Here is a 57,363-nt window from a genome sequence, read left to right as displayed (position 1 = left end):
GCCGCAATATCAGCCGCAACCGCAGAACCAGCCGCAGCCCGTCGTCGTCGCCGAGGCTGGCAACGTCGATCGTCTTCCCTCCTTCATCACCGGCCCGCAGCCGCAGTTGAACGGCCCCCCGGGCGCCGGCCTTGAAGGCGCTGCTGGCGGCGAACGCTTTCCGCGGCGGCGCCGCCGGCCGAATGGCCCGCGCCCCGAGCGCGAAGCCGCTCCGGCGGCCTCGAGCGACGAAGTGGCCCCCGGCGAGTAAGCCGCAACCGTTTCGCCAGATATTCTGACCTGAATCGTCCCGGTCTTGCCGGGACGATTTTTTAGAGCGTTTTCGAGCGAAGTGGATACCGGTTCGCGTCAAGAAAACGCGTCGAAACAAGAAACTAGAGCTCCGTTCCGATGCAACCGGAACGGAGCTCTAGCTGCGCGTCACGCTTGTCGAGGACGGCACCAGCACCGGCTTCGCCAGCGAGGGAATCAGCCGCGCCCGCTCGCGCTTGGCGGGGATCGCGCGGTAGACCTGCTTGGTCGCCTCGACGATGTGCACGCCCGCGAAGGGCAGCGACAGCGCCGCGCCAGCGCGCTCCCACATCTGTGCGGATTTCAGTACCCAGCCTCCGGCATAGGGCGGCATGAACAGCGCCTCGCCCCATGCGGTCGGGGTAAACCAGGTCTGGCGCAACAGGTCGGTGATCTGCGAGCGCGAATAGGGCCGGCCGTGACCGAACGGCGTGCTGTCGGTGCGGGTCCACACCCCGCGCCGGTTCGGGATGACCGCGATCATCCGGCCGGACGGCGACAGCACGCGCCAAGCCTCGCGCAGCAGCGCGGCCGGATCGTCCGACATTTCCAGCGCGTGGACCAGCAGGATGCGATCGACCGCGGCGTCGGGAAGCGGCAACGAGAATTCATCCACCAGCGAGGCGAGCGCCGGCCGTCCGGTCGGCCATTTCAAGACGCCCTGCGCCGACGGCATGAAGGCGATGCAGCGTTCCGCATCCTCGCGGAACAACCCGAGATAGGGCGTGGGATAGCCAAAGCCGAGCACGCGCTGGCCCTCGATACGCGGCCACCGCTCCCTGATGCCGCGATTGATCATTTGCCGCGCCACAATCCCGAGGCGGCGGGAGTAGAACTCGCGGAGGTCGACGACATCAATGGTCATGACGGCAATGTAACATGCACGAGGTGGACCCTGCGCGCGGAATATTGCATTGCCTGCGCAACGTTAACGCCATATTTGTCTGGCGGGGCTGAGCGCGATGGAGATGACATGGCTGCCGAAATTCGTACTTTCACCTGTTTAAACGACAATTTCGGTTATCTGATCCACGATGTGGAAACCAAGGCGACGGCGTCGATCGACGCGCCGGAGGCCGGTCCCATCCTGAAGGCGCTGGAGCGCGAGGGCTGGCAGCTCACCGACATCCTGATCACCCATCATCATGGCGATCATGTCGGCGGGGTGGCCGAGCTCAAGCAGAAATACAATTGCCGCGTCGTCGCGCCGCATGACAAGACGACTAAGATCGCAGACGTCGACTTGCGCGTCGCCAATGCCGAAATCGTCAAGGTCGGCAGCTTGCTGGGGCGGGTACTGGAGACGCCCGGCCACACGCTCGACCACATCTCCTACGTGTTCGACACCGAGAAGGCGCTGTTCGCCGCCGACACGCTGTTCTCGATCGGCTGCGGCCGCGTGTTCGAGGGCACCTATCCGATGATGTGGGATTCGCTTTTGAAGCTGCGTGCCCTGCCCGACGACTTCAATCTCTATTGCGGCCATGAATACACGGCATCCAACGTCAAGTTCGCGCTGGCCGTCGACCCCGACAATGCGGCGCTGCAGGCGCGCGCGGCGGAGGTGGCGAAGCTGCGGGCCGAGAACAAGCCGACCATTCCCTCACTGCTTGGTGACGAGAAGCGAGCAAACGTGTTCCTGCGCGCCGATGAACCGTCGGTCGCAGCCAGGCTGCACATGAAAGGCGCGGATGCCGCCGCGGTGTTCGGCGAGCTGCGCGAGCGCAAGAACAAGTCTTGAAGACCAAATCCTGACGGGAATCGATGCCGACCGCAGCCGAGATCATCGCGCGCCTCGAACTCCGCCCGCATCCCGAGGGCGGGCATTACCGCGAGACGTTTCGCGACCAGACCACGGACGCCAACGGCCGGTCGCGTTCGACCCTGATCTACTTCCTGCTCGCGCGCGGCGAGCGCTCGCACTGGCATCGCATCGATGCAGTCGAGGTCTGGCACTATTACGCCGGCGGCGCGCTGACGCTGCGGATCGCCCATGACGGCTGCTCGCAGCATGAAGTGCGCCTCGGCACGGACCTTGTGAGCGGTGAGCGGCCGCAGGCGATCGTGCCGGCGAATGCCTGGCAGACGGCCGAGACCACCGGCGAGTGGACGCTGCTCGGCTGCACCGTGGCGCCCGCCTTCGAGTTCGCAAAGTTCGAGCTCGCGCCGAAGGGCTGGGAGCCTTAAGGCACCACCGTTCCGGCTTGCCCCGGCATGACGCTACCGCTTCCGCAGCACCATGTCCTTTGCCGCGATCAGGCCGCCGCCGGCGATCAGGATCGCGGCGACGGCGATATTGGCGCTGGCTTTTGCAAAACCGGCGGCGATGAGGAAGCCGGTCGAGAGCAGCGGCGTCGCGTAGGACGCGGCGCCGAGCACGCGGATGTCGCCGCGCTTCATGCCGATGTCCCAGGCGTAGAAGGCGGCACCGATGGGGCCGATGCCGAGCGCGATCACCGAGAGCCATTGCAGCGTGGTGTCCGGCCATACCGTGGTTTCAAGCAGGCCATGCATCAGCGCGGCAAGCACCGCGGTGGCGAGGCAGAATCCCGCGACCGCATCGGTCGGCACCGCCTTCAATCGGCGCGACAGCACCGAATAGGTGGCCCACACGAAGGCTGCGATGAAGGCCGCAACCAATCCCGGCAATTGCCCCTGCGCGAAGCCGGAGGTGCTTCCGGCGAACAGCAGCACGGTGCCGGCGAGGCCGAGCACGGCGCCGACGATGTGATGCACGGCAAGCCGCTCGCCTGGCAGCAACGACGAGAACAGCACGATAAGGAGCGGCCACAGATAATTCAGCAGGCCGGCTTCAGCCGGCGGCGCGAAGCGCAGTGCGAGGAAATACAGCGCGTGGTAGCCGAACAATCCGCCGACGCCGACGGTCCACACGACCAGTGGCTGACGCAGGCTTTTGGCCGCCTCGCCGCGGCCGATCCAGGTGAGCAGACCGACCAGACCGCCGATCGCGAACGTCATCGCGGCCAGCTGGAACGCCGGGATCGTTCCGGTCGCCACCGTCATCACTGACAGCAGCGACCACATCAGGATCGCGGTCAATCCGATCAGCGTCGCAGTGCGGGCGGTCATCAATCGAGGGCTCTGAGGACGCGGATGCCCGGCACGAGGCCGGGCATGGCGTCTTCATTATAGTCTTGTTGCGCCAAACGCCATATCAGGCGTGGTACTGGCCGCCGTTGATGGTCAGCGTCGAGCCGGTGATGAAGCCGGCCTCGTCAGCTGCGAGGAACACCACGGCGCGCGCGATTTCCTCGGGTTCGCCAAGACGATTCACCGGGATCTGCGGGATCACGTTCTTTTCCAGCACGTCCTTGGGCACGGCCTGCACCATTTCGGTGTTGATGTAGCCCGGCGCGATCGCATTGACGGTGATGCCGCCCTTGGCGTTCTCGATCGCAAGCGCCTTGGTGAAGCCGATGTCGCCGGCCTTTGCGGCGGAATAGTTGACCTGGCCGAACTGGCCCTTCTGGCCGTTGATCGACGAGATCGAGATGACGCGGCCGAACTTGCGGGCACGCATGCCTTCGATCACCTGGCGCGTCATGTTGAACAGCGAGCCGAGGTTGGTGTTGATCACGGCGTTCCACTGGTCGAGCGTCATCTTGTGGAAGGCGGTGTCACGGGTGATGCCGGCATTGTTGACGAGCACGTCGACGGGACCGAGATCTGCCTCGACCTTCTTCACGCCTTCGGCGCAGGCGTCGAAATTGCTGACATCCCATTTGTAGACGGCGATGCCGGTCTCGGCCTTGAACTTCTCCGCCGCGGTGTCGTTGCCGGCATAGCTCGCCGCAACCTTGTACCCCGCCGCCTTCAGCGCCTTGCTGATCGCCGCTCCGATGCCTCGCGTACCACCCGTCACCAATGCAACTCGTGCCATATCGTATTCCTTCCCTTGGACTCTTCCGACGTTTCTGAGTGATCGTTTTTAGTGATGGATTATGCGGCTGGTTGGACGGACATCAAGAACAAAACGCCCGGCGTTGAGCCGGGCGTTTGTATTTAGTCGAGGCTTGCGCGGTTGCGAAGAATATTTGATTTGCAACCGCTGCCTTTTTAATCGCGTGCAACGCACTCAGTCACGTGTGCAGCGCACGCGCAAATTACGCGTCAGTTACGCGTAAGCTATCTTCAGTCGCGCGCCAGACACATCGCGATACCCATGCCGCCGCCGATGCACAGCGTGGCGAGGCCCTTCTTCGAGTCGCGCTTTTGCATTTCGTGCAGCAGCGTCACCAGCACGCGCGCGCCGGAGGCACCGACCGGATGGCCGATCGCGATCGCGCCGCCATTGACGTTGACCTTGGAGGTATCCCAGCCGAGGTCCTTGTTGACGGCACAGGCCTGCGCCGCGAAGGCTTCGTTGGCCTCGATCAGGTCGAGATCGCCGACGTTCCAGCCGGCCTTCTTCAACGCGGCGCGCGAGGCCGGGATCGGGCCAGAGCCCATGATCTTCGGATCGACGCCCGCCTGCGCCCAGGACACGATGCGCGCGAGCGGCGTCTTGCCTTCCTTGGCGGCCTGCTTGGAAGTCATCAGCACCACGACAGCAGCGCCGTCATTGATGCCGGACGCCGAACCCGCGGTAACCGTGCCGTCCTTCTCGAAGGCGGGACGGAGCTTCGCCATCGCATCGACCGTTGCGCCATGGCGCGGATATTCGTCGGCGCTGACGACGACATCGCCCTTGCGTCCCTTGATGGTGACGGGAACGATCTCGTCGTTGAATTTACCGGCCTTCTGCGCGGCTTCGGCCTTCTGCTGCGAGGCGACCGCGAACTCGTCCTGCTGGGCGCGGGTGATCTGCCACTGCCGCGCAACGTTCTCGGCGGTGTTGCCCATGTGATAGCCGTTGAAGGCGTCCCACAGGCCGTCCTTGATCATGGTGTCGATGAACTCGACCGCGCCCATCTTGACGCCGCCGCGCAGGTACTGGGCGTGCGGAGCCATGCTCATGGATTCCTGGCCGCCGGCGACCACGATCTCGGAATCGCCGTTGAGCAGCGCCTGGTAGCCGAGCGCGACCGTGCGCAGGCCCGACCCGCAGAGCTGGTTGACGCCCCAGGCCGGGCTCTCCACGGGAATGCCGGCCATGATCGAAGCCTGGCGGGCCGGGTTCTGGCCCTGAGCAGCGGTCAGGATCTGGCCCATGATGACTTCCGACACCCGACCGGGCTCGATGCCACCGCGCTCAAGCGCGGCCTTGATGGCGATCGCGCCGAGATCATGGGCGGGAAGGGTCGCGAACGCTCCGTTGAAGCTTCCGACCGGGGTGCGGGCGGCGCTGACGATAACGACATCGTCTGACATGGGCATCTCCTGGGGGTTGAATGGGGGCAGACGGGGCTGGGGAAACGGCTCGCCAGTCTCGAACGGCATCCTGTTAACGTCGTTGAGGCAAGTCAATCGGCCGGTGACCGAATTCATGCCGCAGCGCATTCAAAATAGCGTTCTTGGTGCTTTCGCAAGCACGTTTTGGCTGCCCGATTAACCGTGCCGCACAAAACGGTAGCGTGACCCCTTTGAAAATGCTTATTTTGTTGCGTTGCGTACTCTTCCCGCCCTGCGGCATTGCCCGACAGGTTCCCGTTCTCCGCGCTTGCAAGTGAGAGCCCATGGCGAAATCAGACCAACCCACCACCATCAAGAAATACGCGAACCGCCGGCTCTATAATACCGGGACGAGCACTTATGTGACGCTGGAAGACCTCGCCTCCATGGTCAAGGACGGGGAAGATTTCCTGGTCTACGACGCCAAGACCGGCGACGATATCACCCGCTCCGTGCTTGCCCAGATCATCTTCGAGCAGGAGAACAAGGCCGGCCAGAACCTGCTCCCGACCACCTTCCTGCGCCAGCTGATCCGCTTCTACGGCGACAGTATGCAGATGGTGGTGCCGAAATATCTGGAGCAGGCCATCGCTTCGCTGACCCAGGAGCAGGAAAAGTTCCGGAAGCAGATCGCCACGTCGCTCTCCGGAACCCCGTTTGCCCCGCTGGAAGAACAAGTCCGCCGCAACATGGAGCTGTTCCAGCAGACCTTCTCGATGTTCAAGCCGTTCGCGCCTACCCCAGGCCGCCCCGCGGGCTCCGCAGAGCCGGCGCCCGATGCGGCTGCCGAAGCGCCGAAGGACAGCAATATCGACGATCTGCGCCAGCAGATGAAGGACATGCAGGAACGCCTCGAGCGGATGTCGAAAAAGGACGAGTAGATCGTTCTTATGCGCCGGCTCCCCGGCAGGCCGGAGGATGCGCGATGTCCGACCGAAGCACGCATTGGGACAACGTCTACGCCACCAAGGGCGAAGCCGAGGTCAGCTGGTTTCAGAACACTCCGACGACTTCGATTGCGATGATCAGAGCGGCCAATCCGGAGCGCGAGGCCGCCATCCTCGACATTGGGGGCGGCGCATCGCGGCTGGTCGATGCTCTCCTGCAGGACGGATATCGCGACGTCGCCGTGCTGGATATCTCCGCCAATGCGCTTGACGCGGCCAGGAAGCGAATCGGCGCAGCCGCTTCAATGGTCGACTGGATCGTTGCCGACGCCACGACATGGCGCCCGGCGAAGACATACGATCTATGGCACGATCGGGCGGCGTTTCACTTCCTGACCGAGTCCCGCGACAGGACCGCTTACATCGAGCGCCTGCGGTCGGCGGTTGCGCCCGGCGGCCACGTCATCATTGCGACGTTTGCGCTCGGCGGCCCTGAGAAGTGCAGCGGCCTGCCGGTGCAGCGTCATGACAGCGCGAGCCTTGCGGCGGAGCTCGGGCCGGCGTTCGAACTGGTCGAAACGCGCAACGAAGCGCATCACACGCCATGGAATTCGACGCAGGCGTTTCAGTTCAGCCGGTTTAAGCGACGCAGCCAGCTCCCGCCGTTGCCAAGCCTGCCCCGGGCATGACGACGGAAAGTGCGAATCAAGCCGCCAGCTTCACCGCATGGGCAAAGTCCCAATAGAGCTTGCGCGCGCGTGTGTAGAGCGGGCCCGGCTTCAGCTCGCGGTCGTCGATGCGTATCACCGGCGCGACCTTTGCGAAATTGCCCGTAGAAAAGATCTCGTCGGCGGCGAGGAAGTCGGCATAGCGCAGCGTCTTCTCGACCACGGTGACGCCGTCGGCACGAAGCAGGCTGATGACGCGCTGGCGCGTGATGCCGTTGAGAAAGGTGCCGTTCGGCACCGGCGTGCAGACCACGCCATCCCTGGCCATGAACACGTTGGAATTGCCGAACTCCGCGACATTGCCGAGCATGTCGAGCATCAGCGCGTTCTGAAAGCCGCGCGAGGCGGCTTCCGCCAGCGCGCGCGAATTGTTCGGATAGAGGCAGGCGGCCTTGGCCTCGACCGGGGCGCATTCGGCGGTGGGCCTGCGGAATGGCGACAGCGTGATGGCGTTGCCCACCGGTTTTGGCATCGGCGCCTCGTAGATGCACAGGCACCAATCGGTGGTCTCGGGGTCGAACAGCACGCCGCCGCCCGAGCCGTTCCGCGCCCAGTACATCGGACGGACATAGAGCTCGGCATTCGCCGCGAAGCGCGCGATGCCCCCGTTTGCGAGTGTCAGCCAGGTGCCGGTATCGACCACCGGCTTCAGGCCGAAGTTGATCGCGGATTGATTGGCGCGGGCGACGTGACGGTCGAGATCGGGCGCGACGCCTTCGAACGCACGCGCGCCGTCAAACACCACCGAGCCGAGCCAGGCCGCATGCGTGCGCGGGCCCATGATCGGCACATTGCCGTCATGCCATTTGCCCTCGAAGAAGGTCCAGCTCGGCGAATATTCGATGGGCTTTTTGATCTCGGCCATGACCGGCCTCCCCTTGGCGTCGTGCCGTATTGTAGCGCCACTATTGGGCGCAATTTCTAAATGATTCCCTGCGGGAAAATGATGAGTTACCCTCTCCCACAAGGAAAACGGAAGCACCATGCCGCTCGATCCGCTCGCAAAGCGTTTGTTGACCATGATGGCTGCGGCCGCGCCGCGGGCGCGGAGCCGGCCGAGCGTGGAGGCGCGGCGCCAGTCATTGACAAAGCTGATGCAGTTCGCGCGCACTGATGCACCTGACGTGACGACGTCGGACGGCGCGCTGCCCGGTCCCGGCGGCGCGCTGCCCTATCGCCTCTATTCACCCGCAAGCGCCGATGATCTCGCGCCCGGCTTCGTGTTCTTTCACGGCGGCGGGCTCGTTGCCGGCAGCATTGCCACGCATGACCGCATCGCGGCGGCGCTGGCGCATGCGACCGGCTGCCGTCTCGTCTCGGTCGATTACCGGCTGGCGCCCGAGCACAAATTTCCTGCCGCCGTGGACGACGCGATCGCCGCGACCGAATGGGTGGCGCGCGAGGCCTCTTCGCTCGGCATCGACGCCGAGCGGCTGGTGCTCGGCGGCGATTCCGCCGGTGCAACGCTCGCCGCGATCGTATGCCAGGAGGCGACGCAGAGCGCAGGCCTCAGCATCGTCGCGCAATGCCTGATCTGTCCGGTGCTGGATTTCGAGGAGGCCTCACCTTCTCGCGAGGAATTCGCCGAAGGTCATTTGATCGATCGCGCCACCATCGAAGCCGACCTCGCCGACTATCTGCCCGAGGGCTTGGATGCCGCCGATCCCCGCATCTCGCCCCTGCGCATGACACGACTCGCGGGTCTGCCGACCGCGATCATCCACACCGCCGAATACGACCCGATGCGCGACGAGGGCAACGCCTATGCGCGCAAGCTGCTCGCCGCGGGCGTCGCCGTCGAGCACGTCTGCCACGACGGCATGGTTCACAATTTCCACGCCATGGGCGCAATTTTGCCGCAGGCACAGCTCGTACTGTCGCAGATCGGCGAGCAGGTCAGGCGGGCGGTAGGGAAGTGAGAGCGTGAATCAGGCGCGTGCGTCGAGCACCGCCCTGGCTGCCACGACATATTCGGGCCAACGCGCGTCCGCATAAATTTCGGCCTGCCGTGCGCAGGTGAGGTCGGGTGCATGTGCGGCTGCGATCGTACGCGCGAAGCGCTCTTCGGCGACCGTCACGTCACCAGGTTCGGCCGACGGTACGGTGGCGGCCACGGCATTCGGAGCGACGGCGAGGCCAGCCAGACCAGTGAGCAGGATGCGGCGTGACGTGTTCATGGCTGTCGTCCTTCATTGTCCGGGCTGCACTCTGGCGGGTGAGTGTGTCAGTGCGATCACGACAGCGTAACCGCACACATCCGTACAGTCCATCGCTTGCGGATAGCACTTGACCGCATGAACGATCACGTTCCATCTAGTGAACAGTTCCGCCATCACGGCAGACGCGTCGGATTGTCACGTGTCGCATCGCAGCCAATCGTCTCGCTCGGCGTTGCGCGCTTTCGCAATGGCACTGCTCTGCTTGATGATGCCAGCCCGCGCCTTCGCCGCCGATAGTGACGACGACGCTGTCGCGAAGCCGGCGGTTCCGAACATCTATCTCGATTTGCGCACGACCTACGCGACGATCCCCGCGGGCACGCTCGGGCTCGGCTTCGGCAACACATCATTGTCGGCGGCATTCGAAGCGCTGGCGGCGCGCAGAGGCGATGCGCTGCCGAACGGATTGCCGGCCGCGAAGTCGATCGCCGTCGATTTCCCGATGACCGTCGACGTCAACGATCGCGTGTCGCTCTATGGCGGGGTGTCCGGCTCCGCGACGAATTTCGACGATGGCTGGTCGTCGTTCGACATCACGAGCTGGAACATCGGTGTGCAGGCCGATCTCTACCAACAGAACGGCGGGACGATCCCGACAATCACGTTGCAATCCACCCTGACGCAATCGGTGCCCAACGAGCAGGGCATGACGAATTCGTTCAACAACATCCTGGAGTTCGACTACGCGCTCGACGAGGACGAGACACGCGGATGGCTTGCCGGTGTGCAATACACCTACACCGACATTGCCAGTCCGGTCGTCCGCATCCGGCCGAACACCATCCTCTATGCCGGCGGCTACTACCAATGGCCGAGCAACTGGAAATTCACCGGACGCCTGGGCGTGCAGTCGTTCGGCGGGGCGCAGGTCGCGGGCCGGACGCTGGCGGCGCCCTTCACCCAGCCGATCCTGCGCCTCGATCTCGACCGCATGGACGACAACGACAACCGCCTGTTCGGCATCACCGCGCAGATCGCCTGGCTGCCGAAGCCGTCCTACCAGGTGACGTTGCGCACACCGCTCTACGCGGTGCGCAACTAGCCGCCTCGGTGGCGCGTCGTCTACTCCGGCACCGGCACGTCGAAGGTGTTCAGCGTGACCGAGACCATGCAATAGACGCCGACGAGATAGGACAGCTCGGCCGCGCCGTGCTCGCCGAACTCCTTCACCGCAGCCCGCCAGGTCAGTTCCGGCAGCACGCCGCCGCTGACCAATGCGGACGCCACGTCGTAGGCGACGGCCTCCTGCTTGGTGAGATCGACCGGCCGCTGTCCGGCGACGATGGTCGCGAGCTTCTCGTCGGAAAGGCCGCGCTGCTCGGCGACCAGGACATGCGCATAGAGCTCGTAGCCGGAGCGGAAATGCGAACCGGTGACGAGGATCGCGACCTCGCGCACCGGCGCCGGCAGCAGCGGATTCGCCGCGATCGCCTTGACCAGGTCCCACACCGGCTTGCCGAAGCGCGGCTCGCGGATCCAGGGATTCCACGGCCCGAGCAGCGCGCCGTCGTCGCGCATGTTCACAAAGCCCTTGAAGTGGTCCGTGATACCCGCTCGCATGTCGTCATAGAGCGGCTTCTGTTCGGCACTCAGGTCTTTCGGATCGAGAATGGGAAGGCGCACGGCGGGATCTCCTCGTTGAGAAGTGCTGACACTCACCTACGTTGTTGTGTGGAGCAAGTGAAGTTGCCGTGACGGCCGTGCGATTTTGCAAGTGGTGTAGAGACACCAGCACAACCATGCTATGTCCCGTAATCTCTCATTGGCGAGGCATATGATCCCGAGAAACGTGGATGGAAAGAGGTCGCCAAGACCGATGCAAGGCGGGAGCTATCTGCTCCACTGTACACGTCTAGCTGGGCCGCGCGCGGCCCACAGCAGGCGTTGCCCGTAATTGATGGCTCAAAATTCCAGCGGCGCGTTGTCGACGACTTCCTTCATCACGAAGAAAGTGCGGGTCTGGCGCACGCCGGGCAGCGCGATGAGTTGCTCGCCATGGATGCGGTTGAAGTCCTCCATGTCGCCGACTCGGATCTTGAGGAAATAGTCGAAGTCGCCGGCGACGAGGTGGCAGTCGAGCACGAATTTCAGCCTGGTGATCGCCTGCTCGAAGATCGCAAAGCTCTCCGGCGTCGAACGGTCGAGCACGACGCCGACCATCACCAGCGTGCCCTTTGCCACCTTCTTCGGCGCGACCATGGCGCGGACGGCGGCAATGAAGCCGTGCTCGAACAGGCGCTGGGTGCGTCGATGGCAGGTGGCGGGGCTGATGGCGACGGTTTCCGCCAGCTCGGCGTTGCTAAGCCGGCCGTTATTTTGCAGCAATCGCAACATCTTAAGGTCGATGCGATCGAGGCGAGTGGACATGGAAGAAACTTCCGCCGTTAGCATCAACTTCGAAAGAAATACTACCTTTTGACGCCGGTTGTGCAAGATAGAGTACGGTACAGGCGCAATGTTTGAAAGCACCTTTTTGGAGTGCGATGGTAGCCAATTTCCAGACACCAACGCCAATCGGGATGACCTGACGATGCTCGAAAAATTCGCGCGCTATCCGCTGACCTTCGGTCCGACCCCCATCGAGAAGCTGGAACGGCTGTCAAAGCATCTCGGCGGCAATGTCGAGGTCTATGCCAAGCGCGAGGACTGCAATTCCGGCCTCGCCTATGGCGGCAACAAGCTGCGCAAGCTCGAATACATCATCCCCGACGCGATCGCCTCCAACGCCGACACGCTGGTGTCGATCGGCGGCGTGCAGTCCAACCACACTCGCATGATCGCGGCGGTCGCCGCCAAGATCGGCATGAAGTGCCGCCTGGTGCAGGAAGCCTGGGTGCCGCATGAGGACGCCGTCTATGACCGCGTCGGCAACATCATGCTCTCGCGCATCATGGGCGCCGACGTGCGCCTGGTCGACGACGGCTTCGACATCGGCATCCGCAAGAGCTGGGAAGAGGCGATCGACGAGGTGAAGGCGGCGGGCGGCAAGCCCTACGCGATTCCCGCCGGCGCCTCCGTGCATAAGTTTGGCGGCCTCGGCTATGTCGGCTTCGCCGAAGAAGTACGCAAGCAGGAAGCCGAACTCGGCTTCAAGTTCGACTACATCGTGGTCTGCACCGTCACTGGCTCGACCCATGCTGGCATGCTGGTCGGCTTCGCCGCCGATGGCCGCGCGCGAAAAGTGATCGGCATCGACGCCTCCTTCACCCCGGCGCAGACCAAGGCGCAGGTGCTCTCGATCGCGCAGAACACGGCCAGGCTCGTCGAGCTCGGCAAGGATCTCGTCGCAGACGACGTCGTGCTGATCGAGGATTACGCTTATCCCGCCTATGGCGTGCCGTCGGAAGAGACCAAGGAGGCGATCCGTCTCACCGCGCGTCTGGAAGCCATGATCACCGACCCCGTCTACGAGGGAAAGTCGATGCAGGGCCTGATCGACCTTACGCGGAAGGGCTATTTCGAGAAGGGCGCGAAGATCCTCTACGCCCATCTCGGCGGCGCACCGGCGCTGAACGGCTACGGGTATGCGTTCCGGAACGGGTAAGGTAGGCCGCACCTCGCGCCTCCACTCCGCTGTCGTCCCGGACAAGCGTAAGCGCAGATCCGGGACCCATAACCACAGGGAGGTGTTTGGCGAAGACTTGCAGCTCGGTACTCCTACCGATCGCAACCCATAAATCACGCGGCATGGATCCCGGATCTGCGCTCCGCTTCGCTGCGCTTGTCCGGGACGACGGCTGAGGTGTGGCGCAGCTACCGCGTCCTGACAATCTGCAGCAGCTCGTCGCCGTAATGCTCGAGCTTCTTGTCGCCGATGCCGGGCACATTGCGCAACTCGTCCAGCGTGGTCGGCCATGCGCGGACGATGCCGTCGATGGTGGCGTCGTGCAGCACGACATAGGCCGGCACGCCGCGCTCGCGGGCAATGTCCGAGCGCCACGCGCGCAACCGCGCGCGCAATTCAGGATCTACATCGCCCTGCGACGCGTCGGCCGCCGGCGCCAGATCACCGCGGCGGGATTTCGTGCGGCTGCCACGGCTGCGGGTGGCGGGCGCCTCCTCGCGCAGCCACACCTCGGTCTCGCCGCGCAACACGCCGCGTGACTGTTCAGTCAGCTTGAGCGCCCCAAAAGCCTCGCTGTCGCTCTGCAGATGTCCCATCGCCACGAGCTGCCGTAGCACCGTGCGCCACTGCTTCTCGTTGAGCTCGCGTCCGATGCCGAACACCGTAAGCTTGTCGTGGCCGAACTGCGTCACCTTCTCGGTGAGGCGTCCGATCAGCACGTCGATCAGGTGCATCGCGCCGAAACGCTGGCCGGTGCGATAGGCGCAGGACAGGAGTTTTTGCGCCAGCACCTTGCCGTCGCGCATTTTCGGCGGCGTCAGGCAATTGTCGCAATTGCCGCAGCTATCGCCCATCACGATCTCGCCGAAATAGGCGAGCAGCCGCCGGCGCCGGCAGTGCGCTGTTTCGGCGAGGCCGACCAGCGCATCGAGCTTGCCGATCGAGACCCGCTTGAAGTCGTCGGAACCGCTCGACTCGTCGATCATGCGGCGCTGCTGCACGATGTCGGAGAGGCCATAAGCCATCCAGGCGGCCGACGGCTTGCCGTCGCGGCCGGCGCGGCCTGTCTCCTGGTAATAGGATTCGATGCTCTTGGGCAGGTCGAGATGGGCGACGAAGCGCACGTCGGGCTTGTCGATGCCCATGCCGAAGGCGACGGTCGCGACGATGATGATGCCGTCCTCGTTGAGAAAGCGATCCTGGTTGCGCGAGCGCACGCTGCTGTCGAGGCCGGCGTGATAGGGTAACGCCGCAATGCCGGCGTCGGCGAGCGCAGCCGCGACCTCCTCGACCCGTTTGCGGGACAGGCAATAGACGACGCCCGCATCTCCCGCGTGACGCTCCCGGATGAATTCCTTCAGTTGCGACACCGCGTTGCGCTTGTCGACGATCTCGTAACGGATGTTGGGACGATCGAAGCTGGAGACGAAGTGCGGGCTGTCTGCAAGCTGAAGCCGCTCGACGATCTCCTTGCGGGTCAACTCGTCGGCAGTCGCGGTCAGCGCGATGCGCGGCACGTCGGGAAAACGCTCGGCGATGATGGACAGGCCGACGTATTCGGGGCGGAAGTCGTGGCCCCATTGCGAGACGCAATGCGCCTCGTCGATCGCGAACAGCGCCACCTTCGTCCGCGCCAGCAACGACAGGCAGCGCGGCGTCACCAGCCGTTCCGGCGCGACATAGAGCAGGTCGAGATCGCCCGCGATCAGGCGCCGCTCGATGTCGGAGGCTTCCTGCGGGGTCAGCGACGAGTTCAGCGCGGCGGCGTTGACCCCGGCTTCGAGCATGCCGGCGACCTGGTCGCGCATCAGCGCAATCAAGGGCGACACGACGATACCGCAGCCTTCGCGCAGCAGCGCCGGCAATTGATAGCACAGCGACTTGCCGCCGCCGGTCGGCATCAGCACCAGGCAATTGCCGCCGTCCGTGACGTGCCGGATGATCTCGCCCTGCGCGCCGCGGAACCCGGGCAGGCCGAACACCGAATGCAGCACCGACAGCGCATCGCGGCCCTGGGCCGGCGCAGGCAGCTGAGCGGTGGAGGGAGAGGACATGGGCGTGATGAGACGTTGAGATTTCGGTCAACGCCAGTCGCATGCCGCTGGGGTCATGACAAGACTATTCGCGCGGCATCGGGCCTTCGTCCCCTCTCCACAAGGGGAGAAGGAAGAAGAAGCTACGCCCCGATCCTTCGCAGCGCTTCCGCGACCGTCACGATCGGCATGTCGCGCTTCCCGGCCGCCTGCAACGCATGGCGCATCAGGTGCGGCGTGCAGCCATACGGGCTCGGCGCGTTGGCGACGTCATGACCGTAGAAGATCAGCCATCCGCCGCTCTCGACCGCCTCATCGAAATAGCGATCGACACCCGCAATATCGATCTCGCAATCGACCAGGGGCGAGGCGCGCAGGAACTGGAGATCGATGACGTCGCGATTGACGCCGGGAAGGATGCCGCGCGCCGAGCGGAAGGTTTTGGCGAGCTGCGGTTTGCGCCAGACCGAGGCAATACCATAGGGGTAAGCGAAATTTTCCAGCGTAATCGAGGAATCGATATCGCGAAAATGGCCGCGGTTCCGGTCGATCTCGCGTGCCATGGCCGCCTCGTCGAGATTGACCGCACTCTGGTGCGAGAAGGTGTGGCAGGCGATCTCATGCCCGGCCCGGTGAAGCCGCACCACGGCGTCGTTTGACAGGCCGTGCCAATGGTCCGAGGGACGATCGACCAGGCTGCCGGCGAGATAGAACGTGCCGCGGCCGCCATGCTGCTCCAGAAGCTCGGCGCCCTCGCCTGCGGCGCTATCGGGGGCATCGTCGAAGGTGAAGCTCACCATGGGCGCATGCGCGGGCAGGTGGTGCGGCGCGGCACGGAAATGCCGGGCCAGCCGATTGCTCACGCGTCCCTGGAGTGCCGACCACACGAATCGCTTTCCCTGTTTGTGCCGCCCCGTCACTGAAGCATTCGTTCGCTGCTTGAGGCAAGCTTCACACTTGGTTAGTCCTAACGTCGAACCCGTTGTCCAGACCTAACCCACGAGCACCGACGCGTCGGCCTCCGCGCCGAGATATTGCAGCCAGTTCCGAAACAATGCCGCCGCGGCGCTACCGGCGTCGATATCGGCACGCAAATTCAGCGCAGGCAGGTCGTTGCCGAGCGCGGGGTGGCGCTGGTGTCTTGCCTGCTTCTCGAAGCGGCCAAGCTTCTCCTCGGTCGCAGCGTCAAAATAGCTCGCGGGCAGATGCGGATAATTGTCGCGCTCGCGCGCGAGATAACGGCCGATGTCGCGCAGATATTCACGCTGAAGCGACAGCGCGTCATATTCCGGGTGGCCCTGGAAGAACACGAAGCGGCTGGCATATTGCCGGACGAAGACATCGACGCCGGCCTTTGCCGAACGGGTCAGCACCCGGTAGCCGGCCTGCGCGAGGTCGCCCTCGACGATCTCGTTGACACGCGAATGCGAAACCTTGAGCGGCGCAGGCGCGGCGCGCGTCAGCGGATCGCCGGTCACGGCTTCGCAGTCGAAAATGCCGTGACATTTGGCCGGAAGCCGCCGCCGTTGGATACGGTCGAGATGCAGCACCGCGGCATGCGCGGCGAGGCACGACCAGATCGTCGAGCGCGTGTTGACCTTGGCCCAGTCGATCAGCTCGGTAAGATCGCGCCAGTATGGCTCCTGGTCGAGCTCGGGCGCAACCGGCTCGGCGCCGGTCACGATCAACCCGTCGAACTTGTGGCGCCTCAGCTCGGTGAGTTCCGAATATTCGCTCTCGACATGCCACTTCGCTTCCGGCGAGCGCTTCACCGAGGGCAGCGAGAAGCAGTGGAAGCGGATGCGGCGCGGGCCCGCGGCGGCCTGCAGCAGCTTCATGAACTGCCGCTCGGTCGCCTTCAGCGCCGGATCCGGCATGTTGTTGATCAGGCCGATGGTGAGCTCGGCGCCGTGGCGCTCGCGTGCAAGGTCGTCCTCTCCCGGCACCAACGCCGGGCTCGATATGCCTTGATCCCTGTCGATCAAGATCGTCATCGGTGCCGCCGCCTACTCCGCGGCCTGGAGGCGCGCGGACGGGCAGGCCTTTTCCAGCGCCTGGTCGATGTCCTCGATGATATCGGCGGAATGCTCGATACCGATCGAGAGACGAATCGTTTCCGGCAAGACGCCAGCGACCCGCTGCTGCTCCGCCGACATCTGCCGGTGCGTGGTCGATGCCGGATGGCAGGCCAGCGACTTGGCATCGCCGATATTGACCAGGCGCGTGATCAGCTTCAGCGCATCGTAGAAGGACTTGCCGGCTTCCATGCCGCCCTTGATGCCAAAGGTGAACAGCGAGGACGCGTTGCCGTCGAGATATTTCTGCACCAGCGGATAATAGGGACTGTCCGGGAAGCCAGTGTAGTTGACCCAGGCGACGCGCGGGTCCTTACGCAGGAATTCGGCGACCTTGCGGGCATTCTCGCAGTGGCGCTCCATGCGCAGCGCCACTGTCTCGATGCCCTGGATCAGCAGGAAGGCGTTGAACGGCGACAGCACCGAACCCATGGTGCGTTGATAGATACTCCGCGCGCGTTCGATATAGGCGGTGCGGCCGAAGCGCTCGGCATAGACGAGGCCGTGGTACGAGGCGTCCGGCTTGTTGTAGCCGGGGAAGCGGTCCGCGTACCTGGCCCAGGGGAAGTTGCCGGAATCGACGATGGCGCCGCCGAGCGTGGTGCCGTGGCCGCCCAGGAATTTGGTCAGCGAATGCACGGCGATGTCGGCGCCGTAATCGAACGGCTTGAGCAGGATTGGGGTTGCAACCGTATTGTCGACCATCAGCGGCACACCGTGCGCGTGAGCGATCTTTGCCAGCGCCTCGATATCGCAGACATTGCCGGCGGGATTGCCGATGGTTTCGGCGAACACGGCGCGGGTGTTCTCGTCGATCAGCTTTTCGACCGCCTCAGGCTTGTCGCTCTCGGCAAAGCGGCCGGTGATGCCCTGCCGCGGCAGGATGTGCGAGAGCAGCGTATGCGTGGTGCCGTAGAGCTGCGGCATGGAAACGATGTTGCCGCCGTGATCGGCGACGTTGACGAAGGCGAAATGCAGCGCCGCCTGCCCGGTCGCGACCGCAAGCGCGCCGACGCCGCCCTCGAGCTCGGCGATACGCTTTTCCAGCACCGCGCTGGTCGGATTGGCGATGCGGCTGTAGCGATAGCCTTCGGCCTCGAGATTGAAGAGCGCCGCGCCGTGATCGGCGCTGTCGAAGGCGTAAGCCGCGGTCTGGTAGATCGGCACGGCAACCGCGTGCGTGGTGGCTTCGGGCTCGTAGCCGGCGTGAATAGCGATCGTCTCGTTGCGCATCGTGCCACCTCCGCGTGGAGCGGGCCGCACTTATTGGCCTGTATTGAGGCATGTGCGTTGTCCGCCGTCCCTCTGTTAGAGGCGGGTGGTAAAGCGGACAATAATTCGTCTAGAGATCGAGGAAGTAACCCTAACGATTGTTGGGGAATTGGCTAAAATTCGAGTCAAATTGGATTAATGAGTTTTTGCGCTGCTGGCTGAGCGGTTTCCTTCTCCCCTTTTGCAAGGGAGAAGGTGAGGCCTTCGCTGTCTATCAATCCATCTGTTCCCACAGCCGATGGGCGAGCACGCCGGCCCGCTTCTCGATCGCGGCCGCCGCATCGAGCGCGAGGTCCTCGCGATAGCGCCCGGCGATGAGCTGCACGCCGATCGGCTTGCCATCGTGCAGCGTCACCGGCACCACGGCGCCCGGCAAACCCAGCACGTTGATCGCGGAGATGAAGCGGATCTCGCCCCAGAAGATCTCGCGCACGCGTTCGGCACTGACGGTGTCTTCACGCGGGCCCGGCGTCGGCTTCACCGTGGTCGGCGCCAGCACCACCGGATATTCCTCGAAGAACAGCTGCCAGGCGCGGATGTGGCCGTTGCGCGCGGCAGTCGCCTGCATCCAGGCCTTGAGGTCGAGCACATTGGCCTTGGCCTTCATGCCGCCCCACGCCTTGTGGAAGTCTTCAGACGTCACCTTCAGCATGCCGGCCTCCTGCAACACCATCGTCTCGTTGGTGATGATGTCGCACCAGGTCTGCCAGACGCCGTCGATGTCGGGCACATCGACCTCGTTGACCCGATAGCCGGAACGCTCCAGATGATCGGCGGCCTGACGCAACGCCGTGCGCACGGACGGATCGACGTCCATGTCTTCAGGAATCTTGGCGAGCGCTACCTTGATCGGCCCCTTCGGCTTCGGTCCCACCAGCGGCGCCGGCACCCACCAGGGATCGCGCGGATCGCGCTGGCTCATCACTTCCAGCGCGAGCCTGATGTCGGCGACGTGGCGGGCGAGCGGCCCCTGCGCCGACATCAGATGCGCCAGCATCGGCCGCTCGGCGGTTGCGCTTGCGTTGAACGCCGGAATACGACCCTGCGTCGGCTTGATGGTCGTAACGCCGTTGCAATGCGCCGGCCAGCGCAGCGAGCCGCCGATGTCGTTGCCGTGCGCGATGGTGCCGATGCCGGCGGCGACCGCCGAACCCGCGCCGCCCGAGGAGCCACCGCAGGTGATATCAGGATCCCAGGGATTGAGCGTCAGCCCGTGCAGGGGATTGTCGGTGAAGCCGCGGAAAGAGAATTCCGGGGTGTTGGTGAGGCCGATAACGACCGCGCCGGCCTTCTTCAGGTTGCGCACCACGGGCGAATCCGACGGCGCAACGAGATCCTTGTTCGCCGGCACGCCGTTGAAGTTCGGACGGCCTTCGTAATCGACATTCTCTTTGATCGTGATCGGTACGCCGTGCAGGAGGCCGAGTTCGCCGCCCTTCGCGCGCTGCTTGTCGGCCGCATGCGCCGCAGCCAGCGCCTCCTCCGAGAGATCGACGACGACGGCGTTCAGCCTCGGATTGACGGCACGCATCCGCTCGAGATGCGCCTCGACGGTCTCGACCGCGGAGATGGCGCCGGAGCGGATTGCGGCTGCGGTCTCGACCGCCGACCATTGCCAGGCCGGCCCTTTCGGGCGGCGTGGTGCCGATGATTTGCGCGGGGCGGCCTTCTTGACCGGCTTCGTTGCAGCCTTCGCAACCATGCCCTTGCGAACGGCGCTTTTCTTGCTGGAGGTCTTTGCTGCTTTCTTCGCAGCACTTTTCTTCCTGGTCGCCGTTTTCTTCGCCACGTCGCATCTCCTCAAATTGCGCTGCGGAAGTTATGGAGGTCACGCGCCCGTGTACAGGCGCGTTTCTGCATGGCGCGCCGCCGCGGCCGAAGGCGCGCGAGACACGCCCATGAACCTTTAGGTGTTTTCCCATGACCCATGTATTGGTTGAACAACGGAACGAACTACCGCAAAGATTGCCGCGTCGCGACCGAGTTTTTGACGCCCCCATTTGGACAGCGACCAATCGGAGCATTTGCCTGCAGCCGCATAGTATCGCCATGTCGGCAGCGATCGCCGATGGAAGCGTGTCGCGGACCGGATGGCGCCTCGCGCTCGACCAACGGGGTATGCGACGTCTTGCCGTCCGAGAATTCCTCTAGCGTCAAGACGAAATCGAAATGGGAACGCCACGGAGTGAATTCGCGGTCGAACCTCTCATAGGACGCAACCGGCGATCTCTTGACGCGGAACACAGAGTCGGAATTGAGGTACTGGGCATGGAGGATACCAAGCGCAGCGGCACAGCTTGCACTCCTTGTCGCAGAACTTTTCGAAGGTGCTGGAGCGATGGTAAGGATCGGATACGCCGCAAGGGTTCATCACTTCTCGCCAGCCTACAGATCAAGAACCAGGCGATCGCCTTTGCAGCCGCCACAGCATACCATCATCGATTTATTCGCGGCCTTTTCCTCGGCGCTCAACACAGAATCCCGGTGGTCCGGCTCGCCGGCGAGGACCTGCGTTTCGCATGAACCGCAAACACCCTGCTCGCACGATACCGGCACCTCGACACCGACCCGGCGGAGCGCATCGACGATGCGCTCGCCCGGCTCGACCCTGACGATGCGGCCGCTGCCGGCGAGTTCGACGTCAAAGCCACCGCTCCGCGCCGCTTCGTGCCTGGCCGAGAAATATTCGAGATGCACGCATTCCTTCGGTCGGACAGCGAAAATCCGTTCGAATGCTTGCATCATCGGCTTCGGCCCGCAGCAATAGAAATGCGTGTCCACCGGCGCACCGGCCTCGATGCTTGCGAGATCGAGTACCGAGCCGGCCTCTTCGTCGATGTGGAGATGAACATTCGGATCACCCGACAATTCATCGAGAAACGCAACTTCGGATTCGGCGCGAGCCGCGAAGTAGAGTCGATGCGTCAAGCCGAGCTGCGCGGCGCGGCGCTTCATGCTGATGATGGGCGTGACGCCGATCCCGCCTGCGATGAACACGCTGTTCCGCGCGATTTCGACCAGCGGAAAGTTGTTGCGCGGTCCTGATATCCGGATGTCGTCGCCAACTCGCAGCTTCTCGAAAATGAAGGCTGAGCCGCCCAGGCCCGCGTGCTCGCGTTTCACGCCGATCTGAATTCTGCCCGCACCGCCCTTGCCGAGTACAACCGAATATTGCCGAGTCAAGCCGTTGGGCAGGTGCACGTCGATGTGCGCGCCCGGCGACGCCTCGGGCAAGGGCGAGCCATTGGCCGATCGCAATGTGACCAGCCATATGTCCTTCGCGACTTCGACGATTCCGGCGACGGTAACCGCGAGATGGTTGAGCGGCTCGGCCAGTGAAATCGGCTGATCGCGCTTGGCTTCCCGGTCCTCGCCTGTCATGACCTCGACATGCATGGTCTTGAGACCGCGCAGCGCGTTGTTGATGCCCCATTGCTCGTCACGGATGAAGAAACGGGTGACGCGCTTCGCCAGGGCCTGCAACAAGCACGTGATTTCGAGACGAGCAAGATGCATCCCGACGCAGATATGCGGGCCGAACCCGAAGCCGATATGGTCCCGTGTGTCGCGACGCACATCGAATATCTCGGGGCTTTTCCAGGCACGTTCATCCCGGTTCGCAGAGGCATAAAGCAGCAACATCCGCGTGCCCGCTGGCAACTGGACACCGTCGAACTCTGCATCCCGCGTGAGCACGCGGGTGAAGCCGCGCACGGGCGACTCCCATCGAATGCCTTCATTGATCGCGCCCGATATGAGGCTCCAGTCGCGTCGCACCAAGTCCCATTGATCCGGAAATCTTGCGAACGCGCGCACGATGTTCCCCGTGGCAAAGATGGTGGTGTCGAGGCTCGGGCTAATATAATCACGCATCATGGCCGGACATTTGTCGCGCGGAATATCACCACGTTCCGCCGCCCTCCAGATCGCGGCGGCCCAGCCATCGGGGCGCAGCGATCCGATCGTCGCCGGGTTCCTGCAATAGGCGTGCAGCTCTTCGATCTTCGGCATGGCCGCCTGCGCACGTCCATTCATGGGTCCGAGCGCATCGAAGGTCGCGCCCGCCCATTTCAGCATGTTGCCGCGGCCTTCCTCAGGCAGACCGACAAGGCGCGAGACGATCGTGACCGGTAGATATTGCGCCAGTTCGCTCATGACCTCGAATTCGCCCAGCCGGACGAGACGCTCGACAACGGCCTCAGCCTCGTCCTTCACCGATGGCGATATTTTGCGCAGCGCGGGAACTGTGAGCGGCTCGCGGATAATCGAGCGCATGCGCGTGTGATCAGGAGGATCGCTTGTGATGGTGTTACCGAGGCCGGCGGTATTAAGTACATCGTTGGCAGCGACGCCCTTGGCGCTCGAAAACAGTTCGTGATTCAGCAGTGCAGCCTTCACATCGGCATGGCGACTTATGGCCCACAGATTGTGCTTAGGCAGATACACGACCGAACCGAGTTCGCGGATGGCTCGATAATGATCGTAAGGATCGAGGATCACCTCGTCGGAGTAGAGGTCAACATCGTAAGATGACGAGTGGAGCGCACCGGGCGCATTCATATCGCGCTCTCCGTCCACGGATCGACTGCGAAGTTCTCCAGATTGGCGCTAAGAGCGCATTCGAGCTCTGCAAACGACACGTCCCGGACGGATCCGGCGCCGGCGAGTTTTAGCGCATGTGCAGCCGCCTGCCCCATCGCGAAGCATGGACCCATCACGCGCACCGAGGCAAGGGCTGCCGTGTCTCCATCGATGCAGCGCCCGGCTGCGACGAGATTGTCGGCGTCGCGATGGATCATGCTGGAAAGCGGCACATAGTGCATGTGGTCTGGATCTTCAAACTCTTCCCAATAGACGCGCTCGGCGGAGTTGTGGGCCTCGACGGGCCAGGTGCAGCGAGCCACCGCGTCCTTCGGTCGCCGGCCGCCGCGCACTTCATCAAGGGTGAGATGATGATCGGCCACGTACCAGCGTGTCTGACGAATGCCTGGCTGCCCGTAGGATCGGATGCGGGCGTTGGCCATAACTTCAGGGTACTCCGATTTGAAGAATTCCATCAGCACATCGGCTTGGTCCTTGCCCGCCAAAGCCGCATCGGCGGCGGCGATCGGTTCTGTGGGATTGGGGATGTGCGTCATGTTGACGGTTGCGATATCACGGCCGGGGTATTTGAAAATGAACCCGTCCCTGCGGGGCAAACCGAATTCGCTACTGCGGCGCTGCAAGGCTTCCTCGACCTTGAACCCGTCGATCAGGTCGGCCTTGTCAACGTCGAAGCCTTCTATGATGAACATCTGAGTTCCCCATTGTGCTTCGTTGGGTTCGCGCACCGGAAGTCCCGCGTGCCATGCGACGGTGGAATCTCCGGAAGCATCGATGAATCCGTGAGCGGAGATTTTGAGGTCGCCCCAGCGGGTCGCCACATCAAGCGTCGTGACCCGACGGTCCACCATAGAGGCGTTGCGGACCACGCCTCCGAGAACGAGTTCCACCCCGGCGTCGCGAAGCGCACGTTCGGTCCAGCGCCCCGTCAACGCTTCATCATATTGCAGCACCAGCGTATTCAGAGCGCGACGCGCATGAATAGCATTGCGCTGCCAAAGGTCCTTCAGCAGGTCGTCGACAGGACCGAATGTGAGCCGGCGTGGCCGCGGTCCATTGTCGTAGAGCCCGCAGATCGTTCCAAGCAATGTCCCGACCAACTGCCCGCCGACATTTGGCATCGCTTCAACAAGGACGGTCTTGAGACCGAGTCTTGCGGCTGTCAGTGCCGCCATCGAACCTGCAGCACCGCTGCCGACGACGCAAATGTCTGCTTGCAGTCTTGTGGCTCCAGACGCCCTGGAAACGATATGAGTTGCAGAGTTCATCGCCATTTCAGCAGCGCCTTTTCGAGCCGGCCGAGCAGCCAGGAAATCACCAGCCCTGTCGCCGAGAGCAGGAGAACGCCCGCCACGAGCCGGTCCGTCTGCATGAGATTTCCGGCGAGCAGGATCAGCGCGCCGATGCCATATTCGGCACCGATCATTTCGGCAGACACCAGGAGGATCAGCGCGATCGCCGCACTGATCCGAAACCCGGCAAGGACGCCGGGAAGCGAGCCAGGCAGGATGATCTTGAACACTATGGAGCGCCAGGAAAGTCCGAAGCTTTGTCCCATGCGGATCAGGCCGCGCGGAACATTGTCCACGGCGCTGAATGTGCTGATCACGGTCGGCGAGAAGACGCCGAGGACGATAACGGCGGTCTTGGAACTCTCTCCGATGCCGAGCCATACGATCAGCAACGGCAGGATGGCGATCATTGGAATGGGATAAAGCCCGGAGACGATGGGCAGCGCGCCGGCCCGGGCGATCGAGAAAACACCCATGGCGCAGCCGACGATCAGTCCCATGATCGTGCCGATGAGCCATCCGCTCGCCACGCGCGAGAGCGAAGCGGACACCTGGCTCGTGAAATCGTCGGCGGCCGCCATCTTGAGGAGTGCGCTTCCGACCTGAACCGGGCTGGGGAGGACCAACGGTGAAAGATATCCGGACGCTGCCGCCAGCTGCCAGATCGCCATAAGGCCGATGATCGCCGCCCAGCCGATCCAGGCATTCGGCCGAGGGTCGAATCCGCCACCACGGAATCTGACGACCGCTTCCGGGCCTTCATCCTTAGAACCCGTGGAGTTGCGCTGGGACGCGTCCTGCACCAGTTCGAGTGCGCTAGACATCGGCAACCTCGCGATCCGCCATCACGGCTTCTGCCTTGATCAGCGACCAGAGTTCATTGTGCAGTCTCGCCATTTCGGCCGCGGATTCCGGAAGCACACGCTGGTCGCGCGGGATGTCGACTGGGACGATCTTCTTGAGCCGGCCGGGCCTCCGCGAAAGCACGACGACCTTGTCTCCGACCCTCAGCGCCTCATCGAGGTTGTGTGTCACCCAGATGCCGGTGGCGGATTCGCGCCGGAAAATCTCGAGCAAGTCCTCGATCAGAAGGTCACGTGTCTGGGCGTCTAGCGCGGACAGGGGTTCGTCCAACAGCAACACCGCCGGGGTGACGGCAATCGCGCGCGCAATGCCGACACGTTGCTTCATGCCGCCCGATAGTTGCCTGGGCAGGGCCTCCGCGAAGTCCGAAAGCCCGCACATCGTTAGCGCGCGGCCGACGCGCGAGGCGAGTTCGCCTGCCGGAAGCTTGTGCTCTTCGAGCGCAAGGGCCACGTTTCCCCTGACCGTGCGCCAGGGCAACAAAGCGAAATCCTGGAACACGTAGGTCAGCGGATTGAGCGAACCCGCGGGAGGCGCCCCGCGCAGCCTGACTTCGCCGGATGAAGGCGCGATCAGCCCTCCGATGATGCCTAAAAGGGTCGATTTGCCGCAACCCGAGGGACCAATCAGGCAGACCACCTCCCCGCTTTTGACATCAAAGCTGACGTTCTGAAGGGCATTGGTGCCGCCATACCAATGCGAGATCGCAGCAACCGACAGATCCATGGCTCGCTTCCTCTCTCGACTTCCTCAGGGAGGATCGACGGCTATTTAAAGTTTTCCTTCACGACCTCTACGAAGGACGCATCGGCAACTTTGTCGACGGTGACGCCGGCATCGACAAAACCGCGGGCCTTGTACCAGTCGAGCTGCGCGGCGACGTTGGCGATATTGTAGCTGGCCTGCTTGTTGACATAGGGCAGGCCATCCATCACCACGGCCCGCGAGGTGTTGGTGTACTTTTCAATGATTGGGAAAAGCGCTTCAGCATCCTTGCCGAAGACATGCTTGCCACCAGCGTCGAGATGATTGAATGCCGCGTCGTATTCGGCCGTTGCGCGCTTATAGGCCTTGATGAAATGCTCTACCACGCTGCGGCGCTTGTCGATCATGTCCTTGGATGCGATGACGCCGGACACCTGCCACGGTGTTTCCGCCGCAACCCAACCAAGTAGTTTAACCGCGCCTCCCGCGCTCAGCGGATTGGCAACGAAGGATGGCAGCGCCGCAGCATCGACCGCGCTGGACTTGACGGCGCCAACCATGTTGGCGACCGACTGCAGTGGAACGACCGAAACGGCCTTGTTGTCCCAGCCATATTTGTCGGTGAGCATTCCAACATTGTAGTGGAACGTCGAACCGAGCTGCGTTACCCCGAAACGCTTGCCCGGCAAGTCCCTGATGCTCCTGAGGCCTTTGTCGTAAGCCTCGTTGGAAGCAACGACACCGATGAACTGATAGCCACGCTCCTCCCAGGCTTCCCCTGCGATGATGCGCAACGTACCCTGACCGGCCAGATTATACATGCCGGCCGTGAACCCGGTGACGCCGATATCGCAAGCGCCCGCCGAAACGGCCACGGCGACGGGTTGCGCGGCATCGAAATAGGCAAGGGTGATGTCGAGCCCTTCGTCTGCGTAGTAGCCTTTCTCGACGGCAATGAAATTTGCGGCCGACGAGGTGAACCTCAACCCACAGACCTTCACGGGATCGGCTGCGTGGGCAACCGAAGCCAGAGTCGAGATCGCGCAGGCCACAAGCCCAGCAATCGTGCGGTTTCTCATGAGAGATCCTCCCGTTTCCTTTTGGTTGGTTGGAAACAGAGAAGCCTGCTCAGACCTATTGACACAATGAAAGCTTTTGCCATCCTCTATGCCTTGAAGGCATAGCAATTAGTGACGACATGACTGCCGACAGGACGAGTGAAGATTCCGTCGAATACGGACAAGTCAGGAAAACCGCTGCGGACAGGCGGCGCCTGAGCCTCCGCCAGATTGAGGTGTTCCGGGCGGTTATGGCGTCAGGCACCTTGAATGGCGCGGCCAAAGTCCTGGCCACCACGCAGCCCAGCGTTTCGCGCATCGTACAGCGTTGCGAGGACATTCTCGGTTTGACCCTGTTCAAGCGAACCAAGGGGCGGCTTGTCCCCACAGGGGAGGCCATTCGGCTGCTGGGTTTGGCAAGCAAGGTCTTCGATGAGCTGGACGAGCTAGGGAATGCGGTTGAGCGCCTCGTCAACGGAGACGGAGGACTATTTCGAATCGGCGCCACCGGCAGCCCGGGTCGTGCGGTGGTGCCCAACGTCATCGCCCGCATGCACGAGGACCTTCCGAAGCTGCAGTTTCATATCGATGTTCTGATGTTGGAGCAGATCATCGACTACCTGCTCCTCCAAAAGGGAGAGTGTGTAGTTTCTATCTTTCCAGTAGCTCACCCTTTGATCGAAAGCGTGCCCGTGCGTCCATGCAAACTCGTTGCGCTTGTTCCGTCTGCTGATCCGTTGGCGGCTTTCGACAAACTGACGGCTACGGACCTCAAGGACAAGTTCTTGATCCTTTTTGAGCCTCATACGCCCCACGGCTCGATCGCGGAAAAGCAGTTTAGAGAAATTGGGATCGAGCCGCACGTTGGCATACGGGTCCGCCATATCGAAACGGCGATAGGCCTTGTGCACGAAGGCGTTGGGATAGCAATCGTCGACGATGTCGCGGTCGTCGGTGAGACCGGCCGACGCTTCAGCACGATAGACATCGATGGCAGTCCGGCCCTTTCGGTGCATCTGAGCTGGAACCGTGAACAGTCGCAGTCGCAGATGTTTCGGCATTTCAGGCGGCTGCTTCACCTACCCGCGCAATGAGGGACGCCTGCCAGCACGCACTCGACATTGCCAGCCGGAATCCGCAGCCTGGACTTTCGCCGCCGGCGGTCCTTCTCGATACTGACTAATTTTCTTCTCGGGTTTTGAGCGGCCCGAGACATAGGTGACAGGTCGTACCGGACACATGGGTTACACTTTTCGCTTTTTTGCGAGCGGGAGGTGTGGATGCCGTGGAAAGCGAGTTCGGTTATGGAAGAACGCCTGCGCTTTGTCGCCCGCCTGTTGGACGGGGAGGCCATGACGGACGTGTGCCGGGATTTCGGCGTCTCGCGCAAGACCGGCTACAAGATGTTCGATCGCTACAAGGAGCACGGTCTTGAGGCCCTGAGCGATCGCTCGCGGCGGCCGGTGCGCTACGCCAACCAGCTGCCGGAGCAGCTCGAGAGCCTGATTGTCCGGCTCAAGGGCGAGAAGCCGCACTGGGGCGCGCGCAAGATCCGGGAACTGCTGGTCCGACGGCTGGACGGCGATATCCGGGTTCCGGCCAAAAGTACCATCCATGCGGTGCTCGACCGCCATGACCTGGTCAAGCGCGCCGGCGGGCCGCGCCACCGCGCGCGCGGCACGCCGCTCTCCGCGGGCACGGGACCCAACGAGCTGTGGTGCGCCGACTTCAAGGGCGAGTTCAAGCTCGGCAATGGGCGGTACTGCTATCCGCTGACCGTCACCGATCATGCCTCGCGCTTCCTGCTGTTGTGCGAGGCGCTCGATTCCACGCGCGAAGAGCCTGCCATTACCGCCTTTGAACGGCTGTTCCGCGAGCGTGGCTTGCCGTTCGCCATCCGCTCCGACAACGGCGTGCCCTTTGCCAGTCCCAATGCCCTGTTCAATCTCTCAAAGCTCGCGGTCTGGTGGCTGAGGCTCGGCATCGTCATCGAACGCATCAAGCCCGGCCATCCACAGCAGAACGGCCGCCACGAGCGCATGCACCTCACCCTCAAGAAGGAGACGACCCGTCCGCCGGGCGCCAACAGCCTGCAGCAGCAGGACCGCTTCGACGCCTTCGTCCGCGAGTTCAATACCGAACGGCCGCATGAGGCGCTGCAGATGAAATGCTCCGCCGAACTCTATCGCGCCTCACCACGCCGTTACGATGGCTTGCCCGAGTTGATCTATCCGTTCCACGATCGCGAGGTTCTCGTGACCGCTTGCGGGCGCCTTTGCCTGCATCGCAAGCGAATCAACATCTCGACCGTGCTGGCCGGCCAGAAACTCGGCATCAAGGAGGTCGACGACAGCATTTGGCTCGTCAGCTTCATGCACGATGATCTGGGATACTTCGACCTGGAGCAGAAAACCCTGCAACCCCTCGACAACCCGTTCGGCACGAGGTTGTCACCCATGTCTTAGGGACGACCTGTTACCGATGTCTCCGGGCTGGACAGTTGACGATTGGCGGAGAGAGTGGGATTCGAACCCACGGTACGGTTTCCCGCACACACGCTTTCCAAGCGTGCGCCTTAAGCCACTCGGCCATCTCTCCGGAGCGCACTCTCTTGAAGGGGCGCCGATGATTTTGCAAGGGATCGCGGGGAAATCGGGTTAAATTTCCGTAAGATCTTGTATTTCATAGATAATATCGGACGCGGCCTCAGCGCTCGGAACCCGCTACGGGCCGAACCGGCGGCAGGTTTGGGGCGACGATTCACTTGAGAATGCCCAACCACGACCGGGAGCACCATGACCATCCGTAACGCCATCATCGCGCTGAGCCTGATTTCGGCCCTTGCCGCCGCCTTCGCCGGACCGGCCGCTGCACAAATCTGCACCCGGCAAGGGGTCGACGTGAGCTGCGACGACGGACGGCGCGGGATGCTTTCGGGCGATGCCATCCTCTGGCCCGACGGCACGCGCTCGAGCTCGGCGCCGCACCAGAGCGTAATCATCGGCAACAAAAGCTCAGTGCATGTCGGGCCTGGCCTGTTTGTCGGCCAGGGCAAGGGCATGGTGCCGCTGGACGATCCGAACGCGCCGAACAAGCGGCGATGCGCGATTTTGGAGGGCGTGTCGTATTGCTATTGACGGGCTGTAGCCACTCACCTCGGCCTTTCCCCAGAAGAACCGGGCGAGCAAGAGCTAAATCAACCGCACACCTGAGATCGCGGACTTCAGCCAGCGCAACGCCTGAGGCGGCTGTGCTTCGAGCGGCGCCACCGCGGCCTTTTCGGTCCGGCACTTCTCCAACTCGGCGACAAAATCCGCCGACCATTGCTGGATGGTGTGGCCGCGCAGCTTCTTCATCATCGCTTCCCAGCGCATCTTGCGCTCGGTGAGCGGCATCGCGGCCGCGACCGCGACCGCGCGCGCCATGCCGTCGATGTCGTGCGGATTGACCAGGAGGGCAGTGTCGAGCTCGTTGGCCGCGCCGGCGAATTTCGACAGCACCAGCACGCCGGGATCGGCCGGATTTTGCGCGGCGACGTATTCCTTGGCGACCAGATTCATGCCGTCATGCAGCGGCGTCACCACGCCGATCTGCGCGGTGCGGTAGAGACCCGAGAGCACGGCCTGGCTAAATCCCTTGTTGAGATAGCGGATCGGTGTCCAGTCGGCCTCGCCGTGGCGCCCGTTGACGTCGGACACGAGACGCGCGACCTCGCTCTGGAGATTGCCATAGGCCTCGATGGCACCGCGCGAGGGATTTGCGATCTGCAACAGCGAGATGCTGCGCGCAAACTGCGGATGCTCGGTCCAGAGCCGGTCGAATGCGCTGATGCGGTTGACGAGGCCCTTGGAATAATCGAGCCGGTCGACGCCGATTGCCAGCCGCTCGCCGTTGAGACTGCGGCGCAGCCGCGACACGTCCGGATGCGAAACCGACTTCGCCGCATATTGCGCGAACTTCTCGGCATCGATGCCGATCGGAAAGACTTCGCAACGAGTTCGGCCATACTGCGAAATCGCGACCCCGTCCTCGACAACGAGGCCCAGTTCACCCGCCACATAGCCGAGAAAATTCTGGCAATCGTCATTGGTCTGGAAGCCGAGCAGATCGTAGGCCAGCATCGCCGTGATCAGCTCGCGATGATTGGGCACGCCCTGCATCACCGCTGCGACCGGCCACGGCGTGTGCAGGAAGAAGCCGATCGGGTCGTCGACGCCGAGATGGCGCAGTTCCGCGCCGAGCGCGAGGAAATGATAGTCCTGCACCCAGAACGCCGTTTGTGCTTTCCGGAAGCGCATCAAGGCGCGCGCCATGAAGGCGTTGACCTCGCGATAGCTCACATAGTCATCACGCGAGACGCGGATCAGGTCGCTGCGCGAGTGCAGCGCCGGCCACAAGGCTGAGTTGGCAAAGCCTTCGTAGTAGCCGCCATAATGCGCCGCCGGCAGATCCAGCGTTGCGATCGCACCCGAACCCAGTGCTTCAATCTCGGCAAACGGTTCCTTTTGATGGCCATCCCGCACGCGACCTGAGGAACCCACCCAGATTGCGCCTGAATTCTCAACGACCGGAAGCAACGCAGCCGCGAGCCCGCCCGTCATCGGCTCGTTAGGTTTGCCGCGCGCAACACGATTTGAAACGACGATTAAGTTCACAGGTCGTCCCCTCCTGTTCATTCCACCCCATTTAACTGCCGTTCATCAATATGGTTCCTGATCATCATTTCTTCGGATTGAAACCAAAATCAGGCGCGCGCGTTGGAACCAGTTTTTCCTGATGGGAACATGCCGATTTCGTTCAACAAAAACCGGTTTGGTGGCCGGGACATGCAGCACGAATAGCGCGCGCACCGGAACCATTGCGAGCGCCCAATGTGGCTTCGAGGTGTCGGCGCCTTATTCCAACCTTGTGTCGTCGAGCAGACGCGCGAGGAACGTGCGCACATCGTTCGGCGCATCGAAATGGCCGTCGACGCCGATGGCGCGGCGGCCCACCGAGAACGAGAGCCCGTTCATGTCGGGCATGATCGCGAACACGGTCTCGTCGGTGACGTCGTCGCCGATGAAGATCGGGCGGCGCCCCTTGAATGGCTCGTGCGTCATCAACTCGCGCACGCCGGTCGCCTTGGTGAAACCGGAATGCTTGATCTCGCAGACGAACTTGCCCGGCAGCACCTCGATCGGCGCATTGGGCAGGTCGGCGCGGATCAGCGAAACGGATTCATAGATCGCTTTCTCCGCATGTGGCGCGAGGCGGTAGTGCAGCGCCAGCGAATAACCCTTGTCCTCGAGCAGAATGCCGGGACTGAGCTTGGCAACCGCCGCGAGCCGCCGCTTCAACTCCTTGTCCAGCGGCGGCGCGCTGACGGCATCGGCTTCGTTGTCCACCGAAAGCCGCATCTCCGCGCCGTGGCCGGCGACGGCGCGGAATACATCGGGCGCGAAGATCAGATCGATGTCGTTGAGCGAACGGCCGCTGACCATCGCAAGCGCGCCCGACGTGCGCTCCGTCAGCCGGTTCAGCGTTTCCGACAGGCTTGGCGGCACCCACACCTCACGCGGCGTCGGCATCAGGTCGAGCAGCGTCCCGTCGATGTCGAGCAGAATCGCTGTCTCGTTGAGATGCGGCACGAGTGCGTGAGGCACCGGCACCGCATCGGGCGCTTCAATGTCGACCATGGTGCGCTTTTGATCCAGTTCAGCCAGTTCCGATTTCATAATCTACTCCATAGACGCAAGCGGCCGCGCGATTTCTTCGAGCGATTTGCGTTCCGATGAGACGGCATAGCGCCATGCCACGATCGCGGCCGCGATCATCAGGAATGCCCCCAGCAAATAGCCGGCAAACACGCTGGTGCGTGATCCCGTGTCGATCAGCACGCCGAATAGCGCGGGGCCGATTACGCCGCCGATGCCGGTGCCGACCGCGTAGAACACCGCGATCGCCAGCGCGCGGACCTCCAGGGGGAAAGTCTCGCTGACGGTGAGATAGGCGGCGCTCGCGGCGGGCGAGGCAAAGAAGAAAATCACCATCCACGCGATAGTCTGCTCCTGTGCGCTCAGCGCGCCGATCGAAAACAGATAGCCGGACAGCGCCAGCAACAGGCCCGACGCGCCATAGGTGAACATGATCATGATGCGGCGGCCGAGCGTATCGAACAGCCGGCCGAGCAGCAACGGACCAAGGAAATTTCCGGCGGCGAAGGGGAGCAGATACCAGCCGACATGATCGGCGCTGATCCCGTAAAAATCGGTCAGCACCAGCGCGAAGGTGAAGAAGATGGCATTGTAGAAGAAGGCCTGCGCGATCATCAGCACGAGGCCGACCATCGCCCGCTGGCGATAGACCGAGAACAGCGTGTGCACGACCTCCCGGATCGGTGTGTGATCCCGCATCTTCAGCCGGATCTTGGTAAAACGCCCGTCGCTCGTATCCTGGTCGCGCCCGATCACCGAGCGCTCGATCTCGTCGACGATCTTGTGGGCCCGGTCGGGATGGCCGTGGATCATCAGCCAGCGCGGGCTCTCCGGAATCCACATCCGCATCAAGAGCACGACGAGGCCGATGGCCGCGCCGATGAGATAAGCAAGGCGCCAGCCGAGATCGGGACCGATCACAGCGGGATCGAGCAGCACGATGGCCGCCACCGCGCCCATGGCAGCACCGATCCAGAAGCTGCCATTGATGACGAGATCGGTCCAGCCGCGATAGCGCGCCGGTACCAGTTCCTGGATGGTCGAATTGATCGCGGTGTATTCGCCGCCGATGCCCGCGCCGGTGAGGAAGCGAAACAGCGCGTAGCTCGCGACATTCCATGACAGAGCCGTCGCGGCCGTTGCCGAGAGATAGAGCGCAAGCGTGATGAAGAACAGCTTCTTGCGGCCGATGCGGTCGGTCAGCCAGCCGAAACCGAGCGCGCCGAGCACAGCACCCGCAAGATAGGCGGAATTGGCGACGCCGAGATCGAGATTGGAGAAACGCATCGTGGGACTCTGCTTCAGCGCGCCGGAGAGCGCGCCGGCCAGCGTCACCTCGAGGCCATCCAGAATCCAGGTGATGCCGAGCGCGAGCACGACGCGCGTGTGAAAGCCGCTCCACGGCAGCGCGTCGAGTCGTGAGGGAATGCTGGTCTCGATGATGCGATCGACCGCGGTCGCCGTGGAGACCACAGGTCCATCATTCGGCGCTGGGCTTCGCTGCAATTCCATCGCGTTGTTGCATCTGACCAATGGACGCCCCGGCACGGGAGGTGGACGCGGTCGATCCGATCAAGGGGGTGCGGCATTCCGCCTGCCACCTGCGACAACGTCTGCGGCGAGGGCAGGTTCCCGTGGAACGACCGTTCGCGCCGCTGGTTTTTGGTGGAGCCGCAAGGAGTTGGCGCATGGCTCATGTCAGAAGGACGACACATTCTCGCAAAACAGCGGCGCGCAAGGGCACCAAACGCGCCTCACCGAAGCGCTGGTCACAGCGGGTGACGAAGGAGAGCGACGCGCTCGACCTCAAACACGGCGTGTTCAAGCTGACCAGCGCGAAGAAGATCGCGACTTCGCTGAAGCGCTCGGCCGAGCACAGCGCGCGCCGCAAGACCGGCGCCTACCGCTCGGCGCTGTCGATGCTGACGTTCTACATCAACCGCGCCGGCAAGACGCTGCCGCAGACGCAGCGCACGCGGCTGGAGCGAGCAAAGGTGGAGCTGAAGCGGGTGTTCGGGAGGGAGTGAGCGCGGAACGCGCGCCTCTCGCTCTGCCGTAACGAAGCCTTACGCCGCCCGGATATTCCCCATGAAGCGGTCGAGTTCGGCGCGCAGCCGGGTGCTTTCGGACGACAGCGTCTTGGCCGAGTGCAGCACCTCTTCCGAGGCCGAGCCGGTCTCGGCGGCGCCGCGATTGACCTGACCGATGTCGGTGGCGGCGGTCTGGGTGCCCTGTGCGACGGTCTGGACGCTGCGCGCGATTTCCTGCGTCGCCGCGCCCTGCTGCTCGACCGCGCTCGCAATCGACGTCGAGATCGACGAGATCTGGCCGATGGTGGCGCCGATCTCCTTGATCGCCGCAACCGATTCGGCGGTCGCGCCCTGCATGCCCGTGATGTGCGAGGAGATCTCGTCGGTGGCCTTCGCGGTCTGGCTCGCGAGCGACTTCACTTCGCTGGCGACCACTGCAAAGCCGCGGCCGGCTTCACCGGCGCGTGCCGCCTCGATGGTGGCATTGAGCGCCAGAAGGTTGGTCTGCTCGGCAATCGCCGTGATGAGCTTGACGACCTCGCCGATCTGCTGGGCGGCGTGCGAGAGCTTGCCGATGCGACCATCGGTCTCCTTCGCCTGCACCACGGCGGCTTCGGCAATGCGGCTGGAATCGCGCACCTGGCGGCCGATCTCTTCGACCGAGGCCGAAAGCTCTTCGGTCGCGGTCGCGACCGACTGCATGTTGCTGGAGGCCTGCTCGGAGACATCGGCGACCTGGCTCGACAGGCTCTGCGTGGTCTCGGCGGTGCGGGTCAACGTCGAGGCCGCCGATTCCAGCTGCACGGCGGAAGCCGAGACGTTGGAGACGATGGCGCCGACCGCGCTCTCGAAATCATCGGCAAAGCGAATCAGCTCGGAACGGCGGCTTGCGGCCTGCTCCCTGTTCTGGACTTCGCTCGCGGCGGCATCGCGCTCGGCCTTGGCCACGGCCTGCATCTTGAACTCCTCGACCGCGCCGGCCATCTCGCCGATCTCGTCCTTGCGGCCCAGGCCCGGCAGCACGACATCGAAATTGCCCGAGGCAAGCTCGCGCATCGCCTTGCACATCGCGATCATCGGACGCGAAATGCCATTGCCCAGCATCCAGGCCAACACGGCGCCAATGGCGAGGCCGCCGAGCGCCATCATCAGCATCGTCCGCTCGGTGTCGCCGATGGTGGCATTGGCGCTCTCCTCGATGCGCTGCTGATCGGCTGAGAGGTCCGACCGCAGCTCGCCCGAGAGTTTCAGGATGGCCGCCGCCGTCTTGGTCATCTCCCCGTTCGACTTGACGATGACCTTCACATTCTCGGTCAGCTTTCCGAACGAGGTGCGGTACTGCTTCAGGAGATTGCCGATCTCGGTGACGCGGTCGGTGATCTTCTGCTCGTTGGCATAGATCGAGACCAGCAGGGTCTCCAGGAACTTGATGCGGGCGGTCACGCCGTCGGCGCTCTTCGGCTCCGGCTTGGCGACGAAGGCGCCGACCGAGGTAGAGACCGCAAGGTATTGCGATGTGATGTCCTTGGCCGTGGTCTGAACGGATGCAAGCCCCGCCAGCGCGGCGGTGTCGGCGAGATCGTCGAACTTGAAGCGGATCTTATTGCCGACGCTGTTGAGCTCATCGGCCGCGATCTTGTTGTTCTCGCGTGTCAACGTGATGATCTCGCTGAACACCTTCGTAAAACGCTGGAACTCGGCTTCGAGCCTGCCGACCTGCTCACGGCGCGCCGCGCCCGTGGTCGCGGCCGTCGACTTGGCGATCGCCGCCTTCAGATTTTGTTCGGCGGCCTTGGCCGCGGTCTCGTCATCCGCCGCGCCGGTCAGCGCATAAGCCCGCGCCAGCCCCTGGTAGCTGATCAGCTCGCGATCGACCGTCCGTGCAAGGTCCGCTTCCGCCACGCTGGCGCGGTAGGAGGCCACGGCGGCCTGGATCCGCTCGAAGCCGAAATAGGCGAAAGCCATGCTGACGGCGAGGATGGCGAGCACCGCCACGAAGCCAAGGATGATTTTTGCGCGAAAGCGCAGGGTGAGCAGCTTCGATGTGTTCGGCTTCGACTTGACGGGCATTCCCCCACCCCATTCCATTCGCGGAAAACCAGGCGCAGCCCGGAAGCAGCCCGCTTCCTGACTCTTCTGCACGTTACGGGGCAAAGGATAAGCGGCGGTAAATTTGTGGCGCCGCAACTAGCGGTTAGGTGACGCGGGGGTGTCTTCATATGATCACTCCCCTCGTCGGAGCGGTTTGACGAAGACGCGGGGTTACCGGCCACGCGCCGCAACTCTTCGCTGAATAATGGGTCTGGCTTCGCCAGGACGACATTGGAAAAGCGACTGCCTACGCCGCCCGGATATTCCCCATGAAGCGGTCGAGTTCGGCGCGCAGCCGGGTGCTTTCGGACGACAGCGTCTTGGCCGAGTGCAGCACCTCTTCCGAGGCCGAGCCGGTCTCGGCGGCGCCGCGGTTGACCTGACCAATGTCGGTGGCGGCGGTCTGGGTGCCCTGTGCGACGGTCTGGACGCTGCGCGCGATTTCCTGCGTCGCCGCGCCCTGCTGCTCCACCGCGCTCGCAATCGACGTCGAGATCGACGAGATCTGGCCGATGGTGGCGCCGATCTCCTTGATCGCCGCAACCGATTCGGCGGTCGCGCCCTGCATGCCCGTGATGTGCGAGGAGATCTCGTCGGTGGCCTTCGCGGTCTGGCTCGCGAGCGACTTCACTTCGCTGGCGACCACTGCAAAGCCGCGGCCGGCTTCACCGGCGCGTGCCGCCTCGATGGTGGCATTGAGCGCCAGAAGGTTGGTCTGCTCGGCAATCGCCGTGATGAGCTTGACGACCTCGCCGATCTGCTGGGCGGCGTGCGAGAGCTTGCCGATGCGACCGTCGGTCTCCTTCGCCTGCACCACGGCGGCTTCGGCAATGCGGCTGGAATCGCGCACCTGGCGGCCGATCTCTTCGACCGAGGCCGAGAGCTCTTCCGTCGCGGTCGCGACCGACTGCATGTTGCTGGAGGCCTGCTCGGAGACGTCGGCGACCTGGCTCGACAGGCTCTGCGTGGTCTCGGCGGTGCGGGTCAACGTCGAGGCCGCCGATTCCAGCTGCACGGCGGAAGCCGAGACGTTGGAGACGATGGCGCCGACCGCGCTCTCGAAATCGTCGGCGAAACGAATCAGCTCGGAACGGCGGCTTGCGGCCTGCTCCCTGTTCTGGACTTCGCTCGTGGCGGCGTCGCGCTCGGCCTTGGCCACGGCCTGCACCTTGAACTCCTCGACCGCGCCGGCCATCTCGCCGACCTCGTCCTTGCGCCCCAGGCCCGGCAGCACGACGTCGAAATTGCCAGAGGCAAGCTCGCGCATCGCCTTGCACATCGCGATCATCGGACGCGAAATGCCGGTGCCGAGCAGGAAGGCGAGGACCGCGCCGAGCAGCGTGCCGCCGATGGCCAGCATCAGCACCAGTTGCTCGGTCTTCCCGATGGTCGCTTCCGATTCGGATTCCAGCCGCTGCTGTTCGGCGACGAGGTCCGCCTTCATCGCGGTGGCGCCCTGAAGGATCGCTCCGGCCGAGCCGCTCATCTCGGTGACGAGATCGTCGACCATCTTGGCGTTGGCGATCAGCTTCTCCAGCGCTTCGCGATAAGCCCCTAACAGCGCCTTGGCCTCCTTCAGGCCGGCGACGATCTTGTCGTCCATGGAATAGACCGCGCCGAGCGAATTCTCGACGAATTTCAGCCGCGCCAGCGCGCTGGTCGCAATCGCCTGCTCGGACGTCAGCACGAAATTGGTCGCCGCCGCGTTCGCGGTCTGGAACTGGGCGTTGACCTGCTTGGTGCCGAACTCGATCGACTGCGCCTCGGAATCGGAGGCGTTGTTGCCGATGTCGTCGAGCTTGTATTTCAGGAGGTTGGCGTTGCGCGTAAGCTGGTTCTGCACCAGCAGCGCGCTGTCACGCTTGGCCTGAAGAACCTTTGCGAAAGTCGCGGAGAAGTTGGAAAACTCCTTTGCGAGCTTGCCCAGGCTTTCCTGGCGCGCCGGCCTCTTGGCGCTCCTGGTGGCCTGGTCGATGGCGTTCTTGAGGTTGGCCTCGGTCTCCAGCGCCGCCTTGGCGTCGTCCTCCTTGCCGGTGACGACGAAATATTTGACGGCCGAGCGATAGGCGAGCAGCTCGCGGTCGATATTGCGGGCGAGATCGGCCTCGGTGACGCTGGCGCGGTAGGACCCGACCCCGGACGAGACCCGCTCGAAACCAAAATAGGAGAAGGCCATACTGCCGGCGGAGATCACCAGCACGGCGGCAAAACCCAGAATGATCTTGGCCCGGAACCTGAGGGTCGGCATTATAGTGCGCTTCGAGGACGACGCGATACGCCCGGACATTCCTACCCCCATTTTCTATTCAGCCGCGATCCGGTGGCGCCCCGCCCCCTGACCTGGCAGCGCAAAACTAAGGCAGAATCGATAAGGGGCGGTAAATTCGGCGCGCCCCGCAGATTTTCGGCTCAACCGGCCAAGGCGGCCCGCATGGGGATATAGAGGCTGGCATCCCACGTCGGCCCGGCGCGGCGTTCCGGATCCCGTCGACTCTTCCCCCAAATCAACGCAGGCCCGTCTGGATCAATGACTTTTCCATGACGAAGGCGACCAAAAATCCTAGTTGCAAAGTTCCGGGTCGCTGTCTCTAATTGGAAACAATCAAAATCAATCCCGGGAGGACTTCAACCGTGTCTACAGTCAAACTGACGGTGAACGGCAAGGCCGTTGCTGTCGACGTCGAGGACCGCACGCTGCTGGTCCAGCTGCTGCGCGAACACCTCAACCTCACCGGAACCCATGTCGGCTGCGACACCAGCCAGTGCGGCGCCTGCGTCGTCCACGTGGACGGCAAGGCGGTGAAATCCTGCACCATGCTGGCGGGCCAAGCCGACGGCGCCAGCGTCACCACCATCGAAGGCATCGCCAAAGGCGACGAACTGCACCCGATGCAGGCCGCGTTCCGCGACAATCACGGCCTGCAATGCGGCTATTGCACGCCGGGCATGATCATGTCGGCGATCGACATCGTGCATCGTCATGGTGGCGAGCTCGACGAGACCACCGTCCGTCACGAGCTCGAAGGCAATATCTGCCGCTGCACCGGCTATCACAACATCGTCAAAGCCGTGCTGGATGCGGCCGGGCGCATGAAGGTCTCGCAGGCGGCCGAGTAAGCGGCGCGCCTCGAAATAAGAACCACCGCTGCCGCTTTCGAGGGAAAGCGCGGTGAAAACAAATTCCGGTCGGGAGGACCAAACATGGGTGTTGAAGGCATTGGCGCGCGCGTCGTGCGCAAGGAAGACAAGCGTTTCATTACCGGCAAGGGCCGCTACGTCGACGACATCAAATTGCAGGGCATGACCCACGCCCATTTCATCCGCAGCCCGCACGCGCATGCCAAGGTGAAGGGGATCGATTCCTCCGCCGCCCTGAAGATGCCGGGCGTGGTCGCGGTGCTCACGGGACAAGAGATCGTCGACGACAAGGTCGGCAACCTGATCTGCGGCTGGGCCATCACCTCCAAGGACGGCAGCCCGATGAAGATGGGCGCATGGCCCGCGATGGCGCCGGAGACGGTGCGTTTCGTCGGCCAGGCCGTCGCAGTCGTGATCGCCGAGAGCAAGAACCTCGCGCGCGACGCGGCCGAAGCCGTGGTCGTGAACTACGAAGAACTGCCCGCGGTCGCCGACGTCCACGCCGCGATCAAGTCCGGCGCGCCGCAGCTGCATCCCGAAGCCCCCGGCAACCAAGTCTATGACTGGGTGATCGGCGACGAGGGCGCCGCGGACGCCGCCATCGCCAAGGCCGCCAACGTGGTGAAGCTCGACGTCACCAACAACCGCCTTGCGCCGAACGCGATGGAGCCGCGCGCGGCCATTGCCGATTACGATTCGGCGGAGGAGCATTTCACGCTCTACACGACGTCGCAGAACCCGCACGTGGCCCGCCTCGTGCTGTCGGCGTTCTACAACATCGCCCCTGAGCACAAGCTGCGCGTGATCGCGCCCGACGTCGGCGGCGGCTTCGGCTCCAAGATCTTCATCTATCCCGAAGAGATGGTGGCGCTGTGGGCCTCGAAGAAGGTCGGCCGTCCCGTGAAATGGACCGGCGACCGCACCGAGGCCTTCCTCACCGATGCGCATGGCCGCGACCACGTCACCCATGCCGAGATGGCGTTCGACGCCAACAACAAGATCACCGGCCTCAAGGTGAAGACCTACGCCAATTTCGGCGCCTATATGTCTCTGTTCTCGTCGTCGGTGCCGACCTATCTCTACGCGACGCTGCTGTCGGGTCAGTACAACATCCCGGCGATCCATGCCGAGGTGGTCGGGGTTTACACCAACACCACGCCGGTCGACGCCTATCGCGGCGCAGGCCGCCCCGAGGCGAGCTATCTGATCGAACGTCTGATGGAGACGGCGGCGCGGCAATTGAAGGTCGATCCGGCCGCGCTGCGCAGGTCGAACTTCATCACCCAGTTCCCGCACCAGACGCCGGTGATCATGGCCTATGACACCGGCGACTTTAACGCCTCGCTCGATGCCGCGATGAAGGCGATCGATTATGCCGGCTTCGCCGGGCGCAAGGCCAAGGCGAAAGCCGACGGCAAGCTGCGCGGCATCGGCGTGTCCTGCTACATCGAGGCTTGCGGCATCGCGCCGTCCAAGGCGGTCGGCAGTCTCGGTGCCGGCGTCGGTTTGTGGGAATCGGCAGAGGTGCGCGTCAACCCGGTCGGCACCATCGAGGTCCTGACGGGATCGCACAGCCACGGCCAGGGTCACGAGACGACGTTCTGCCAGCTCGTCGCGGAGCGCCTCGGCGTTCCGATCAGCCAGGTCTCGATCGTCCATGGCGACACCGACAAGGTGCAGTTCGGCATGGGCACCTACGGCTCGCGTTCGGCAGCCGTCGGTCTCACCGCGATCCTGAAGGCCATGGAGAAGATGGAGTCCAAGGCCAAGAAGATCGCCGCGCATGCGCTGGAAGCCTCGGAGGGCGACATCGTCATCGAGAACGGCGAGTTCAAGGTGGCCGGTACCGACAAGGCGATCGCCTTCCCGATGGTCGCGCTCGCGGCCTACACCGCGCACAACCTGCCTGACGGAATGGAGCCGGGCTTGAAGGAAAGCGCCTTCTACGACCCGACCAACTTCACCTTCCCCGCCGGGGCGTACATCTGCGAGCTCGAAGTCGATCCCGGCACGGGCAAGACCACCTTCGTCAACTTCGTCGCGGCCGACGATTTCGGCCGGCTGATCAATCCGATGATCGTCGAGGGACAGGTCCATGGCGGCCTGGCCCAGGGCATTGGGCAGGCACTGCTCGAGCACGCGATCTACGATGCCAACGGCCAGCCGGTCACGGCCTCGTTCATGGATTACTCCATGCCGCGTGCCGACGATTTGCCCTCGTTCAACCTCTCCCACACCACGACGCTGTGCCCGGGCAATCCCTTGGGCATCAAGGGTTGCGGTGAGGCGGGCGCGATCGGCGCCTCCGCGGCCGTGATCAATGCGATCACGGATGCGATCGGCAAGAACAATCTGGAAATGCCCGCAACCCCTGACCGGGTGTGGCGCACGATCCACGCGGCTTAAGGGAGAGGAACGAAGATGTACCAGACCATTTATCATCGCGCGTCCTCGGTTGACGAAGCCGTCAGCCTGTTCGCCAAGGGCACCGAGGCGAAATTCCTCGCCGGCGGCCAGACGCTGCTGCCGGTCATGAAGCAGCGCCTCGCCAGCCCGTCCGATGTGATCGATCTCGGCAAGATCAAGGAGCTGCAAGGCGTCGAGCTCTCAGGCGACGTGCTGACCATCAAGGCCGGCACGACCTATTTCGACATCATGCAGAATGCCGATGTGAAGAAGGCGATCCCTGCGATTGCCTATCTCACGTCGATGCTCGGTGATCCCGCCGTGCGCTATCGCGGCACGATCGGCGGCTCGATCGCCAACAACGATCCCGCCGCGGATTATCCGGCCGCGCTGCTCGCGCTCGGCGCCACCGTGAAAACCAACAAGCGGTCGATTGCGGCGGAGGATTTCTTCCAGGGTCTGTTCACCACGGCGCTGGAAGACGGCGAGATCATCACCGCCGTGTCGTTCCCGGTTCCGGCGAAGGCAGGCTACGAAAAGATGCGGCACCCGGCCTCCCGCTTCGCACTGACCGCCGTGTTCGTGGCACAGACGAAGTCGGGCGAGATTCGGGTGGCCGCCACAGGCGCTTCGGAGAGCGGCGTGATGCGGGTCCCCGCGATCGAAGCAGCGCTGAAGGCGAACTGGTCACCTTCGGCGATCGACAACGTCAGCATTTCGGCGAGCAATTTGCTGGCCGACATCCACGGCACCGCCGAGTACCGCGCCAACTTGATCAAGGTGATGGCGCAACGCGCGGTGGCTGCGGCCGGCTGATAGCGCCTCGACGCAAATTTTCCGCGGCGCGCACTTCGGTGCGCGCCGTTTTTATTTTGGCCATGCGGCATGAAAACCGCTTGCCTCACCGGCGTGAAGGCGAGAAAAGTTAATCAGCCAATTAACTCGCCCCACAGAGGAACGCCTCGGCGCTTGCCGACCATCGGCAATACGCGCCTTGGATCCGAGGAAACAAAAACGTGCTCGATCAACCAGCCCCCGCCTCCTCCGTCCGTACCTCCGGCCCGCTGTCGGGCTTCCGCATCGTCGAATTCGCGGGCATCGGCCCCGGACCGTTCGCCTGCATGATGCTGGCCGACATGGGCGCCGACGTCGTCACCCTCGACCGCGTCGGCGCGAAGAAGAGCATGAAGTCGGTGGCGGGGCGTGGCCGCAAGGTGATCGAGCTCGATCTCAAGGACAAGGCGGCCATCGCGGAAGTGCTCGACCTGCTTGCAAACGCCGACGCGCTGGTCGAGGGCTTTCGCCCCGGCGTGATGGAGCGGCTCGGGCTCGGCCCTGACGTAGTGCTCGCGCGCAATCCAAAACTGGTCTACGGCCGCATGACCGGCTGGGGCCAGCAAGGCCCGCTCGCCAATGCCGCAGGCCACGACATCAACTACATCTCCATCACCGGCGCGCTCGCCGCGATCGGCACCAAGGAAGCGCCGGTGCCGCCGCTCAATTTGGTCGGCGATTTCGGGGGCGGCGCACTCTATCTCGTTGTCGGCGTGCTTGCGGCGCTGCTGGAAGCCTCGAGGTCCGGCAAGGGCCAGGTCGTCGATGCCGCGATGTGCGACGGCGCGGCATCGCTGATGTCGTTCTTCTTCGACATGACCACGCTCGGCCGCTGGACCGAAGGCCGCAACCAGAATTTTCTCGATGGCGGCGCGCATTTCTACGGCGTCTACGAATGCGCTTGCGGCCATTTCGTCTCGATCGGCTCGATCGAACCGCAATTCTACGCGCTGCTGCGCGAGCATGCGGGCCTGACAGACGCCGATTTCGATGCGCAGATGGACCGCAAGGCCTGGCCCGCGCTGAAGCAGAAGTTGCAGGCGGTGTTCAAGAGCAAGACGCGTGAGGACTGGTGCAAGATCATGGAAGGCAGCGACATCTGTTTCGCGCCGGTGCTGACCATGTCGGAAGCGACCGAGCATCCGCACATGGTCGCCCGACAGGTCTTTGTCGAGCGCCACGGCGTGAAGCAGCCGGCGCCGGCGCCGCGGTTCTCGCGGACGCCGTCGGCGGTGCGCGAGCCGGAAGGGGCGGAGATCGGCGCGGTGACGAAGGCGTGGAAGGCTGAGAAATAAGGGCCGCGGTTGCGTCAAATTCCGATGTCGTCCCGGCCTTCGCCGAACGACATCTGTTGGGATGCGACAGCCTACGCCGCGTCCACCTTCAACACCCCACGCCGGATCTGGTCTTCCTCGATCGATTCGAACAGGGCCTTGAAATTGCCCTCGCCAAAACCGTCGTCGCCCTTGCGCTGGATGAACTCGAAGAAGATCGGGCCGATCGCGTTGGCCGAGAAGATCTGCAGCAGCACCTTGGTCTGGCCTCCTTCGACGACACCCTCGCCGTCGATCAGGATGCCATTGGTCTGAAGCCGCGCAATGTCCTCGCCGTGCTTCGGCAGGCGCGCGTCGATCCGCTCGAAATAGGTCTCGGGCGGCGCCGGCATGAAGGGCAGGCCGGCTTCGCGCAGGTCTTCGATAGTGCGGTAGATGTCGCGGCAGCCGCAGGCGATGTGCTGGATGCCCTCGCCGCGATAGATATTCAGATATTCCTCGATCTGGCCGGCATCGCCGGCGTCCTCGTTGATCGGAATCCGGATCTTGCCGTCCGGGCTGGTCAGCGCGCGCGAGAACAGGCCTGACGCACGGCCCTCGATGTCGAAGAAGCGGATCTGGCGGAAGTTGAAGAGCTTCTCGTAAAAGCCGGTCCAGACGTCCATGCGGCCGCGATGGACGTTGTGGGTGAGGTGATCGAGGTAGAACAGGCCGGCGCCGGCGGGCTGCGGATCGCGCGCACCCAGCCATTCGAACTCGCCATCATAGGCCGAGCCCGTGGCGCCGTAGCGATCGACGAAGTAGAGCAGGCTGCCGCCGATGCCCTTGATCGCGGGGACGTCGAGCGTCTTCTGCGCGGATGACGCGTCGGCAGGTTCGGCCCCGAGCGAAATCGCGCGGTCATAGGCCTTCTTCGCATCGACCACGCGGAACGCCATCGACGGGGCACAGGGGCCGTGTGCGGCGACAAAGTCGTAACCGTGGCTGCCGGGCTCCTCGTTGACAAGATAATTGATGTCCCCCTGGCGATAGACCGTTATCTTTTTGCTCTTGTGGCGCGCGACGGGCGCATAGCCCATCAGCTTGAACAGGGCGTGCAGCTCTTCGGGATTGGGGTGCGCATATTCGACGAACTCGAACCCGTCGGTGCCCATCGGATTGTCGGCGGTAACAGTGGCCGGCGGTGCATCGTGCGGAAACGGTCCCATGGCGCTCTCCCAAATTTGCTGCTGCCATGAACTATCCTTCACGGGGCGTGCAATGAGCGTGCAAACGGGACGCGTTTTGACTATCATATGCACGATCTGTGCATGAAATAGAAAAATTACGCATGATTTCGGTAGACGCCTTCGACCTCAGGATCCTGGGCGCGCTCCAGGACGACGGCCGCCTCACCAACCAGGAACTGGCGGACCTCGCAGGGCTCTCGGCCTCGCAATGCTCGCGCCGGCGGATGCGGCTGGAGGAGGAGAAGGTGATATCAGGCTATCACGCCGATCTCTCCAGCGAGGCGCTCGGCTTCGGCGTGATCGCCTTCATCCAGGTGACGCTGGCGACCCACTCGCCGGATAACTCGAAACGCTTCCGTACGCTGGTCAATCGAATCGACGAGATCCAGGAGGCCTATTCGCTCACCGGCGACGCCGACTATGTGCTGAAAGCCGTGCTGCGCGATCTGAAGGGTCTCTCCAATCTCGTCAACGACGTGCTGATGCCGCACCAGAGTGTGGCGCATGTGCGCTCTTCGATCGTGCTGGACAGGTTGAAGGAAAGCACGCGGCTGCCGCTGAAGGAAATCAAACCCGGCTGAAATCGAGGGAAATCCGGCATTCGCGCTGCGCGCGCGATCTGCGATGATCCCGGCCGACCTGCGGAGACTCAGCCATGGCCCTCCAGCTTCGACCGAACTGCGAATATTGCGACCGCGACCTGCCGCCGAACGCGACCGATGCGCGGATCTGCTCCTATGAGTGCACGTTCTGTGCGGACTGCGTGGAGACGAAACTCTCCAACGTCTGCCCGAACTGCGGTGGCGGTTTTGCGCCGCGCCCGATAAGGCCAACGCAGGAATGGCGACCGGGCGTGTGCACGACGAAGCAGGCTCCGTCGGACAAGCGGGTGCATTTGAAGTACAGTCAGGAGGATGTCGCCGCGCATTGCGCGAGAGTCAAAGACGTACCGGCTGAAAGGCGATAGGCTCTCTTCACGCCGTCATTGCGAGGAGCCCTTGCGACGAAGCAATCCAGAATTCTCTCCGCGGAAAGATTCTGGATTGCTTCGCTACGCTCGCAATGACGGGTTTATGGGATGGCGCAACTTATTCCGCCACCAAAACTGTCCCCTCGACCTCGCCAAAACCGACGCGATAGCCCTCGCCCTGACACCAGCCGCGCATGACGAGGCTGTCGCCGTCTTCCAGGAATGACCGCTTGATGCCACCCGGCAATTCGACCGGCTCGGTGCCGTTCCAGCTGATCTCCAGCAGGCTGCCGCGCTGGCTTTTCTCCGGGCCGGAGATCGTGCCGCTCCCCAGGAGATCTCCGACATTCATGGCGCAGCCGGAGGACGCGTGGTGCATCAGTTGCTGCACCGAGGACCAGTACATGTACTTGAAGTTGGTGCGACTGATGCCGGCAGGCGCGTTGGCGCCGGCGGCGCGCAAGGAGACGTCGAGCTCGAGATCGTAGTTCTGCGGCTTCGTCTGCTTCAGATAATCCAGCGGCGCCGGCTCCTGCTCCGGCCCCTTCAGGCGGAACGGCTCCAGCGCCTCGCGCGTCACCACCCACGGGCTGATCGAGGTCGCGAACGCCTTGGCGAGGAACGGGCCAAGCGGCACATATTCCCACTGCTGGATATCTCGCGCGCTCCAATCGTTGAGCAGCACGAAGCCGAAGATCATCTCTTCGGCCTGTTGCTCCGTGAGCATGCCGCCCATGGCTGAGGGCTGGCCGACCACGACACCCATCTCCAGCTCAAAATCGAGCCGCTTGCACGGGGCGAAGCTCGGCACCTCGACGTTCGGCGGCTTCAGCTGCCCGCGCGGGCGCTTCACCTTGGTGCCGGAGACCACGACGGTGGAAGCACGTCCGTTATAGCCGATCGGCATATGGAGCCAGTTCGGCTGCAGCGCATTGTCCTTGCCGCGGAACATGACGCCGACATTGGTGGCGTGCTCTTTCGAGGAATAGAAGTCGGTGTAGCCCGAGACCGCGAACGGCAGATACAGTTTTGCATCACGCATCGGCACCAAGGCCTGCTTGCGCAGCTCCTCATTGTCGCGCAGCTCCGGATGATCGTGACGCAAAAGCTCGCTGACCCGCGCGCGCGTCTTCGTCCAGACCTTCGGTCCCAGCGCCATGAAGGGATTGAGCGACGACGTCGAGAACACGCCAAGCGGCCCGACATCGAGGCGCGAATCCTGCTCGAGCTCCCAGAGATCAAGCACGCAATTGCCGATCGCCACGCCGACGCGCGGCGTCGGATTGGCCGCGGTCGAGAACACCCCGTAAGGCAGATTCTGGATCGAAAAATCGGAGGTGGGATCAACGTCGATGAAAGAGCGGAGGCTGGAATCGTTGGGATGGGACACGGGATTCTCCGAGCTCGAGACCGTCATGGCCGGGCTTGTCCCGGCTATCCACGATCTTTCTTCTGCGTTTCAACACGTGGATGCCCGGGACATCTAGCGCGAGGACGGGCTTCGCGCTTCTGCCCGGGCATGACGACGGAGTGGGTGGCGCGGCGCTACGGCCTGCTCGGATCGAACCGCTTCGCGAGCCCCTTCCAGCAATCCGCGTAGTCGTCCTGCAACGTCGCGGCATTCGCCGCATGCGCGGTGACGCGTTGCGGGTAGCGGGTCTCGAACATGAAGGCCATGGTGCCCGTGAGCTTCACCGGCTTCAATTCGCCGTTGCTGGCGTGCTCGAAGGCGTCGCGGTCGGGACCGTGCGGCAGCATGCAATTGTGCAGCGAGATGCCACCCGGAACGAAACCCTGCGGCTTGGCGTCGTAGACCCCGTAGATCAAGCCCATGAACTCGCTCATGATGTTCATGTGATACCAGGGCGGGCGGAAGGTGTTGTCGGCGACCAGCCAGCGCTCGGGGAAGATCACGAAATCGATATTCGCCGTGCCCGCCGTCTCCGACGGCGAGGTCAGCACGGTGAAGATCGAGGGATCGGGATGATCGAAGCCGATCGCGCCTACGGGAGAGAAGGTGCGCAGATCGTATTTGTAGGGCGCGTAATTGCCGTGCCAGGCGACCACGTCGATCGGCGAATGGGCGAGCTGGGTCTTGAACAACGAGCCGCCCCATTTCACAAAAAGCTCGGTCGGTATGTCCTTGTCCTCGTAGTGCGCGACCGGCGTCAGGAAGTCGCGGGCATTGGCGAGGCAATTGGCGCCGATCGGCCCGCGCTCCGGCAGCGTGAAGGCGCCGCCATAGTTTTCGCAGAGATAGCCGCGCGCCGGCCCGTTCGGAATCTCGACGCGGAATTTGACTCCGCGCGGAATCACGACGATCTCGCCGGGCTCGGCGTCGATGCGACCGAACTCGGTGACGATGCGCAGATTGCCCTGCTGCAGCACGAACATCAGCTCGCCGTCCGCATTGTAGAAGTGCTGGTCCACCATCGACTTGGTGATGAGATAGACATGGGCGGCCATGCCCGCCTGGGTGTTGACGTCTCCGGCCGTGGTCATGGTCTGCACGCCCTGAAGGAAAGTCATGTCCTCCTTCGGGATCGGCGCCGGGTCCCAGCGCAACTGCGCGATCGGCAGATCGTGTTCATGGCACGGCGCCGAACGCCACAGGCCCTCGTCGGCCCTCTCGAAACGGCCCGAATGTTTCACCGACGGGCGAATGCGATAGAGCCATGAGCGCTCATTGGTGCCGCGCGGCGCCGTGAAGGGGGAGCCGGACAACTGCTCGGCATAGAGGCCATAGGCGCAGCGCTGCGGCGAGTTGCGCCCGATCGGAAGGGCGCCCGGCAGCGCCTCGGTCTCAAAGCTGTTGCCGAAGCCGGACATGTAGCCCGGCGTGACCTGGGCCGAGCTGCGAATGACCTGATCGGGCGAGGTGTTGATGTTCATGACTATCCTCCTTGCAGGGCGGCCCACATCTCCTGGTCGCGCTTGTCGGTCCAGATCACGGGATCGTCGATCCCCGAGGCCTCGTCGAAGGCGCGCGATACATTGAACGGCAGGCAGTGCTCGTAGATGGCGAAGCCCTTGAATTTCGGATCCATCACCTCGCGCGTCGCGGCCATCGATTCCTTCAGCGTGCGGCCCTTGGCCACCGAGATTTCAGCGGCGCCATAGAGCGATGTGACAAAGTCGCGCGTCATCGCGATGGCTTCGCGCACCGTGGCGACCCCGTTGAGCGCATCGCCGCGGCCCGGCGCGATCGCCTTGGGATTGAAGTTGCGGATCTCGTTCAGCGTCAGCGGCCATTCGCGCAAATGCGCGTCGCCGCAATAGCAGGCCGAGTGATATTCGATGAGATCGCCGGAGAACATCACCTCGGCATCGGGCACCCAGGCGACGATGTCGCCCGAGGTGTGGCCGGCGCCAAGCTGCATCAGTCGCACCTCGCGCTTGCCGAGATAGATCGACATCTCGCCTTCGAAGGTCAGCGTCGGCCAGGTCAGGCCGGGAATGCTCGATGCGTCCTGGAACAGGCGCGGGAAGCGGCCATATTCGGAATCCCAATCCTGCTGGCCGCGCTCCTCGATCAGCCGATGGGTCTCCTGCGAAGCGACGATGCCCTGCGCCTTGTAGGCGGAGGCGCCGAGTACGCGCACGGCGTGATAATGCGACAGCACGACATATTTGATCGGCTTGTCGGTGACGGTGCGGACGCGCTCGATCACCTTGTTGGCCATCGCCGGCGTCGATTGCGCGTCGAACACCAGGCAGCCGTCGTCACCGACGATGATTGCCGTATTCGGGTCGCCCTCCGCCGTAAAGGCGTAGAGATCAGTGCCGATCTCGGAAAAGGTGATCTTCTTCTCGGAGAGATCGCCGGTGGACGCGAAGTTCTTCGCCATCAGTTCGTTCCTTTGGACATTCGTTATTGCTGTTGTTGCTGTTGCTGCTGGCCGTCGATCATGCGTCGCTTGGCGAGCAAAATCGCTTCCCGCAGCACCTCGATATCGCCGATATGGTTGGCGAGGATCAGCACCAGCGCCGCGTCGAAATCGGCGCTTTGCTCGTCGGTGAAGCCACGATGCGCCTCGACGATGGCGCGAAAGGCGTCGTCGGGCCGCGCAAAGTTGGAGCTGGTGGAAAGCGGCATGCGAATCCTCAATTCAAGCCTTGCTCATTGAAGCCTTGGGCCCGCGACAGCGCTGCCGCGACGCCAGCGCGCGTCGGGTGGCGAAAGCGCGCCGCGACATAACCGTCCGGCCTTAGGAGGTAGGCTGAGCCTGGTTCCGCATCATAGCGCTTTGCGGTGAGCCCCGCCGGATCCGCGAGCCCGTCCTCACCGCCGATGCAGATGTCCTTCACACCAACAGGCGCCTCAATCGCCGCGCCATTGCTGAACGACAGCAACGTGAAATCCGTTCCGCCCTGACGGAATGCATCCGTCAAATAGGCTTGCTCGCCAGCGCGCGTCGCAACGGGGGCATCGAGCATCGAACAGCCGGGGAGCGGCCCACCACGCCACGCATCCGCATCGGGCGACAACAGCGGCGAGTCATAGCTGCACGGCACCGAGAGCCTGCCGCCATTGACCATGCGCTTGCCGAACTCGGTCTCTTTCGCCAGCGACAGCACCGCCTTGCGCAGCCGCCCCTCCTGGCGCGTGTTCGGCGCCATGAAATCGGTCGAGCGGGTGGATTCGCGGATGTTCTCGTCGGCGGCGAGACTGCGCTCGACATGATAGCTCTCAAGCAGGCTCGCGGGCGAGGTCCCGCGCAGCACGCGGTCGAGCTTCCAGGCGAGGTTTTCGGCGTCCTCGAGTCCGGAATTGGCGCCGCGCGCGCCGAACGGCGAGACCTGGTGCGCGGAGTCTCCCGCGAAAATCACACGGCCATGGAGGAAGCGGTCCATCCGCCGGCACTGGAACTTGTAGAGCGAGATCCACTCGAACTCGAACTTGTCGTGGCCGAGCATGCGCGCGATCCGCGGCCGCACGTTCTCGGGCTTCTTCTCGGTGAGAGAATCGGCGTCGCGGCTGAGCTGGAGGTCGATGCGCCAGACATCGTCGGGCTGTCGGTGCAACAGCGCCGAACGCCCCGCATGAAACGGCGGATCGAACCAGAACCAGCGCTCGGTCGGAAATTCCGCGGTCATCTTGACGTCGGCGATCAGGAACTGATCCTCGAACACCTGGCCGGCGAAGTCGGCGCCGACCATCTGCCGCAGCAAGGAGCGCGCGCCGTCGCAGGCGATGACATATTGTGCGTGCAGGTAATAGTTGCCTTCCGGCGTCTCGATGGTCAGCGCAACGGAATCGTTGCGTTGCTCCAGCGCCGTCACCTTGTTGCGCCAGCGCAGGTCGATGCCCGGGAGGTCCTGCACGCGATCGGCCAGGTAGGCCTCCGCGTAATATTGCTGGAGGTTGATGAAGGCAGGCCGCTTGTGACCGTCTTCCGGCAGCAGGTTGAACTGGTAGAGCTGGGACTCGCCGTGGAAGATGCGGCCGACGCTCCAGACCACGCCCTTCTCGACCATGCGGTCGCCGACGCCGAGCCGGTCCCAATATTCCAGCGAACGTTTCGAGAAGCAGATCGCGCGCGAGCCTTCGCCGATACGATCGGCGTCATCCAGGAGGACGACGCGCTGGCCGCGCTGGGCGAGGTCGATCGCCAGCGACAGCCCGACCGGGCCAGCACCAACGATCACGACCGGATGCTCGGCCGGGCCTTGGCCGGGACGATCCTGATCAAGGTGGCGGCGATAGCCGAACTGGGTTTTGGCCTGCTGGGTCTTGGCTTGCGCCATGCGCTAACCTCGGCTCTGGTCAGGAGAGGACCGATCTGCTAGATAGTCTCACGTGCAACCATTTTGGACCGGTGCCGGCCGGCCGTCAACTGGAATTCGGAGCGCTCTCCTTGGCGAGGACATCCAGCGACATCGCGCTGAAGACACGGGTGGTGGACGAGGCTTTGCCCATTCCACAAACACGGCTCGATCTGTTCAAGTTCGCGCCGTTCCGGTTGAACCGGCTCGCGGCGGAGGTCAGTGCCGCGCTTTCGGTCGAATATCGGGAACGTCACGGCCTCGATATCCCGGCCTGGCGCGTGATCGCGACGCTCGGCTTCCGCAACGATGCCTGCAGCGCGCAATACGTCGCGCAATGCACCCGCACGCATAAATCCACCATCAGCCGCGCGGTGACCATGCTGCTGCACCAGGGGTTGATCGAGCGCGTCGAGAACGAAGCCGACCGCCGCGAATTCCGCCTGCAGCTGACAAAGAAGGGGCGCACGCTCTACGAGGAGCTGTTTCCGCAATTGCTGCGGCGGGAAGACGAGATCCTCGCCTGCCTCACCGCGCAGGAGCGCAAGCAATTCTCAGCGCTGCTCGGCAAGATCGAACAGAGCCTCGACCTGATCCAGACTAGCGAAGAGGCCGACGCCAAGCAGGCGTATTGATCACTTCGCAAACGACCGCGACGGCGGCAAATGCAGCGCCCAGGCATCGACCTTGTCGCTGGCGCGCGGATAGATCTCGGTCACGATCGGATCGTGGCCGGGAATGAACCGGTCGGGATGGCCGGCGAGCCGCTCGATCATCTCCCAGCCCTGCGCCATGTCGCCGATGTTGTAGACGATCGGAAAAGGGCTCCGGCGCTGGAGGTTGGCGTAATAATGCGCGGCATCGGACGCCAGCACCACCGGCCCGCGCGCGGTCTCGACCCTCACCACCTGCAAGCCGTCCGAATGGCCGCCGACGCGGTGCACAGTGACGCCGAGCGCGACCTCGCCGTCGCCGGAATAGAAATTGACGCGCTCGCCATAGACATGGCGGACCATCTGCGTGACGTGCTCGACCGAGAACGGATGTCGCAGCAGTCCGTTGCACATGCAGCGGCCCGTCGCGTAAGCCATCTCGCGCTCCTGGAGATGGAAGCGCGCGTTCGGGAAGCGGTCGAGATTGCCGGCGTGGTCGTAATGCAGATGTGTCACGATGATGTCGCGAATGCTCGATGCCGCGACACCAAAGCGCTCCAGCGCATCGACCGGATTGAGCGTCAGCTTGCGCGCCCGCGCGGTCGCTTCCTCGGCATTGAAACCGGTATCGACCAGGATATCGCGGCCGTTACCGCGGATCAGCCAGACGAAATAGTCGAGATCCTGCGCCGCGCTGTCATGCGGATCGGGCGCAAGGAAGTTCATATTGGGGGTGCGCGGCGACATCGTCGCATAGCGCAGTGCGTAGATTCCGTAGGCGTTTCCCATGCTCTTGATCTTGCTCTTTTTCTGGATGGACCTTCAGGGGCGATCGATGGCACCAAGCCATTGTCCGCCGCAAAGGTCAAACATCGGAAGTTGCGATGGACGCCGGTCGGCAATGTGAGACCAATCACATTGTTGTCGCCATGACTGCCCTAACATGCAGCCGTAATGGCAACCAGAATGCATCGAGTGGAATCGTGACTGCCCGTTTATTCCCCCGCAACGTGCCCATGCGTCGCGGTCAATTGTCGCGATACCGCCGAATTTGCAAGCAGTTGACGCCTCCCTTCCCCGGTTTGATAATGCACATTGCGTAAGTTAAGGTCGCCGCGGCGCAAGCTGGTAACGGCGCCTTTTTGGCTGGACCGCGCTGATTATGAAAATTCGCTTCCTTTTACTTCTGCCCTTGCTCGTGTCGCTCATCCCGACCGCTCCGTCGCTTGCGGCCGGCGATCGCTTTGCGCTGGTCATAGGCAATGCCAAATATCCGGACGCCGACGCCCCGCTGAAGGAACCGCTGAACGACGCGCGCGACGTCGCCGACGAGCTCAAGCGCGATGGCTTTTCCGTCGAGATCAATGAGAACCTGACCGGCGACGGCATGCGCCGCGCCTTCGACAAGCTGTACGGCAAGATCAAGCCGGGGGCGGTGGCACTGGTGTTCTTCAGCGGATTCGGCATCCAGTCGGCGCGGCAGAGCTATTTGCTGCCGATCGATGCGCAGATCTGGACCGAATCCGACGTGCGCCGCGACGGCATCAGCCTCGAAACCGTGCTTGGCGAGCTCAACACCCGCGGCGCCGGCGTCAAGATCGCGCTCATCGATGCTTCCAGGCGCAACCCGTTCGAGCGCCGGTTCCGCAGCTTCTCGGCCGGCCTCACCCCTGTTATCGCGCCGAACGGAACGCTGGTGATGTATTCGGCGGCACTGGCCTCGGTGGTGTCGGATGCCGGCGGCGAGCACAGCCTGTTCGTCCAGGAACTCCTCAAGGAAATCCGCGTCCCCGACCTGATGGCTGAGGAGACGCTGAACCGCACCAAGATGGGCGTCACCCGCGCCTCGCGCGGCGAGCAGGTGCCGTGGATATCTTCTTCACTGGCCGAAGATTTCTCGTTCATTCCGGGGGCCGGCGGATCGCGTCCGACAACGACGACGCCGCCCGCGGCTCCCGCTCCGCCGCCGGTCGTCGCCAACAACCCGCCGCCGGCTCCGCCTGCGCCACCGCCACCTGTGCTGCCGAAACCGGCCGACACGACGGCTGCTCCGTCACCGAAGCCGCAGGTCGACGCCGCCTTGCCGCCTCCCCCACCGCCGGTGAAACCGGCCGATCCCGTCACCGCTCCGAGCATGGATAGCGGGCCGAGTGCGGCCGTGCTGGCGGAGGACCCCACTATCAAGGGCCTGACGGCCAAGATCGCGGCCAATCCGGACGACGTGAACGCGCTTTACCGGCGCGGCCAGGTCTATGCCAGCAAGGGCGCCTATAACCTCGCCATCAAGGATTTTGACGAGTCGCTCCGGATCAACCCGAAGGACGTCGAGGCTCTGAACAACCGCTGCTGGACCCGCACCGTGGTCGGCGACCTCCAGGGCGGGCTGAAGGATTGCAACGAGGCCCTGCGGCTGCGACCGAACTTCGTCGACGCGCTGGACAGCCGGGGGCTCGTCAATTTGAAATCGGGAGCGGCCAAGAACGCCATCGCCGATTTTGACGCGGCCCTGAGGATCAATCCGCGCCTGACTTCCTCGCTGTTCGGACGCGGGATCGCCAAGCAGCGCAACGGCTCGGCCCAGGAAGGTGCGCTGGACATCGCCAATGCCAAGGCGATGGACCCGAACATTGTTCAGGAATTCGCAAGTTACGGAGTGCGTTGATATTTTTTAAATCGAGGCCGATGTGCCTCGAACCCTCGGTGGCCCGGCGAAGACTAATCGGACGGATGCCGCAGGCCCCCTTCGGGGGGCTTATTGCAGGGATTTTGGAACCGCGCGAGCTGGCTGCTCAGGAGGGACTTGCTATGAGATTGGCTGCAAAGGGACTTACCGCAATCCTGTCCATCATCACCGTTGGCGCCGCGCTGTCGCTGACGATCCCGCTGGCATTCGCGGGCGACGACGGCAACAGCAAGAACGTCACCGATGACGAGATCGTCCGCGCGCTGGCGCCGCCGCCGAAAAAGCCGCTGACCCGCGGCCTTACGATCGCTCCGCAGACCGATCCCGCACCGAGTGCGGCGGAGACCAAGCTGATCCAGTCCGTACGCGGCCGCTCGACACGTTCGCTGTCGTCGACCGAGCGTGAAGAAATCGCGTCGGTGGCCAAGGACAAGCCGAACATCGATCTGGAAATCACGTTCGACTACAACTCAGCCAATATCAGCGCCAAATCGGTTGCCTCGGTACAGGCGCTCGGCCGCGCGCTGACCAGCCCCGACCTGAAAGGCTCGACCTTCGTGGTCGCCGGCCACACCGACGCCGCCGGCGGTGAGACCTATAATCAGGAACTGTCGGAGCGCCGCGCGGATTCGATCAAGCGCTACCTGGTCGACAAGTACAGCATCTCCGCAACCGACCTCGTCACCGTCGGCTACGGCAAGAGCAAGCTGAAGGACCCGGCCCAGCCGATGGCGGAGGTCAATCGTCGCGTGCAGGTCGTCAACATGGAAAACAAGACCACCGCATCGAAGTGACCACGACGTAATCCTTTGAAGTGACAAGTCGTGATGTGGTGTAAAGTCTCGCTTCCAGAGCGCGTCCCGCAGCCTTGCGGGACGCTGCTTTATTTCAGGGAAACGCTCTCTATGGGCCGAGTGCGGATGGCCGTGAGCCAGGCCAGGACGATCCGGCGATGAATCTCTCCGAATATCTCAAGCCGGCCGGAACGGTGGTCTTCGTCGTTGCGCTCGGCGTCGGCTATTATCTGTTCGAGCACCGGCATCGCCCCGAGGCCAAGGAAACGCCGAGCGAGGCGCTGGTCATCGTGACGAAGTCGACCAATGCCTGCTTCTCCGACCTGGTCCGGGTGACCGGCTTCTTCGTGCCGCGCCGCGAAGCCGTGGTCGTCGCCGATCAGGAGGGATCCAGGGTCACCGACCTCTTCGTCACCGAAGGCACGCTGGTCACCGACAATCAGGAGCTGGCGCGCCTGACGGCCCCGCCCCAGATCCCGGGCCAGCCGCAGCGGCCCGGCCCGCAAGGTCCGGTCTCGCTGAAGGCCTCTGCGCCGGGCCTCGTCACCGAGGTCCGCACCATCGTCGGTGCGCCGGCCTCGCCGCAGGCCGGTCCGATGTTCCGCATCGCCGTCAACAACGAGATCGAGCTCGACGCGCAGGTCCCGGCGGTGCACATGCCCAAGCTCAGCGCCGGCGCGACCGTGCGCATCAGCCGCGACGACTCGCCCGATTTGATCGGGCGAGTCAGGCTGGTGGCGCCCGAAATCGATCGCACTACCCAGCTCGGGCGCGTTCGCATCAGCGTCACCAACAATCCCTCGCTGAAAGTCGGCGTGTTCGCCCGCGCCTCGATCGATGCCAAGCGAAGCTGCGG

Annotated in this window: 52 protein-coding genes and 1 tRNA gene (2 of these 53 only partly in view); 22 read left to right on the top strand and 31 right to left on the bottom strand. The window is 63.5% G+C overall.

Translation table 11 applies throughout. The features are described from left to right. Positions 1–250 carry the 3' portion of a DUF4167 domain-containing protein gene (locus tag IVB27_RS17590; protein ID WP_247444641.1) on the top strand. It extends 536 nt beyond the left edge of the window, so 250 of the gene's 786 nt are visible here — the last part of the coding sequence; its start codon lies off the left edge, out of view; its stop codon occupies positions 248–250. Positions 251–409: 159 nt separating this feature from the next. On the opposite strand, the gene IVB27_RS17585 is transcribed toward IVB27_RS17590, so the two are convergent. Next, positions 410–1,156, bottom strand: coding sequence for a class I SAM-dependent methyltransferase (locus IVB27_RS17585; RefSeq protein WP_247344951.1), 747 nt, complete (start codon positions 1,154–1,156; stop codon positions 410–412). A gap of 108 nt (positions 1,157–1,264) precedes the next feature. On the opposite strand from IVB27_RS17585, the gene gloB reads away from it, so the two are divergent. Together gloB and IVB27_RS17575 are read left to right on the top strand one after the other, a co-directional pair. Continuing rightward, on the top strand, positions 1,265–2,032 hold the full coding sequence (gene gloB / locus IVB27_RS17580) for a hydroxyacylglutathione hydrolase (protein ID WP_247444640.1): 768 nt from the start codon (positions 1,265–1,267) through the stop codon (positions 2,030–2,032). 23 nt (positions 2,033–2,055) lie between these two features. Continuing rightward, positions 2,056–2,478 (top strand): cupin domain-containing protein, encoded by a 423-nt coding sequence (locus IVB27_RS17575; protein ID WP_247444639.1) that lies wholly within the window; start codon positions 2,056–2,058, stop codon positions 2,476–2,478. 33 nt (positions 2,479–2,511) lie between these two features. Here the strand turns inward: IVB27_RS17575 and yddG are convergent, their stop codons facing one another. From yddG to IVB27_RS17560, 3 genes are all read right to left on the bottom strand, one after another. After that, on the bottom strand, positions 2,512–3,381 hold the full coding sequence (gene yddG, locus IVB27_RS17570; protein ID WP_247444638.1) for an aromatic amino acid exporter YddG: 870 nt from the start codon (positions 3,379–3,381) through the stop codon (positions 2,512–2,514). A gap of 85 nt (positions 3,382–3,466) precedes the next feature. Beyond that, complete coding sequence (gene phbB, locus IVB27_RS17565; protein ID WP_247444637.1) at positions 3,467–4,192, bottom strand: acetoacetyl-CoA reductase; 726 nt, start codon at positions 4,190–4,192, stop codon at positions 3,467–3,469. A 251-nt stretch (positions 4,193–4,443) separates the two neighbouring features. Then, on the bottom strand, positions 4,444–5,622 hold the full coding sequence (locus tag IVB27_RS17560) for an acetyl-CoA C-acetyltransferase (RefSeq protein WP_247444636.1): 1,179 nt from the start codon (positions 5,620–5,622) through the stop codon (positions 4,444–4,446). Between the two features lie 305 nt (positions 5,623–5,927). Here IVB27_RS17560 and phaR point away from each other — a divergent pair, with 305 nt between their 5' ends. Continuing rightward, positions 5,928–6,524, top strand: a complete 597-nt coding sequence (gene phaR / locus IVB27_RS17555) for a polyhydroxyalkanoate synthesis repressor PhaR (protein ID WP_247444635.1) — start codon at positions 5,928–5,930, stop codon at positions 6,522–6,524. A 44-nt stretch (positions 6,525–6,568) separates the two neighbouring features. Beyond that, the gene (locus IVB27_RS17550) at positions 6,569–7,219 is read left to right on the top strand and encodes a class I SAM-dependent methyltransferase (RefSeq protein WP_247444634.1); all 651 of its coding nucleotides are present in this window, start codon (positions 6,569–6,571) and stop codon (positions 7,217–7,219) included. A 16-nt stretch (positions 7,220–7,235) separates the two neighbouring features. Here IVB27_RS17550 and IVB27_RS17545 read toward each other — a convergent pair whose 3' ends face one another. Next, a complete protein-coding gene (locus IVB27_RS17545) occupies positions 7,236–8,123 on the bottom strand; it encodes a branched-chain amino acid aminotransferase (protein WP_247444633.1) in 888 nt (295 codons plus the stop codon). 118 nt (positions 8,124–8,241) lie between these two features. Here IVB27_RS17545 and IVB27_RS17540 point away from each other — a divergent pair, with 118 nt between their 5' ends. Continuing rightward, on the top strand, positions 8,242–9,177 hold the full coding sequence (locus IVB27_RS17540; RefSeq protein WP_247444632.1) for an alpha/beta hydrolase: 936 nt from the start codon (positions 8,242–8,244) through the stop codon (positions 9,175–9,177). Positions 9,178–9,186: 9 nt separating this feature from the next. On the opposite strand, the gene IVB27_RS17535 is transcribed toward IVB27_RS17540, so the two are convergent. Continuing rightward, positions 9,187–9,435 carry a hypothetical protein gene (locus IVB27_RS17535; protein ID WP_247444631.1) on the bottom strand — a complete coding sequence of 83 codons (249 nt, stop codon included), beginning with the start codon at positions 9,433–9,435 and terminating at the stop codon, positions 9,187–9,189. 214 nt (positions 9,436–9,649) lie between these two features. Between IVB27_RS17535 and IVB27_RS17530 the strand changes: the two genes are divergently transcribed. Further along, a complete protein-coding gene (locus IVB27_RS17530) occupies positions 9,650–10,519 on the top strand; it encodes a hypothetical protein (protein WP_247444681.1) in 870 nt (289 codons plus the stop codon). A 20-nt stretch (positions 10,520–10,539) separates the two neighbouring features. Here IVB27_RS17530 and IVB27_RS17525 read toward each other — a convergent pair whose 3' ends face one another. Together IVB27_RS17525 and IVB27_RS17520 are read right to left on the bottom strand one after the other, a co-directional pair. Next, entirely contained in the window at positions 10,540–11,100 is a 561-nt protein-coding gene (locus IVB27_RS17525) for a carboxymuconolactone decarboxylase family protein (RefSeq protein WP_247344992.1), read from the bottom strand. Positions 11,101–11,379: 279 nt separating this feature from the next. Then, on the bottom strand, positions 11,380–11,844 hold the full coding sequence (locus IVB27_RS17520; protein ID WP_211399875.1) for an Lrp/AsnC family transcriptional regulator: 465 nt from the start codon (positions 11,842–11,844) through the stop codon (positions 11,380–11,382). Positions 11,845–12,007: 163 nt separating this feature from the next. Between IVB27_RS17520 and IVB27_RS17515 the strand changes: the two genes are divergently transcribed. Next, positions 12,008–13,021 (top strand): 1-aminocyclopropane-1-carboxylate deaminase, encoded by a 1,014-nt coding sequence (locus IVB27_RS17515; protein WP_247444630.1) that lies wholly within the window; start codon positions 12,008–12,010, stop codon positions 13,019–13,021. Positions 13,022–13,230: 209 nt separating this feature from the next. Here IVB27_RS17515 and recQ read toward each other — a convergent pair whose 3' ends face one another. The 10 genes from recQ to IVB27_RS17460 all read right to left on the bottom strand — a co-directional run bounded on the left by recQ (position 13,231) and on the right by IVB27_RS17460 (position 26,937). Then, positions 13,231–15,096: a DNA helicase RecQ gene (recQ, locus tag IVB27_RS17510; protein ID WP_247444629.1), complete on the bottom strand. Its 1,866-nt coding sequence runs from the start codon at positions 15,094–15,096 to the stop codon at positions 13,231–13,233. A 122-nt stretch (positions 15,097–15,218) separates the two neighbouring features. Beyond that, entirely contained in the window at positions 15,219–15,962 is a 744-nt protein-coding gene (locus tag IVB27_RS17505) for a polysaccharide deacetylase family protein (RefSeq protein ID WP_247444628.1), read from the bottom strand. Between the two features lie 105 nt (positions 15,963–16,067). Beyond that, positions 16,068–17,069 carry a homoserine O-succinyltransferase MetA gene (metA, locus tag IVB27_RS17500; protein ID WP_247444627.1) on the bottom strand — a complete coding sequence of 334 codons (1,002 nt, stop codon included), beginning with the start codon at positions 17,067–17,069 and terminating at the stop codon, positions 16,068–16,070. A 12-nt stretch (positions 17,070–17,081) separates the two neighbouring features. Further along, complete coding sequence (locus IVB27_RS17495; RefSeq protein ID WP_247444626.1) at positions 17,082–18,383, bottom strand: O-acetylhomoserine aminocarboxypropyltransferase/cysteine synthase family protein; 1,302 nt, start codon at positions 18,381–18,383, stop codon at positions 17,082–17,084. Positions 18,384–18,636: 253 nt separating this feature from the next. Then, complete coding sequence (locus tag IVB27_RS17490) at positions 18,637–20,211, bottom strand: amidase family protein (RefSeq protein WP_247444625.1); 1,575 nt, start codon at positions 20,209–20,211, stop codon at positions 18,637–18,639. A gap of 596 nt (positions 20,212–20,807) precedes the next feature. Continuing rightward, positions 20,808–22,982: a cytochrome P450/oxidoreductase gene (locus IVB27_RS17480; protein ID WP_247444624.1), complete on the bottom strand. Its 2,175-nt coding sequence runs from the start codon at positions 22,980–22,982 to the stop codon at positions 20,808–20,810. Further along, positions 22,979–24,292, bottom strand: a complete 1,314-nt coding sequence (locus IVB27_RS17475) for an FAD-dependent oxidoreductase (RefSeq protein WP_256468408.1) — start codon at positions 24,290–24,292, stop codon at positions 22,979–22,981. The genes IVB27_RS17480 and IVB27_RS17475 overlap by 4 nt, the downstream gene beginning before the upstream one ends. After that, on the bottom strand, positions 24,289–25,140 hold the full coding sequence (locus IVB27_RS17470; protein ID WP_247444622.1) for an ABC transporter permease: 852 nt from the start codon (positions 25,138–25,140) through the stop codon (positions 24,289–24,291). The genes IVB27_RS17475 and IVB27_RS17470 overlap by 4 nt, the downstream gene beginning before the upstream one ends. Then, positions 25,133–25,906, bottom strand: a complete 774-nt coding sequence (locus IVB27_RS17465; protein WP_247444621.1) for an ABC transporter ATP-binding protein — start codon at positions 25,904–25,906, stop codon at positions 25,133–25,135. The genes IVB27_RS17470 and IVB27_RS17465 overlap by 8 nt, the downstream gene beginning before the upstream one ends. Before the next feature lie 41 nt (positions 25,907–25,947). Further along, the gene (locus IVB27_RS17460) at positions 25,948–26,937 is read right to left on the bottom strand and encodes an ABC transporter substrate-binding protein (protein ID WP_247444620.1); all 990 of its coding nucleotides are present in this window, start codon (positions 26,935–26,937) and stop codon (positions 25,948–25,950) included. A 146-nt stretch (positions 26,938–27,083) separates the two neighbouring features. Between IVB27_RS17460 and IVB27_RS17455 the strand changes: the two genes are divergently transcribed. Both IVB27_RS17455 and IVB27_RS17450 read left to right on the top strand, forming a co-directional pair. Further along, complete coding sequence (locus IVB27_RS17455; RefSeq protein WP_247444619.1) at positions 27,084–28,037, top strand: LysR family transcriptional regulator; 954 nt, start codon at positions 27,084–27,086, stop codon at positions 28,035–28,037. A 186-nt stretch (positions 28,038–28,223) separates the two neighbouring features. After that, positions 28,224–29,408, top strand: coding sequence for an integrase core domain-containing protein (locus IVB27_RS17450; protein ID WP_247444618.1), 1,185 nt, complete (start codon positions 28,224–28,226; stop codon positions 29,406–29,408). Between the two features lie 43 nt (positions 29,409–29,451). On the opposite strand, the gene IVB27_RS17445 is transcribed toward IVB27_RS17450, so the two are convergent. Beyond that, positions 29,452–29,541: transfer RNA gene (locus tag IVB27_RS17445), tRNA-Ser, on the bottom strand. 197 nt (positions 29,542–29,738) lie between these two features. Between IVB27_RS17445 and IVB27_RS17440 the strand changes: the two genes are divergently transcribed. Further along, entirely contained in the window at positions 29,739–30,080 is a 342-nt protein-coding gene (locus IVB27_RS17440) for a hypothetical protein (protein WP_247444617.1), read from the top strand. Between the two features lie 54 nt (positions 30,081–30,134). Here the strand turns inward: IVB27_RS17440 and IVB27_RS17435 are convergent, their stop codons facing one another. From IVB27_RS17435 to IVB27_RS17425, 3 genes are all read right to left on the bottom strand, one after another. Then, on the bottom strand, positions 30,135–31,598 hold the full coding sequence (locus IVB27_RS17435; RefSeq protein ID WP_247444616.1) for a trehalose-6-phosphate synthase: 1,464 nt from the start codon (positions 31,596–31,598) through the stop codon (positions 30,135–30,137). A 240-nt stretch (positions 31,599–31,838) separates the two neighbouring features. Beyond that, the gene (otsB, locus tag IVB27_RS17430; protein WP_247345041.1) at positions 31,839–32,660 is read right to left on the bottom strand and encodes a trehalose-phosphatase; all 822 of its coding nucleotides are present in this window, start codon (positions 32,658–32,660) and stop codon (positions 31,839–31,841) included. Between the two features lie 3 nt (positions 32,661–32,663). Continuing rightward, positions 32,664–34,151: an MFS transporter gene (locus IVB27_RS17425; protein WP_247444615.1), complete on the bottom strand. Its 1,488-nt coding sequence runs from the start codon at positions 34,149–34,151 to the stop codon at positions 32,664–32,666. Between the two features lie 176 nt (positions 34,152–34,327). On the opposite strand from IVB27_RS17425, the gene IVB27_RS17420 reads away from it, so the two are divergent. Next, positions 34,328–34,666 carry a DUF3175 domain-containing protein gene (locus tag IVB27_RS17420; RefSeq protein ID WP_247444614.1) on the top strand — a complete coding sequence of 113 codons (339 nt, stop codon included), beginning with the start codon at positions 34,328–34,330 and terminating at the stop codon, positions 34,664–34,666. 39 nt (positions 34,667–34,705) lie between these two features. Here IVB27_RS17420 and IVB27_RS17415 read toward each other — a convergent pair whose 3' ends face one another. Together IVB27_RS17415 and IVB27_RS17410 are read right to left on the bottom strand one after the other, a co-directional pair. Beyond that, a complete protein-coding gene (locus IVB27_RS17415) occupies positions 34,706–36,739 on the bottom strand; it encodes a methyl-accepting chemotaxis protein (RefSeq protein WP_247444613.1) in 2,034 nt (677 codons plus the stop codon). Between the two features lie 268 nt (positions 36,740–37,007). Beyond that, positions 37,008–39,047: a methyl-accepting chemotaxis protein gene (locus IVB27_RS17410; protein WP_247444612.1), complete on the bottom strand. Its 2,040-nt coding sequence runs from the start codon at positions 39,045–39,047 to the stop codon at positions 37,008–37,010. A gap of 344 nt (positions 39,048–39,391) precedes the next feature. Here IVB27_RS17410 and IVB27_RS17405 point away from each other — a divergent pair, with 344 nt between their 5' ends. The 4 genes from IVB27_RS17405 (at position 39,392) to IVB27_RS17390 (ending at position 44,433) form a co-directional block, all read left to right on the top strand. Continuing rightward, positions 39,392–39,877, top strand: coding sequence for a (2Fe-2S)-binding protein (locus IVB27_RS17405; protein WP_247345050.1), 486 nt, complete (start codon positions 39,392–39,394; stop codon positions 39,875–39,877). An 84-nt stretch (positions 39,878–39,961) separates the two neighbouring features. After that, entirely contained in the window at positions 39,962–42,304 is a 2,343-nt protein-coding gene (locus IVB27_RS17400) for a xanthine dehydrogenase family protein molybdopterin-binding subunit (protein WP_247444611.1), read from the top strand. 15 nt (positions 42,305–42,319) lie between these two features. Continuing rightward, complete coding sequence (locus IVB27_RS17395) at positions 42,320–43,120, top strand: FAD binding domain-containing protein (RefSeq protein ID WP_247444610.1); 801 nt, start codon at positions 42,320–42,322, stop codon at positions 43,118–43,120. A 200-nt stretch (positions 43,121–43,320) separates the two neighbouring features. Then, positions 43,321–44,433: a CaiB/BaiF CoA transferase family protein gene (locus tag IVB27_RS17390; RefSeq protein ID WP_247444609.1), complete on the top strand. Its 1,113-nt coding sequence runs from the start codon at positions 43,321–43,323 to the stop codon at positions 44,431–44,433. 71 nt (positions 44,434–44,504) lie between these two features. Here the strand turns inward: IVB27_RS17390 and hppD are convergent, their stop codons facing one another. Continuing rightward, complete coding sequence (gene hppD, locus IVB27_RS17385) at positions 44,505–45,620, bottom strand: 4-hydroxyphenylpyruvate dioxygenase (RefSeq protein WP_247444608.1); 1,116 nt, start codon at positions 45,618–45,620, stop codon at positions 44,505–44,507. Between the two features lie 122 nt (positions 45,621–45,742). On the opposite strand from hppD, the gene IVB27_RS17380 reads away from it, so the two are divergent. Beyond that, positions 45,743–46,222, top strand: a complete 480-nt coding sequence (locus IVB27_RS17380) for an Lrp/AsnC family transcriptional regulator (RefSeq protein WP_247345064.1) — start codon at positions 45,743–45,745, stop codon at positions 46,220–46,222. Positions 46,223–46,296: 74 nt separating this feature from the next. After that, on the top strand, positions 46,297–46,608 hold the full coding sequence (locus IVB27_RS17375; RefSeq protein WP_247345067.1) for a DUF1272 domain-containing protein: 312 nt from the start codon (positions 46,297–46,299) through the stop codon (positions 46,606–46,608). A 121-nt stretch (positions 46,609–46,729) separates the two neighbouring features. Here IVB27_RS17375 and fahA read toward each other — a convergent pair whose 3' ends face one another. From fahA to IVB27_RS17350, 5 genes are all read right to left on the bottom strand, one after another. Next, on the bottom strand, positions 46,730–48,001 hold the full coding sequence (fahA, locus tag IVB27_RS17370) for a fumarylacetoacetase (RefSeq protein ID WP_247444607.1): 1,272 nt from the start codon (positions 47,999–48,001) through the stop codon (positions 46,730–46,732). A gap of 155 nt (positions 48,002–48,156) precedes the next feature. Continuing rightward, on the bottom strand, positions 48,157–49,503 hold the full coding sequence (gene hmgA / locus IVB27_RS17365; protein ID WP_247444606.1) for a homogentisate 1,2-dioxygenase: 1,347 nt from the start codon (positions 49,501–49,503) through the stop codon (positions 48,157–48,159). Positions 49,504–49,505: 2 nt separating this feature from the next. Beyond that, positions 49,506–50,459, bottom strand: a complete 954-nt coding sequence (locus tag IVB27_RS17360; RefSeq protein ID WP_247345077.1) for an MBL fold metallo-hydrolase — start codon at positions 50,457–50,459, stop codon at positions 49,506–49,508. Positions 50,460–50,482: 23 nt separating this feature from the next. Further along, complete coding sequence (locus IVB27_RS17355; protein WP_247444605.1) at positions 50,483–50,707, bottom strand: DUF2783 domain-containing protein; 225 nt, start codon at positions 50,705–50,707, stop codon at positions 50,483–50,485. An 8-nt stretch (positions 50,708–50,715) separates the two neighbouring features. After that, positions 50,716–52,359, bottom strand: a complete 1,644-nt coding sequence (locus tag IVB27_RS17350; RefSeq protein ID WP_247444604.1) for an FAD-dependent oxidoreductase — start codon at positions 52,357–52,359, stop codon at positions 50,716–50,718. 110 nt (positions 52,360–52,469) lie between these two features. Between IVB27_RS17350 and IVB27_RS17345 the strand changes: the two genes are divergently transcribed. Next, on the top strand, positions 52,470–53,012 hold the full coding sequence (locus IVB27_RS17345; RefSeq protein WP_247444603.1) for a MarR family winged helix-turn-helix transcriptional regulator: 543 nt from the start codon (positions 52,470–52,472) through the stop codon (positions 53,010–53,012). On the opposite strand, the gene IVB27_RS17340 is transcribed toward IVB27_RS17345, so the two are convergent. After that, positions 53,013–53,819, bottom strand: coding sequence for an N-acyl homoserine lactonase family protein (locus IVB27_RS17340; RefSeq protein WP_247444602.1), 807 nt, complete (start codon positions 53,817–53,819; stop codon positions 53,013–53,015). Between the two features lie 373 nt (positions 53,820–54,192). Here IVB27_RS17340 and IVB27_RS17335 point away from each other — a divergent pair, with 373 nt between their 5' ends. From IVB27_RS17335 to IVB27_RS17325, 3 genes are all read left to right on the top strand, one after another. Continuing rightward, positions 54,193–55,692 carry a caspase family protein gene (locus tag IVB27_RS17335; RefSeq protein WP_247444601.1) on the top strand — a complete coding sequence of 500 codons (1,500 nt, stop codon included), beginning with the start codon at positions 54,193–54,195 and terminating at the stop codon, positions 55,690–55,692. Positions 55,693–55,835: 143 nt separating this feature from the next. Continuing rightward, positions 55,836–56,507, top strand: a complete 672-nt coding sequence (locus IVB27_RS17330) for an OmpA family protein (RefSeq protein ID WP_247444600.1) — start codon at positions 55,836–55,838, stop codon at positions 56,505–56,507. Between the two features lie 158 nt (positions 56,508–56,665). After that, positions 56,666–57,363 carry the 5' portion of an RND family efflux transporter gene (locus IVB27_RS17325; RefSeq protein ID WP_247345100.1) on the top strand. 232 nt of this gene lie beyond the right edge of the window, so only the first 698 of its 930 coding nucleotides appear in the window; the start codon lies at positions 56,666–56,668; its stop codon lies off the right edge, out of view.

The sequence above is a fragment of the Bradyrhizobium sp. 197 genome, assembly GCF_023073375.1.
Taxonomy (GTDB): Bacteria; Pseudomonadota; Alphaproteobacteria; order Rhizobiales; family Xanthobacteraceae; genus Bradyrhizobium.
The sequence above is the reverse complement of the archived record's forward strand: the minus strand, read 5'-3'. Positions and strand labels throughout refer to the sequence as shown.

Bases quoted from the DNA above. Each gene is read 5' to 3' on its own strand.
- IVB27_RS17585 (WP_247344951.1), bottom strand. From the start codon at position 1,156: ATGACCATTGATGTCGTCGACCTCCGCGAGTTCTACTCCCGCCGCCTC.
- gloB (WP_247444640.1), top strand. From the start codon at position 1,265: ATGGCTGCCGAAATTCGTACTTTCACCTGTTTAAACGACAATTTCGGT.
- IVB27_RS17575 (WP_247444639.1), top strand. From the start codon at position 2,056: ATGCCGACCGCAGCCGAGATCATCGCGCGCCTCGAACTCCGCCCGCAT.
- yddG (WP_247444638.1), bottom strand. From the start codon at position 3,381: ATGACCGCCCGCACTGCGACGCTGATCGGATTGACCGCGATCCTGATG.
- phbB (WP_247444637.1), bottom strand. From the start codon at position 4,192: ATGGCACGAGTTGCATTGGTGACGGGTGGTACGCGAGGCATCGGAGCG.
- IVB27_RS17560 (WP_247444636.1), bottom strand. From the start codon at position 5,622: ATGTCAGACGATGTCGTTATCGTCAGCGCCGCCCGCACCCCGGTCGGA.
- phaR (WP_247444635.1), top strand. From the start codon at position 5,928: ATGGCGAAATCAGACCAACCCACCACCATCAAGAAATACGCGAACCGC.
- IVB27_RS17550 (WP_247444634.1), top strand. From the start codon at position 6,569: ATGTCCGACCGAAGCACGCATTGGGACAACGTCTACGCCACCAAGGGC.
- IVB27_RS17545 (WP_247444633.1), bottom strand. From the start codon at position 8,123: ATGGCCGAGATCAAAAAGCCCATCGAATATTCGCCGAGCTGGACCTTC.
- IVB27_RS17540 (WP_247444632.1), top strand. From the start codon at position 8,242: ATGCCGCTCGATCCGCTCGCAAAGCGTTTGTTGACCATGATGGCTGCG.
- IVB27_RS17535 (WP_247444631.1), bottom strand. From the start codon at position 9,435: ATGAACACGTCACGCCGCATCCTGCTCACTGGTCTGGCTGGCCTCGCC.
- IVB27_RS17520 (WP_211399875.1), bottom strand. From the start codon at position 11,844: ATGTCCACTCGCCTCGATCGCATCGACCTTAAGATGTTGCGATTGCTG.
- IVB27_RS17515 (WP_247444630.1), top strand. From the start codon at position 12,008: ATGCTCGAAAAATTCGCGCGCTATCCGCTGACCTTCGGTCCGACCCCC.
- recQ (WP_247444629.1), bottom strand. From the start codon at position 15,096: ATGTCCTCTCCCTCCACCGCTCAGCTGCCTGCGCCGGCCCAGGGCCGC.
- metA (WP_247444627.1), bottom strand. From the start codon at position 17,069: ATGACGATCTTGATCGACAGGGATCAAGGCATATCGAGCCCGGCGTTG.
- IVB27_RS17495 (WP_247444626.1), bottom strand. From the start codon at position 18,383: ATGCGCAACGAGACGATCGCTATTCACGCCGGCTACGAGCCCGAAGCC.
- IVB27_RS17480 (WP_247444624.1), bottom strand. From the start codon at position 22,982: ATGAATGCGCCCGGTGCGCTCCACTCGTCATCTTACGATGTTGACCTC.
- IVB27_RS17475 (WP_256468408.1), bottom strand. From the start codon at position 24,292: ATGAACTCTGCAACTCATATCGTTTCCAGGGCGTCTGGAGCCACAAGA.
- IVB27_RS17470 (WP_247444622.1), bottom strand. From the start codon at position 25,140: ATGTCTAGCGCACTCGAACTGGTGCAGGACGCGTCCCAGCGCAACTCC.
- IVB27_RS17465 (WP_247444621.1), bottom strand. From the start codon at position 25,906: ATGGATCTGTCGGTTGCTGCGATCTCGCATTGGTATGGCGGCACCAAT.
- IVB27_RS17455 (WP_247444619.1), top strand. From the start codon at position 27,084: ATGACTGCCGACAGGACGAGTGAAGATTCCGTCGAATACGGACAAGTC.
- IVB27_RS17450 (WP_247444618.1), top strand. From the start codon at position 28,224: ATGCCGTGGAAAGCGAGTTCGGTTATGGAAGAACGCCTGCGCTTTGTC.
- IVB27_RS17440 (WP_247444617.1), top strand. From the start codon at position 29,739: ATGACCATCCGTAACGCCATCATCGCGCTGAGCCTGATTTCGGCCCTT.
- otsB (WP_247345041.1), bottom strand. From the start codon at position 32,660: ATGAAATCGGAACTGGCTGAACTGGATCAAAAGCGCACCATGGTCGAC.
- IVB27_RS17425 (WP_247444615.1), bottom strand. From the start codon at position 34,151: ATGGAATTGCAGCGAAGCCCAGCGCCGAATGATGGACCTGTGGTCTCC.
- IVB27_RS17420 (WP_247444614.1), top strand. From the start codon at position 34,328: ATGGCTCATGTCAGAAGGACGACACATTCTCGCAAAACAGCGGCGCGC.
- IVB27_RS17415 (WP_247444613.1), bottom strand. From the start codon at position 36,739: ATGCCCGTCAAGTCGAAGCCGAACACATCGAAGCTGCTCACCCTGCGC.
- IVB27_RS17410 (WP_247444612.1), bottom strand. From the start codon at position 39,047: ATGTCCGGGCGTATCGCGTCGTCCTCGAAGCGCACTATAATGCCGACC.
- IVB27_RS17400 (WP_247444611.1), top strand. From the start codon at position 39,962: ATGGGTGTTGAAGGCATTGGCGCGCGCGTCGTGCGCAAGGAAGACAAG.
- IVB27_RS17395 (WP_247444610.1), top strand. From the start codon at position 42,320: ATGTACCAGACCATTTATCATCGCGCGTCCTCGGTTGACGAAGCCGTC.
- hppD (WP_247444608.1), bottom strand. From the start codon at position 45,620: ATGGGACCGTTTCCGCACGATGCACCGCCGGCCACTGTTACCGCCGAC.
- IVB27_RS17380 (WP_247345064.1), top strand. From the start codon at position 45,743: ATGATTTCGGTAGACGCCTTCGACCTCAGGATCCTGGGCGCGCTCCAG.
- IVB27_RS17375 (WP_247345067.1), top strand. From the start codon at position 46,297: ATGGCCCTCCAGCTTCGACCGAACTGCGAATATTGCGACCGCGACCTG.
- hmgA (WP_247444606.1), bottom strand. From the start codon at position 49,503: ATGAACATCAACACCTCGCCCGATCAGGTCATTCGCAGCTCGGCCCAG.
- IVB27_RS17360 (WP_247345077.1), bottom strand. From the start codon at position 50,459: ATGGCGAAGAACTTCGCGTCCACCGGCGATCTCTCCGAGAAGAAGATC.
- IVB27_RS17355 (WP_247444605.1), bottom strand. From the start codon at position 50,707: ATGCCGCTTTCCACCAGCTCCAACTTTGCGCGGCCCGACGACGCCTTT.
- IVB27_RS17350 (WP_247444604.1), bottom strand. From the start codon at position 52,359: ATGGCGCAAGCCAAGACCCAGCAGGCCAAAACCCAGTTCGGCTATCGC.
- IVB27_RS17340 (WP_247444602.1), bottom strand. From the start codon at position 53,819: ATGGGAAACGCCTACGGAATCTACGCACTGCGCTATGCGACGATGTCG.
- IVB27_RS17335 (WP_247444601.1), top strand. From the start codon at position 54,193: ATGAAAATTCGCTTCCTTTTACTTCTGCCCTTGCTCGTGTCGCTCATC.
- IVB27_RS17330 (WP_247444600.1), top strand. From the start codon at position 55,836: ATGAGATTGGCTGCAAAGGGACTTACCGCAATCCTGTCCATCATCACC.